Annotated in this window: 47 protein-coding genes and 1 pseudogene (2 of these 48 cut by a window edge); 23 read left to right on the top strand and 25 right to left on the bottom strand. The window is 70.6% G+C overall.

Annotation, left to right across the window (positions count from 1 at the left end; genetic code table 11):
- The 3 genes from QSK32_RS23875 to QSK32_RS23865 all read right to left on the bottom strand — a co-directional run.
- Window positions 1-1,339: the 5' portion of a PepSY-associated TM helix domain-containing protein gene (locus tag QSK32_RS23875; protein ID WP_285473219.1), read on the bottom strand. It extends 5 nt beyond the left edge of the window; only the first 1,339 of its 1,344 coding nucleotides appear in the window; it begins with the start codon at window positions 1,337-1,339; its stop codon lies off the left edge, out of view.
- An 86-nt stretch (window positions 1,340-1,425) separates the two neighbouring features.
- A complete protein-coding gene (gene lexA, locus QSK32_RS23870; RefSeq protein WP_285473218.1) occupies window positions 1,426-2,070 on the bottom strand; it encodes a transcriptional repressor LexA in 645 nt (214 codons plus the stop codon).
- Window positions 2,071-2,133: 63 nt separating this feature from the next.
- Complete coding sequence (locus QSK32_RS23865; protein WP_285473217.1) at window positions 2,134-3,738, bottom strand: methyl-accepting chemotaxis protein; 1,605 nt, start codon at window positions 3,736-3,738, stop codon at window positions 2,134-2,136.
- A 310-nt stretch (window positions 3,739-4,048) separates the two neighbouring features.
- Between QSK32_RS23865 and QSK32_RS23860 the strand changes: the two genes are divergently transcribed.
- Window positions 4,049-4,582, top strand: a complete 534-nt coding sequence (locus QSK32_RS23860; RefSeq protein ID WP_285473216.1) for an RICIN domain-containing protein — start codon at window positions 4,049-4,051, stop codon at window positions 4,580-4,582.
- A gap of 203 nt (window positions 4,583-4,785) precedes the next feature.
- Here QSK32_RS23860 and QSK32_RS23855 read toward each other — a convergent pair whose 3' ends face one another.
- Complete coding sequence (locus tag QSK32_RS23855) at window positions 4,786-5,409, bottom strand: FMN-dependent NADH-azoreductase (RefSeq protein WP_045741599.1); 624 nt, start codon at window positions 5,407-5,409, stop codon at window positions 4,786-4,788.
- A gap of 97 nt (window positions 5,410-5,506) precedes the next feature.
- Here QSK32_RS23855 and QSK32_RS23850 point away from each other — a divergent pair, with 97 nt between their 5' ends.
- Window positions 5,507-6,037: a MarR family winged helix-turn-helix transcriptional regulator gene (locus QSK32_RS23850; RefSeq protein ID WP_245673889.1), complete on the top strand. Its 531-nt coding sequence runs from the start codon at window positions 5,507-5,509 to the stop codon at window positions 6,035-6,037.
- Between the two features lie 1,187 nt (window positions 6,038-7,224).
- Here the strand turns inward: QSK32_RS23850 and QSK32_RS23845 are convergent.
- From QSK32_RS23845 to QSK32_RS23815, 7 genes are all read right to left on the bottom strand, one after another.
- Window positions 7,225-8,049 (bottom strand): SDR family oxidoreductase, encoded by an 825-nt coding sequence (locus tag QSK32_RS23845; RefSeq protein ID WP_245673888.1) that lies wholly within the window; start codon window positions 8,047-8,049, stop codon window positions 7,225-7,227.
- The gene (locus QSK32_RS23840) at window positions 8,046-9,428 is read right to left on the bottom strand and encodes an NAD(P)/FAD-dependent oxidoreductase (RefSeq protein WP_285473286.1); all 1,383 of its coding nucleotides are present in this window, start codon (window positions 9,426-9,428) and stop codon (window positions 8,046-8,048) included. Before QSK32_RS23840 ends, QSK32_RS23845 begins: the two co-directional genes overlap by 4 nt.
- An 11-nt stretch (window positions 9,429-9,439) precedes the next feature.
- Entirely contained in the window at window positions 9,440-9,637 is a 198-nt protein-coding gene (locus QSK32_RS23835) for a ferredoxin (RefSeq protein WP_045741597.1), read from the bottom strand.
- A 24-nt stretch (window positions 9,638-9,661) separates the two neighbouring features.
- On the bottom strand, window positions 9,662-10,861 hold the full coding sequence (locus QSK32_RS23830; protein ID WP_285473215.1) for a cytochrome P450: 1,200 nt from the start codon (window positions 10,859-10,861) through the stop codon (window positions 9,662-9,664).
- Window positions 10,862-10,931: 70 nt separating this feature from the next.
- Window positions 10,932-11,576 carry a response regulator transcription factor gene (locus tag QSK32_RS23825; RefSeq protein ID WP_211275330.1) on the bottom strand — a complete coding sequence of 215 codons (645 nt, stop codon included), beginning with the start codon at window positions 11,574-11,576 and terminating at the stop codon, window positions 10,932-10,934.
- A 161-nt stretch (window positions 11,577-11,737) separates the two neighbouring features.
- A complete protein-coding gene (helR, locus tag QSK32_RS23820) occupies window positions 11,738-13,972 on the bottom strand; it encodes an RNA polymerase recycling motor ATPase HelR (protein WP_285473214.1) in 2,235 nt (744 codons plus the stop codon).
- 186 nt (window positions 13,973-14,158) lie between these two features.
- Window positions 14,159-16,996 (bottom strand): glycoside hydrolase family 2 TIM barrel-domain containing protein, encoded by a 2,838-nt coding sequence (locus QSK32_RS23815; protein WP_285473213.1) that lies wholly within the window; start codon window positions 16,994-16,996, stop codon window positions 14,159-14,161.
- Window positions 16,997-17,105: 109 nt separating this feature from the next.
- Here QSK32_RS23815 and QSK32_RS23810 point away from each other — a divergent pair, with 109 nt between their 5' ends.
- From QSK32_RS23810 to QSK32_RS23795, 4 genes are all read left to right on the top strand, one after another.
- Window positions 17,106-17,747 (top strand): ThuA domain-containing protein, encoded by a 642-nt coding sequence (locus tag QSK32_RS23810; protein WP_045741594.1) that lies wholly within the window; start codon window positions 17,106-17,108, stop codon window positions 17,745-17,747.
- A 474-nt stretch (window positions 17,748-18,221) separates the two neighbouring features.
- Window positions 18,222-18,596, top strand: coding sequence for a hypothetical protein (locus QSK32_RS23805; RefSeq protein WP_045741678.1), 375 nt, complete (start codon window positions 18,222-18,224; stop codon window positions 18,594-18,596).
- Window positions 18,597-18,650: 54 nt separating this feature from the next.
- Window positions 18,651-19,067 (top strand): roadblock/LC7 domain-containing protein, encoded by a 417-nt coding sequence (locus QSK32_RS23800; RefSeq protein ID WP_052720293.1) that lies wholly within the window; start codon window positions 18,651-18,653, stop codon window positions 19,065-19,067.
- 141 nt (window positions 19,068-19,208) lie between these two features.
- Window positions 19,209-20,480, top strand: a complete 1,272-nt coding sequence (locus tag QSK32_RS23795; RefSeq protein ID WP_045741592.1) for an ABC transporter substrate-binding protein — start codon at window positions 19,209-19,211, stop codon at window positions 20,478-20,480.
- On the opposite strand, the gene QSK32_RS23790 is transcribed toward QSK32_RS23795, so the two are convergent.
- Window positions 20,473-21,522 (bottom strand): sugar ABC transporter substrate-binding protein, encoded by a 1,050-nt coding sequence (locus QSK32_RS23790; protein WP_045741591.1) that lies wholly within the window; start codon window positions 21,520-21,522, stop codon window positions 20,473-20,475. The two genes, QSK32_RS23795 and QSK32_RS23790, sit on opposite strands and share 8 nt — an antisense overlap.
- Before the next feature lie 102 nt (window positions 21,523-21,624).
- Here QSK32_RS23790 and QSK32_RS23785 point away from each other — a divergent pair, with 102 nt between their 5' ends.
- From QSK32_RS23785 to QSK32_RS23765, 5 genes are all read left to right on the top strand, one after another.
- The gene (locus QSK32_RS23785) at window positions 21,625-23,583 is read left to right on the top strand and encodes a putative bifunctional diguanylate cyclase/phosphodiesterase (protein ID WP_285473212.1); all 1,959 of its coding nucleotides are present in this window, start codon (window positions 21,625-21,627) and stop codon (window positions 23,581-23,583) included.
- Between the two features lie 69 nt (window positions 23,584-23,652).
- Window positions 23,653-24,657 (top strand): FecCD family ABC transporter permease, encoded by a 1,005-nt coding sequence (locus QSK32_RS23780; protein WP_285473211.1) that lies wholly within the window; start codon window positions 23,653-23,655, stop codon window positions 24,655-24,657.
- Window positions 24,654-25,691 carry a FecCD family ABC transporter permease gene (locus QSK32_RS23775; protein WP_045741589.1) on the top strand — a complete coding sequence of 346 codons (1,038 nt, stop codon included), beginning with the start codon at window positions 24,654-24,656 and terminating at the stop codon, window positions 25,689-25,691. The genes QSK32_RS23780 and QSK32_RS23775 overlap by 4 nt, the downstream gene beginning before the upstream one ends.
- Entirely contained in the window at window positions 25,688-26,497 is an 810-nt protein-coding gene (locus QSK32_RS23770) for an ABC transporter ATP-binding protein (protein ID WP_045741588.1), read from the top strand. The genes QSK32_RS23775 and QSK32_RS23770 overlap by 4 nt, the downstream gene beginning before the upstream one ends.
- Window positions 26,494-27,495 carry an ABC transporter substrate-binding protein gene (locus QSK32_RS23765; RefSeq protein WP_045741587.1) on the top strand — a complete coding sequence of 334 codons (1,002 nt, stop codon included), beginning with the start codon at window positions 26,494-26,496 and terminating at the stop codon, window positions 27,493-27,495. Before QSK32_RS23770 ends, QSK32_RS23765 begins: the two co-directional genes overlap by 4 nt.
- Window positions 27,496-27,603: 108 nt before the next feature.
- On the opposite strand, the gene QSK32_RS23760 is transcribed toward QSK32_RS23765, so the two are convergent.
- The 4 genes from QSK32_RS23760 to QSK32_RS23745 all read right to left on the bottom strand — a co-directional run bounded on the left by QSK32_RS23760 (window position 27,604) and on the right by QSK32_RS23745 (window position 35,206).
- Complete coding sequence (locus tag QSK32_RS23760; protein ID WP_285473210.1) at window positions 27,604-27,804, bottom strand: hypothetical protein; 201 nt, start codon at window positions 27,802-27,804, stop codon at window positions 27,604-27,606.
- A gap of 22 nt (window positions 27,805-27,826) precedes the next feature.
- A complete protein-coding gene (locus tag QSK32_RS23755; RefSeq protein WP_285473209.1) occupies window positions 27,827-30,592 on the bottom strand; it encodes a beta-galactosidase in 2,766 nt (921 codons plus the stop codon).
- 154 nt (window positions 30,593-30,746) lie between these two features.
- Window positions 30,747-31,394, bottom strand: coding sequence for a hypothetical protein (locus tag QSK32_RS23750; RefSeq protein ID WP_285473208.1), 648 nt, complete (start codon window positions 31,392-31,394; stop codon window positions 30,747-30,749).
- A gap of 29 nt (window positions 31,395-31,423) precedes the next feature.
- Window positions 31,424-35,206 (bottom strand): GH92 family glycosyl hydrolase, encoded by a 3,783-nt coding sequence (locus tag QSK32_RS23745; RefSeq protein WP_285473207.1) that lies wholly within the window; start codon window positions 35,204-35,206, stop codon window positions 31,424-31,426.
- Between the two features lie 132 nt (window positions 35,207-35,338).
- Here QSK32_RS23745 and QSK32_RS23740 point away from each other — a divergent pair, with 132 nt between their 5' ends.
- Complete coding sequence (locus QSK32_RS23740) at window positions 35,339-35,914, top strand: TetR/AcrR family transcriptional regulator (RefSeq protein ID WP_245673886.1); 576 nt, start codon at window positions 35,339-35,341, stop codon at window positions 35,912-35,914.
- Window positions 35,915-35,954: 40 nt separating this feature from the next.
- Window positions 35,955-36,782, top strand: a complete 828-nt coding sequence (locus QSK32_RS23735) for a PIG-L family deacetylase (RefSeq protein WP_285473206.1) — start codon at window positions 35,955-35,957, stop codon at window positions 36,780-36,782.
- A 469-nt stretch (window positions 36,783-37,251) separates the two neighbouring features.
- Here the strand turns inward: QSK32_RS23735 and QSK32_RS23730 are convergent, their stop codons facing one another.
- Window positions 37,252-37,884 carry a maleylpyruvate isomerase family mycothiol-dependent enzyme gene (locus QSK32_RS23730; protein ID WP_285473205.1) on the bottom strand — a complete coding sequence of 211 codons (633 nt, stop codon included), beginning with the start codon at window positions 37,882-37,884 and terminating at the stop codon, window positions 37,252-37,254.
- A 96-nt stretch (window positions 37,885-37,980) separates the two neighbouring features.
- Here QSK32_RS23730 and QSK32_RS23725 point away from each other — a divergent pair.
- Window positions 37,981-38,652, top strand: a pseudogene (locus QSK32_RS23725) (nucleoside/nucleotide kinase family protein); the annotation flags it as partial.
- A 108-nt stretch (window positions 38,653-38,760) separates the two neighbouring features.
- On the top strand, window positions 38,761-41,103 hold the full coding sequence (locus QSK32_RS23720; RefSeq protein ID WP_285473203.1) for a putative bifunctional diguanylate cyclase/phosphodiesterase: 2,343 nt from the start codon (window positions 38,761-38,763) through the stop codon (window positions 41,101-41,103).
- 19 nt (window positions 41,104-41,122) lie between these two features.
- Here the strand turns inward: QSK32_RS23720 and QSK32_RS23715 are convergent, their stop codons facing one another.
- On the bottom strand, window positions 41,123-42,046 hold the full coding sequence (locus QSK32_RS23715) for a PDR/VanB family oxidoreductase (protein WP_285473202.1): 924 nt from the start codon (window positions 42,044-42,046) through the stop codon (window positions 41,123-41,125).
- Window positions 42,043-42,399: a cupin domain-containing protein gene (locus tag QSK32_RS23710; protein WP_045741580.1), complete on the bottom strand. Its 357-nt coding sequence runs from the start codon at window positions 42,397-42,399 to the stop codon at window positions 42,043-42,045. The genes QSK32_RS23715 and QSK32_RS23710 overlap by 4 nt, the downstream gene beginning before the upstream one ends.
- A gap of 126 nt (window positions 42,400-42,525) precedes the next feature.
- Here QSK32_RS23710 and QSK32_RS23705 point away from each other — a divergent pair, with 126 nt between their 5' ends.
- Entirely contained in the window at window positions 42,526-43,563 is a 1,038-nt protein-coding gene (locus tag QSK32_RS23705; protein WP_045741579.1) for an SDR family oxidoreductase, read from the top strand.
- On the opposite strand, the gene QSK32_RS23700 is transcribed toward QSK32_RS23705, so the two are convergent.
- Window positions 43,477-44,457, bottom strand: coding sequence for a LysR family transcriptional regulator (locus QSK32_RS23700; protein ID WP_083448916.1), 981 nt, complete (start codon window positions 44,455-44,457; stop codon window positions 43,477-43,479). The genes QSK32_RS23705 and QSK32_RS23700 overlap by 87 nt on opposite strands.
- A 73-nt stretch (window positions 44,458-44,530) precedes the next feature.
- Between QSK32_RS23700 and QSK32_RS23695 the strand changes: the two genes are divergently transcribed.
- Together QSK32_RS23695 and QSK32_RS23690 are read left to right on the top strand one after the other, a co-directional pair.
- On the top strand, window positions 44,531-45,436 hold the full coding sequence (locus tag QSK32_RS23695; RefSeq protein ID WP_285473201.1) for a DMT family transporter: 906 nt from the start codon (window positions 44,531-44,533) through the stop codon (window positions 45,434-45,436).
- Window positions 45,433-46,092 (top strand): TetR/AcrR family transcriptional regulator, encoded by a 660-nt coding sequence (locus QSK32_RS23690; RefSeq protein ID WP_045741578.1) that lies wholly within the window; start codon window positions 45,433-45,435, stop codon window positions 46,090-46,092. The genes QSK32_RS23695 and QSK32_RS23690 overlap by 4 nt, the downstream gene beginning before the upstream one ends.
- A 219-nt stretch (window positions 46,093-46,311) precedes the next feature.
- Here the strand turns inward: QSK32_RS23690 and QSK32_RS23685 are convergent, their stop codons facing one another.
- The 3 genes from QSK32_RS23685 to QSK32_RS23675 all read right to left on the bottom strand — a co-directional run bounded on the left by QSK32_RS23685 (window position 46,312) and on the right by QSK32_RS23675 (window position 49,614).
- Window positions 46,312-47,655, bottom strand: coding sequence for an FAD-dependent oxidoreductase (locus QSK32_RS23685; protein WP_211275328.1), 1,344 nt, complete (start codon window positions 47,653-47,655; stop codon window positions 46,312-46,314).
- 230 nt (window positions 47,656-47,885) lie between these two features.
- Window positions 47,886-48,230 carry a hypothetical protein gene (locus tag QSK32_RS23680; RefSeq protein ID WP_285473200.1) on the bottom strand — a complete coding sequence of 115 codons (345 nt, stop codon included), beginning with the start codon at window positions 48,228-48,230 and terminating at the stop codon, window positions 47,886-47,888.
- Window positions 48,231-48,609: 379 nt separating this feature from the next.
- Window positions 48,610-49,614 (bottom strand): LacI family DNA-binding transcriptional regulator, encoded by a 1,005-nt coding sequence (locus QSK32_RS23675; protein WP_285473199.1) that lies wholly within the window; start codon window positions 49,612-49,614, stop codon window positions 48,610-48,612.
- A 73-nt stretch (window positions 49,615-49,687) separates the two neighbouring features.
- Between QSK32_RS23675 and QSK32_RS23670 the strand changes: the two genes are divergently transcribed.
- Window positions 49,688-51,166, top strand: coding sequence for an MFS transporter (locus QSK32_RS23670; RefSeq protein WP_285473198.1), 1,479 nt, complete (start codon window positions 49,688-49,690; stop codon window positions 51,164-51,166).
- 708 nt (window positions 51,167-51,874) lie between these two features.
- Here the strand turns inward: QSK32_RS23670 and QSK32_RS23665 are convergent.
- Together QSK32_RS23665 and QSK32_RS23660 are read right to left on the bottom strand one after the other, a co-directional pair.
- The gene (locus tag QSK32_RS23665) at window positions 51,875-52,096 is read right to left on the bottom strand and encodes a hypothetical protein (RefSeq protein WP_045741574.1); all 222 of its coding nucleotides are present in this window, start codon (window positions 52,094-52,096) and stop codon (window positions 51,875-51,877) included.
- 1,095 nt (window positions 52,097-53,191) lie between these two features.
- Entirely contained in the window at window positions 53,192-53,611 is a 420-nt protein-coding gene (locus QSK32_RS23660) for a PRC-barrel domain-containing protein (protein WP_285473197.1), read from the bottom strand.
- A 274-nt stretch (window positions 53,612-53,885) separates the two neighbouring features.
- Here QSK32_RS23660 and QSK32_RS23655 point away from each other — a divergent pair, with 274 nt between their 5' ends.
- The 4 genes in view from QSK32_RS23655 to QSK32_RS23640 are tightly spaced (at most 39 nt apart) and all read left to right on the top strand, a layout consistent with a single transcriptional unit that may run on beyond the window.
- Window positions 53,886-55,502 carry an acyltransferase gene (locus tag QSK32_RS23655; protein ID WP_285473196.1) on the top strand — a complete coding sequence of 539 codons (1,617 nt, stop codon included), beginning with the start codon at window positions 53,886-53,888 and terminating at the stop codon, window positions 55,500-55,502.
- Between the two features lie 39 nt (window positions 55,503-55,541).
- Window positions 55,542-56,708 carry an efflux RND transporter periplasmic adaptor subunit gene (locus tag QSK32_RS23650; RefSeq protein ID WP_285473195.1) on the top strand — a complete coding sequence of 389 codons (1,167 nt, stop codon included), beginning with the start codon at window positions 55,542-55,544 and terminating at the stop codon, window positions 56,706-56,708.
- 26 nt (window positions 56,709-56,734) lie between these two features.
- Complete coding sequence (locus tag QSK32_RS23645; RefSeq protein ID WP_045741667.1) at window positions 56,735-57,391, top strand: ABC transporter ATP-binding protein; 657 nt, start codon at window positions 56,735-56,737, stop codon at window positions 57,389-57,391.
- On the top strand, window positions 57,388-57,671 hold the 5' portion of the coding sequence (locus tag QSK32_RS23640) for an ABC transporter permease (RefSeq protein WP_045741571.1). 922 nt of this gene lie beyond the right edge of the window; only the first 284 of its 1,206 coding nucleotides appear in the window; it begins with the start codon at window positions 57,388-57,390; the stop codon falls past the right edge of the window. The genes QSK32_RS23645 and QSK32_RS23640 overlap by 4 nt, the downstream gene beginning before the upstream one ends.

Below are 57,671 nucleotides of genomic sequence, written 5' to 3'. Positions count from 1 at the left end.
CTGGGCGGCGGGCCCGCAACGCGCCGGCCACCACGTCGACGGCCAGGAAGGCGAGCAACGGGATGCCGAACAGGGGCATGAACCAGGCCAGCGCGAACACCGCCGGCACCCCCACCGCGATCAGCCACGCCGGCAGTCGCAGCCAACTCCCGCGCGGCGGCGGGGTACCCAGGATGGACCGGCGTCCGCCGCGCTGCCACCACATCCGGTACCCGAGGACGATCATCCCGGCCAGGACGAGCGCCAGCGCGACCAGTGCCAGTTGGTTGACCAGGCCGAACATCGTACCCATGTGCAGGTCGACGCCCCAGCGGGCCATCTTCGCCATGAACGGGTAATCGCCGAACCGCACGACGTCCGTCACCTCGAACGAAGTCGGGTCGACGGCCGCCACATCCACCGACGTCGGGTATGCCCGGTGGATCTCGGTGACGACCCAGGTCCGGCCCTCCCCGGACGGCGGGCTGATCTCCACCTGGTCGGAGTCCACGTCGGCGGAGCGGGCCGCCGCCAGCACCTGATCGATCGTGGACAGGTCCACCGTGGACGGGGTCGTCACCACGCCGCCGCCGTGCCCGGAGTGTTCGCCGCCGGTGACCGCCGCCGCCTGCGCCACGGTCGTCGAGACGGCCGGCGTCGACCAGTCCAGTTGCGAGCGCAGCTCCGTCACGTTCTCGCCGGCCAGCTGCGACCAGGTCAGTCCGGTGGCCGAGATGCCGAGGAAGCCGACGGCCGCCCAGATGCCCAGTACCCCGTGCCAGGTCCGGCTGCGAGCCCGGCCGGTGGCTCCCCGGTCGATCACCAGCGCCGCCCGGGTGCTCCGGGACCGCATCACCCACATGGCCAGGCCGCCGAGGGTGACCACCCACAGCCACGACGCCGCGAGTTCGCTGTAGTACCGGCCGACGTCGCCGAGGTGCAGCGACCGGTGCAGTTCGTCGATCCACGAGCGCAGCGGCATCGCCCCGGTCGTGCCGTAGACGGTCGCCTGCCCGAGCACCGCACCCGTTCCCGGGTCCACGAACACCGCGTGCCGGTACGACTCCGCGAACGTCCCGTCGTCGAAGATCACCCGGGTGGTGCCGCCGTCGGGCGCGGGACGGACCGCGGCCAGGCCGGACACCGTGGTCACCTGCTCCGCGGCGGCCACCTGCTGGGCCAGTGGCACCGCGGGGGCGTCCGGGTCGGCCGGGGTCAGCAGGCCGGCGTACACGATCTTCTCGATCTGTGGGCTGATCGCGTAGGCCGCGCCGCTGAGCGCGGCGATCATCAGGAACGGCCCGATCAGGACGCCCGCGTAGAAGTGCAGGCGTAACAGCAGGGGCCGTACCGAACTCATCGTGGTCAGGGCACTACTCCAAGGCTCCGGAATGATCTTGTCCCTGACAAGTCGTCGCGGAGTCCCGAGTAGTTCCCGGAGATCTTCTACAGCCGGCGGAGCACCGAGACGACCTTGCCCAGAATCACCGCGTGATCGCCGTCGATCGGTTGATAGGCCGGATTGCACGGTTCGAGCAGAACGTGCCCGCCGCGGCGCCGGAAGACCTTGACGGTCGCCTCGTCGTCGAGCATCGCCGCCACGATGTCCCCGTTGTACGCCTCCTGCTGCTGCCGGACCACCACGATGTCCCCGTCGCAGATCGCCGCGTCGATCATCGAGTCGCCCTGGACCCGCAGGCTGAACAGGGTGCCGCGCCCGACCAGGTCCCGCGGCAGCGACAGCACTTCCGCGTCCTCCTCGGAGGACGCGGCCAGAATCGGAGCGCCCGCGGCGATCGTGCCGACGAGCGGCACACCGACCGTCGAGGAATCCGACGATTCGGAAACATCCAGGAACATCCGCACATCGATCGGCCGCGCCATCGACGACCCCCGCCGCAGGAACCCGAGATCCTCGAGAACCCGCAGGTGACGGCTCACCGACGACACCGACCGCAGGCCGGCCGCGTCCCCGATCTCCCGGGTGGACGGCGCGAACCCGTACTCCACGGCGTGGTCGCGGATCACGGCGAGGATCCGCCGTTGCCGTTCGGTGAGAACGGACGTGTCGAGGTCTTCAGGCAGGTACACCCGACGATCTTGACCTATCGGACGGTCTGGTGCCCAGCGGGCACCCCGGATTCACCCGCCGGATCAGTACACGAACCGGGACACCGCGGCCTGCAACTCGACGGACATCCGGGACAGTTCGGCCGCCGACCGCTGCGCGTCGCCCACCGACTCGGCGGTGGTCCGGGCACTCTCCGCCACGCTGGTGATACCGGTGTTGATCTGCCCGGTGGCGTTGGCCGCCTCGTTCACGTTGCGGTTCATCTCCGCGGTCGTCGCACTCTGCTCCTCCACCGCCGACGCGATCGTCGTCGTGTAGTCGCTGATGTGCCCGATGATCTCGCTGATCTCGCCGATCGCGCCGACCGCCTGGTTGCTGTCGTTCTGGATGGCCTCGACCCGCTTCGCGATGTCCTCGGTCGCCCGCGCCGTCTCCTGGGCGAGGTCCTTGACCTCACCGGCGACCACCGCGAAGCCCTTGCCGGTCTCGCCGGCCCGGGCCGCCTCGATCGTCGCGTTCAGCGCCAGCAGGTTCGTCTGCTCGGCGATCGCGGTGATCACCCGGATCACGTCGCCGATCTGCCGGCTCGAGTCGCCGAGCGTCGCGATCGTCTCGTTGGCGGCGGCCGCCGCGGTGACCGCCTTGCCGACCACCTCGGCACACGAGTTGGCGCTCTGGGCGATCTCGGCGATGGCCGCGCCCATCTCCTCGGACCCGGCGGCCACCGTGGTGACGCTCGTCGACACGTCGCTGGACGCGTCCGAGACCATGCGGGCCTGCTCGGAGGCGGTCGCGGCACCCTCGCTGATCTGGTTCGCGATCACCGACGTCTCCTCGGCGGCCGCGGCCAGGCTGTGCGCGGCGGAACCGACCGACGCCACCACCTCGCGGGTCTGTTCCTGCGCCTGCTTGAGCGCCCCGGCCATCTGCCCGACCTCGTCGCGTCCGTGTACGTCCACCGGGTGGGTGAGGTCGCCCTTGGCCATCGCCATCAGCGCGGCCTTGACCTTGTCGAGGCGCCCGACGATGGCCCGGCCGACGATCAGGCCCAGGACGACGGCGGCCAGCACACCGACGACGAGGGCGACGATCTGCAGTATCCGCGAGGTGGAGGCAGCGGACGCGCTCTCCTGCGCCCGTTGCTTCGCCTGGGCGAGCTGGGCCTCGCTCTCCGCGTCGATGGTGGTCGACGCGGTGTCGAGCAGCGGGAGCACCTCGTCGTGGTAGACGGTCTCGAAGGCGACCAGGTTGCCCTTGTCCGCCAGCGGGATCATCTTGTTGTCGCCGATGTCGATGAAGCTCTTGTAGGCGGCCTCGAACTGGTCCACCGAGTCCTCGTTCACCGCGCCCTCGCGGTAGGTGGCGAGCGCGGCGGTGACGCGGTCCTGCCGGACCTCGATCTCCTCGAGGAGCGTCTTGCGGTTCGCCACGGTGGCGATGCCGTACTCCAGGTACCGGCCGCGCAGCGCCTGGTAGGTGCGTTGCACCAGGGACAGTTCGGTCAGCGGCGCGACGTTGTCCTTGTACAGCAACTGGGTCCGCTCACCGAGACTGCTGATCGCCGTCAGCCCGGCGATCCCGATGATCACAGCAGCGATCGCGGCGACCGCGATGCACCCCTGGATCTTCACGTTGACTTTCAGGTTGGCGAACCAGCCACCATCGTCCCCGCTGGCAACGTCTGTCATCTCGAGCTCCCCGCGACGAGTCTCACACCCTTCTGTCGACAGGTTCCGTCAGGCACTGAGCCGCTTTGGGGGCTCCAGGCGTGTTTCTTACGCTTTTCATGAGGTACGTGCCTCCACTCCCCCACCGCACCACGACCGTCCCGGGCCCTACCCACGGATCGGCCCCGCCCCGGAGGTCCGTCCCCCGTCCCGGGCGCGGTCCGTTTCCGATCAGAACCGTGTCCAACTGCGTGAATGCCCGGCCGTTTCCGGATTGCTACCGTCGCTGAGACCTTCACGGCGCATTTCCAGCGTTTTATCGGAGGTATCAGTGAGACGCCCTACGATTGCCCTCGCCCCGGTCGTCGCCATCGGCGCGGCCCTGCTCACGACGCCGGCCGCAGCCCTGGCCTCGTCCGCTCCTGCGGCCGCCGCGGCGGCCGACTACTGGGTCACCGTGAAGAACTGGCGAAGTGTGAAATGCCTGGAACAGAGTGCCGGGACCCCGGACCTCACGGTGGCCGCCTGCACCGGTGACGACAGCCAGCAGTGGGCGTACACCTTCATCGACGTCAACAGCGCCATCGCGACCGTGAAGAACAAGAAGAGCGGCCAGTGCCTGGACCAGATCTGGGCGGACGGCGTCGAGACGACAGCCGTCGAGGCGGCCGCATGCACCGGCGGCCTGAGTCAGCAATGGCAGGTCTTCGCCGCGGAATATCAGGTGACCGGATATTTCCTCACCAACAGGAGCAGCGGCAAGGATCTGCAGCAGACCTATGTGAACAACGTCCAGACACCCGATGTCAGTGTCGTCCAGTATTCCAGCATCGGCGATTACCGGAACCTGATCTGGCGCCGATAGGGCCGGCGCAGGGTGGAACGGCAGCGGCTCGGCCGTCGCCCAGGGCACGCCACCCGAACCGGGTGGCGACCGTGTGCTCCGGCCGAGCCGAGTTACTGCTTCTACTGCTTCTACTGCTTCTACTGCTTCTACTGACGAGTTGCTGCTTTTTACGGCCGCGCGCTACGCCGGGCTGCGATCAGGCGCGCTACGCCGGGCTGCGATCAGGCGCGCTTCGCCAGGCTGCGGCCGGCGGCGGAGGCGGCCTCGTGCGCCGTCTTGCGCATGTCGGCGGCCATGTCGGTGAAGGCGTCAAGCGCCGGGTTCACGCCGACCAGGGTGAACTCACGCTCGATCAGGGTGAGCTCGCCGCCCCAGATGTCGGAGACGATGCGGCACAGGAAGTCGGTGTTGTGGTCCCAGCCCTCACGCGGGGTGCCCGGGCCGTACGCACCGCCGCGGGTGGTGAGCACCACGACCGGCTTGCCGTCGAGCAGCTTCTCGCCCTGCTCGCCACCGACGATGGCCAGGTCGATCCAGGTCTTGGCGTGCTGCGAGACGCCGTAGTTGTAGAACGGCAGGGCCAGGATCGCCGCGTCGGCGTCGCGCAGTTCGGCGGCCAGTTCGCCGGCCAGGGCGACGGCCGCCTTCTGGGCCTCGGAGCGCTGGTCCGCGGGGGTGTAGCCGGCACCGACGGCGGTGGCCCACGCGTCGGCGGGCAGCGGCGCGACACCCAGGTGGCGGCGCACGACCGGGGCACCGCCCAGCTCGGCCTCGACCAGGTCGGCGAGCTCGCTGCTCGCGGACTGCGGGCCCAGGATGCTGGCGTCGATACGCAGTACGGCCATGAAAACTCCTCAGGAGCTGGGGACTTGAATGTTCAACACGAGAGTGCCACCACTCGGGTTGAATGTTCAAGTCGCTGATCGGGTATCGTCCTCACTCGTGAGCGATCCCACAGATGACGTCCCCTGGCTCGAGGCCTGTGAACGCCATGCCTGGGTGGCCCTGCACTCCCTGCTGACGACCCTGCCCGCCGCCGTCGACGCCCAGCTCAAACGGGACTCCGGGCTGAACTCGTTCGAGTACACGATCCTGGCCTCGCTGTCCCAGTCCGAGACCCGCAGCGTCCGGATGAGCGACCTGGCACACTTCGCCTCCGGTTCGCTGTCCCGTCTGTCGCACGCGGTGACCCGCCTGGAACGCCAGGGCTGGGTCCGCCGCCGCAACAGCGACGGCCACGAGGCCCGCTGCGTCGAGGCCGTCCTCACCGACGAGGGGATGGAGGCGGTCGTCGCGGCGGCACCCGGTCACGTCCGCGAGGTCCGCCGACTGGTCTTCGACGTGCTCACCCAGGAGCAGGTCCAGCAGTTGGAGGAGATCGGCCGCACGCTGGTGAGCCGGGCCGCCCCGCACCTGAGCCGCTACATCGAGCAGGCGATGCACGCCGACTCGCCGCGCACCCCGTCCTGCTGACCCGGCCCGCTCGACCCGTTTCGTGGTCAGGCTGCGAAGCCCATCCGCGTGGTGATTTCGGGCGCGCTGGACGCCCCAATTCACCACACCCCTGGTGGTGTGGTGAATACGGGCGCGCTGGACGCCCCAAATCACCACGCTGTTGTGGGCGTGGTGAATACGGGCGTGCTGAGCGCCCCAAATCACCACGCTGTTGTGGGCGTGGTGAATACGGGCGTGCTGAGCGCCCGAAATCACCACAGAGGCAGACCCTGACTGCGATTAGGTGCCTAGACAACCGCGGCAAAGCCCCTGATCCGACTCTTGATCAACACAGGGCTGAGTGGCATCGGGCCGGCCCGGCCGTCGTTGCGGGTTGTCCTGCGAAGATCGGCAGGCGGGTAGGTACGTCGTAGTTGATCGATCGCCTGCCGCCAATCCGCGGTTTCCTGGCGCTCAACCCGCAGAAGGCCGGCGGGCGTTCGATCAACACCGTGCCGCGGGTGACAAGGCGCCCCGGAGAGCCGTGGGTGACGGCTGGCCTGGTGGGAGCCGAGCTACTCCGCGAGCAGGTCCGCCGTCGTGTCATGGCTGCAGCGCAGAAGTCGAGCCGTTACCCGGCCGTTGCCCACGGCTCTGCCCGCAACACCCACCGGCCGACCATCGACAACGGCTTGGCGCCACTGACGGGGCCTGGAACCGCTGACGACGGCTTGGAACCACTGGCGACGGCCAGGGAACCACTGACGACGGCTCGGAACCAGTGACGACGGCTTGGAGCCGCCGGCCGTCGCCCGCGGTCGCTTTCGGCTCGCGGGCGGGCCATAAGCGACGGCTGTGACGACCGAGCCGTCGACCACGGCTGCCCAGAGAGCGAAAACCAGCCGCCAACGACGGCCCGGCATCACCCAGCCGTCGACCAGGGTCGCCTTCGACTCGCTGACGAACCGTGAGCGACGGCCGGATGGCCGTCCTCCCACTCAACTCACTTCGATCACGGCGGCAGCCCCGCGGAGGCCACGGCTGCCTGCACTACGCCGACGCACGAAGCGGGCAGCGGACAAAACGAGCAGCGGGCAGCGATCAGCGATCCAACGCTACGAGAGCCCGGATCGCCCAGACTCGCCGCACGCGGGCAGACGGTGTGGTGGGCCAAAATCATCCGGCCCGCCACGTGGCCAGGATCGTCCGGCCCACCACGTGTGGGGTCAGGCGGTCCGGTGGTGCCGGATCCAGGCCGCCTGCCCGCCGTCGATCAGCAGATCGGTGCCGGTGACGTACAGCGAGGAAGGCCCGGTCAGGAAAGCCGCCGCCTCGGCGATCTCGGACGGCGTCCCGGACCGGCCCGCGCCGCACGCGTCGAGCATCGCCAGCATGTGATGGCCGGACGAGGATTCGGCCTCGGCCCGCGACATGGCGGTGGCGATCACCCCGGGGCTGATCGTGTTGATCCGCGCACCCCGGCGGTTCCAGGCGAGGGCGGCGGCCTGCACCCGCACCTGGTTGGCCCGTTTAGCAATGATGTAGGCCCCGGTCGCATCATCCGGAGCCGACGTCACCACCGGCAACGACAGCAGGTCGGCACTCGGCGTAGAAGCCAGCCCCCGCTCGTCCTCCGCCGACAGCTGTGCATAGTGCCCCGCCATGCTGGCGACGCAGACCATGGACGTACCCGGCCCGGCAACCGCCTCCATCGCGTCGATGACGTAGGCGGTCCCCGCCAGGTCCACCTTCATGATGGTCTCGACGCTGGACGTGGCCGCCGAGACACCCGCCGTATGCACGATCGCGGCAACCCGTCCCCCGCCTGCGGCTTGCGCAGCTGCAGCCGCGAGCCGGCCAACCGACTCGGGGTCGGAGACGTCGGTCAACTGCCCGGTGACGGTATGCCCGTCCGCCCGCAGTTCCGCCACCACCTGGTCAAGCCGTGCCACGGAGGCGTCAGCAAGCAGCAGCTGCCGCCCACTGCCGAGCCGCCGCGCCACGGCGACGCCCATCCCGCCGGCCCCGGTGATCACGACAACGTCGCTCACGCCACACCCCCACGTTGTACGCCGGCCGCCTCGGACTCAGCAGCCGTCCCAGTCACGCCATCGGGTCCGGCCTGCCCGGCATCCGCTTCGGACTGGACAACAGCCGCGGACTCGCTTTCGAAGCCGCGCGGCCCGACAGCCGCCCCAGGCGGAGTGCCGATCCTCGCCACGTCACCGGGTCCGGCTGGAGTGCCGGGTCCAGCCGGAGCACCGGGCCCAGCCGAAGCACCGGGCCCAGCCGAACTGCCGGGCCCAGCCGGAGTGCCGGCTTCGATGATGGCCTTGCGCCACGGGCGGATCGCCTTCGGTGGCATGCCGACGGCGAGGGCACCGACGAGCCGACCGTCCTTGTAGTAGGCGGCCAGAAAACGGCGCTGCTGCAAGTCCCCCTCGACGACCTCGACGGTGTCGTGGCCACGGAGGTAACCGTATGCGTGGATCTTCAGGTCGTATTGGTCGGACCAGAAGTACGGCACCGGGGCGAACGGTTTCGCCGCCTCGGGGTGCAGCAGGTTGCGGGCGGCGGCCATCGCCTGTTCCGCGGCGTTCGTCCGGTGCTCGATGCGCATCGACACCCCGAACAGCGGGTTGTGCCAGCGGGCCACGTCGCCGGCCGCATACACCCCCGGGGCTGCGGCGCAGAACTCGTCGCACACCACGCCGTCGTCCACGGTCAGGCCACTGCCGGCCAGCCACTCGGTGTTCGGGTGCGAGCCGATCGCCACCACCACCTCGTCGCCGGCGACCAGGGTGCCGTCGGCGAGCAGCACACCGCCGTCGACCACCTCGGACACCGCCACCCCGGTGCGCAGATCCACCCCGTTGTCGCGGTGCACGTCGGACAGCATCCGCCCGATGGGCTCGCCCACCGCGTGAGCGAGCGGCACCGGGGCCGGCTCGAGCAGCGTCACCCGGCAGCCCAGGGCACGCGCGACCGCCGCGCACTCCGCCCCGAGGAACCCGGCACCGACCACCACCAGTTCGCGAGCGGGCGTCAGCCTCTTTCGCAGGTCGAGAGCCTCGTCGAGCGTACGCAAAGAAGAACCCCCGGAGAGCGACCTGGGCCGCACGCCGGTTGCCACCACCAAGCCGTCGTAAGGCACCTCAGTGCCGTCGGCGAGGGTGACCACCCGCCTAGCCTGATCCAAACCGGTCGCCGCCACCCCCAATCGCAGATCCAGCCCGAGCGCGCCGATGTCGGCCGACGACCGCAGCGCCACCCGCTCCGGCTCCCAGTCGCCCGACAGTATCTGTTTGGACAACGGCGGCCGGTCATACGGAAGTAGGGGTTCGTCCCCTACCAAAGTCAGTGTTCCGGTGAAGCCTTCCCGGCGTAGCGTTTCGACCGCGGCCAGTCCGGCCGCGGACGCTCCGACCACGACGATCCGATTCACGCCTGCACCAGCCGGATCGCCGCCGCCGGGCACACCGCCGCGGCCTCCCGGGCCTCGTCCTCTTGATCAGGAGCCGGAGATGAGTTCAGCACCACCGCCACCCCGTCGTCGTCTCGCTGGTCGAAGAGGTCGGGCGCGACCATCACACACTGACCGGCCGCGACGCATTTCGGCTCGTCGAGTTCCACGCGCATGTCTTCTCCTTCAAGAGAGCGGGTTCACCAGGTGACCGGGAGGGATTTGAGGCCGTAAGCGACGCCTTCCATCGCGAACTCGACCTGGTCGGCCGGCACCGCGAGGGCCAGGGTCGGGATCCGGCGATACAACGTGCCGTAAACGACCTGGAGCTCGACGCGGGCCAGCGACTGACCGAGGCACTGGTGCACGCCGTAACCGAAGGCGTGGTGCGAGCGGGCAGCCCGGGTCAGGTCGAGACGGTCGGGCTCGGGGAACTCCGCGGGGTCCCAGTTGGCGCCGGACAGGTCGAAGATGACGCCGTCGCCGGCACGGATCGTCTCGCCGTGCAGTTCGATGTCCTCGACGGCGATGCGGCGCACGCCGGTGTGCACGATGGTCAGGTACCGCAGGATCTCCTCGACCGCGGCGGAGACGAACTTCGGGTCGTCACTGTTCTCGCGCAGCAGGGCGAGCTGGTCCGGGTTCGTCAGCAGGGCCAGCGTGCCGAGCGAGATCATGCTGGCGCTGGTCTCGTGCCCGGCGATCAAGATGGCACTGCCCATCGTGACGGCCTCGGCGTGGCTCATCTCGCCGGCCTTGACCCGCTGGCCCATTTCGGACAGCACGTCGTCGGCGGGGTCGGCCATCTTCGCCACGAGCAGATCGCTGAGGTACGCGCCCAGAGCCTGTCCCGCCGCGGCCGCCTCCTCCGGGGCGGTCTCGTGGCTGATCGCCTTGCTGCTCGACTCCTGGAAGAACTTGTGGTCGGCATACGGCACACCGAGGATCTGCGTGATCACCAGCGTGGGCACGGGCAGGCCGATCGCCTGGACGAGGTCGGCCGGGTTCGGTCCGGCAAGCATCTCGTCGACGAGGGAGCCGATGACCTCGAGGATGCGCGGGCGCAACGCCTCCACCCGTTTGACCATGAACGGGCCGTTGACGGTGCGCCGCAGCCGGGTGTGCTCGGGCGGGTCGGTGTTGGTGATCAGCGACGGGATGTGCGGTGCGGCGGCGGCCCGGCCCGCGGTCATGTGCGGGTACCCGTCGAGCTTCTCGTCGATGCTCAGCCGCGGGTCGTTGAGCAGGGCCCGCTGGTCGGCGTGCCGGGTGATGAACCACGGTGTGCTGTCGTCCCAGATCCGCACCCGGGCGACCGGCGGCATGGCGCGCACCTCGGGGGCGGGGGCGAACGGACACCGCGATTCGCGCTGCATCGGGTAATAAGGGGCTTCTGTCATGAACCCATGCCAACAAACCGATCTGACGCGACCCGGACACGAACCTGACAGAACCCTGACGTGACCCAGGTCACCCCAATCGGTATCCGAAGCCGCGGAGCGTGTGGATCAGCGGCGGGCCGGAGACGTCGACCTTGCCGCGCAGCCGCGACACCAGCCGTTCGATCGCGTTGACCTCGCGCGGCTCGTTCCACACCTCCAGGGCCAGCTGGTCCTTCGACAGCACCCGCCCGGCGTTCAACAGCAGATGGCGCAACAGACGGTATTCCGCCGGGGTCACACCGAGCAGCCGCTCACCACGCCACGCCTGACAGACCACCTCGTTGAGCAGCAGGTCGTCGTGACGCAACACGGTGTTCCGGCGCCCCCGCAGCAGCACCCGCACCCGGGCCAGCAGCTCCGTCACCCGGCACGGCTTGGTCACGTAGTCGCCGACCGTCGTGCCCAGCTCCGGCAGCACCGTCTCGAGGATCGCGCACTCGGCCACGGCCAGCACCGATGGCCGGTCGGTGAGCACCGGCCGGTTGCGGGCCAGCTGGTGGAGATCGGGTATGTCCAGGTCCACCACGATCAGGTCGACCGGCCGGTCGTCCAACATCCGCACCGCCTCCGCCCCGGTCGCGGCCGCGGACACCGCGTAACCGGCCAGGCTCAGACGGGACGCGAGCAGGCCCCGGACATCGTCGTCGGCGGCCACCACCATCAGCCCATGCATACCCCTCAGCATCCCGCTCGGATCGAGCCCCGTCATCAACCCGCCGCAGTATTCCGGCACGGCGTCCTCATCATTGCGGCACGGCGTCCTCATCGACCCCGCACAGTCCCGCCCGGACCGAACGCCGCCGTCGACCGTCGCGGTGTTCCCGTACGGCATCGTCACCGGTCCCGCAGGATCACCAGCTGCTTCGTGGCGCGGGTCATCGCGACGTAACGGTCCACCGCGTCGTCGATCGTGTCCTCGAGGAGCACGACCAGGTCGAACTCCAGCCCTTTCGCCAGCTCCGGGGTCAACGACCGGACCCGGTCCCGGCCGGGACCACCGCCGCCGGGAAGCTCGCCGCCGAACAGGCCGCCGGGAAGCTCGCCGGCACCGATCACGCACGCCACGCCCTGATCGTTCTCGGCCAGCCAGGTGTCCAGGATCGACTCCAGTTCACCGGCGGGGCCGTGCCGGACCGGGATGCCGCTGCTCCGGATGGAGGTGGGCACGTTCGCGTCCGGCAGCACGGCCCGGATCACCGGTTCGGCCTCGGCCATCACCTCGGCCGGCGTCCGGTAGTTGACGGTCAGCGGCGCGATCGTGACCCGGTCCACGCCGACCCGGTCCAGGCGCTCCGTCCACGACTCGGCGAAGCCGTGCCGCGCCTGGGCCCGGTCGCCGACGATGGTGAAACTCCGCGACGGGCACCGCGCCACCAGCATCCGCCATGCGGCGTCGGAGAGTTCCTGTGCCTCGTCCACCACGATGTGCGCGAACGGCCCGGCCAGGCTGTCGGTCACCGCCGGCCGCAACGCCGCCTCGTCGACCAGGGCATCGTGGAAGTCCTCGCCGCGGAGCATGGTGACCAGCCCGGTGCTGTAGGCGTCGTCGGCGACCGCGATCAGGTCGTCGACCACGCGGGTCATGCGCTCCCGTTCGGCCGTTGCGGCGGCGGCCCGGCGACGTTCCCGGCCGGCCGCGTCCGGGTCGCCGAGGCGGTGCCGGGCCGCGTCGAGAAGCGGCAGGTCCTCGACGGTCCAGGCGTACGGGTCGGCCCGCTGCAGCAGGCGGATCTCGTCGGTGCTGAGCCAGGGCGCGCAGCGCCGCAGGTAGGCGGGAACGGACCACAGGTCGGCGACGACGTCCGCCGCTTCCAGCAGGGGCCAGGCGCGGTGCAGCGCGGCGCGGAGTTCCCGGCCCGCGGCGTGGCCCGAACGGTGCAGCGCGGTGGGGAGTTCCCGGCCCGGCCGTTCCGCCAGGATCGCGGACAACTCCTCCTCGATCTGCTCGCGGGCCTCGTTGTGCGGCAGGCCGGCCGCTGCCTCGAACGCCTCCGCCCAGTCCCGGGAGGTCACGTGCACCTCGGCGTCCTCGGCGGCCACCGTCGTTCCGGCGGGCGGCTGCTCGTGGAACCGGATCGCCGCCTCGATCGCCGCGACCATCCGCACCGACGACTTCAGCCGGGCGACCTCCGGATCCGGCTCGGGTGCCGCTCCGGCGCCCTCGGCCACCAGGTCACGTACCGTGCAGGTCCGCACGTCGTCCTCGCCCAGGCCGGGCAGGACGTCCGCGACGTACGCCAGATAGGGCTGGTGCGGGCCGACGACCAGGACCCCGCCCCGCCGGTGTCCCAGCCGCGGGTCGGAGTACAGCAGGTACGCCGTCCGGTGCAATGCCACGACGGTCTTGCCGGTACCCGGGCCGCCGTCCACGACCAGCGCGCCCCGCGACCCGGCCCGGATGATCGCGTCCTGGTCGGCCTGAATGGTGCCGAGCACGTCGCGCATGCGCTCCGATCGTGCGCCACCGAGACTCGCGAGGAACGCCGACTGGTCGTCGAGCGCGGCCCGTCCGTCCAGGCCTTCCGGGGTGAACACCTCGTCCCAGTAGTCGGTGATCCTTCCCCGGGTCCACCGGTACCGCCGCCGGCTGGCCAGCCCCATCGGGTCGGCGTGCGTCGCCCCGAAGAACGGCGCCGCCGCCGGTGACCGCCAGTCGATCAGCAGCCGCTCCCCCGCGTCGTCGGTCAGCCCGATCCGCCCGACGTACACCGTCGCCCCGCCGTCTGCCGCGACCATGTGGCCGAGGCAGAGGTCGAGGCTGAATCGTCGCAGGGTACGCAGCCGCGCGCTGATCCGGTGGACGGCCTGGTCCCGGTCGAGCGCCTGCTGCCCGATCCCGCCCTCGGCGCGCCGTTCGGCGTCGAGCCGTGACTCCAGTTCCGCGATGGACCGGGCCGTGCTCGCCGCGACGGCCGCGAAGTGCCGTTCGTCGGCCGCGATCAGCGCCGGCCCGGCCTTGTCCGACGACGCCGCGGACAACGCGAAAACGCCGTCCGGAGCGGCGGGCGAGGCGGACGCGCCGTCCGGAGCGGCGGGCGAGGCGGACGCGCCGTCATGGGTGGAAAGCATGGTTCTGGTAGCCCCCGAAGCTTCGACATCGCTCACGAGCAGCGATTTTGCGCCCTCACCCGGGTCTTGCCACAAGCCCCCGACCCTGCTATAGCTTGGAGTTGGAGAGAGGCACACCATCGCCCGGAACGCCGAAGAGGCCGGGCGGTGTGCACCGCCCGGCCTCCCCGGAGATCCCGCCTCAGCTCACCGCAGTGCGCGGAGCGTGAAGTTCAGGACGTGGTCGCCCGCCGTGAGGATGTACGGCGGCAGCGGCCCCGTCCCGCAGGATGCGGTGCCCAGACCCCGCTGAGCCAGGTCCAGGTTGACGAACACCTGGTCCCGGGCCGGGATGCGGGTACGCCGGCCCGCCTCCTCGAGGTCCTCGTCGGTGTGGTTGCGGGCGGTGAACCCGAACGACGGCCCGCCCAGCACTTCGAGTCCGGCTCCTGACGCGTCTCGCAGGGTGAGGTTCCGGACGTCGGCCCGGTGGCCGTTCTCCTGCGGATAGACGTAGGGGGTCTGCAGGTCGTCGACCGTCGACGTCCACGCCCCGACCAGCGCGGCCTGGATCGAGTCCGAGTACGCCTCCCCGGGTCCCCGGCCGAACCAGGACACCGAGGTCAGCGATCCGGGCAGGGCCAGCCGCACGCCGATGCGGGGCAGCGTCAGCGTCCACCGTTCGTCGGCGACGAGACGCCATGTGGCGTGCAGGGCGTCGTCCGCGTACGTCCACCGCACCGTGCTGGTGAAGCCGACGTTCGTGCCGGCCGGGGCGAACCGGGACTCCACCTGCAGGCCGTCGGCCGACGGGGTGATCGCGACGAGGCGTTCCCGCATCCGGTGCAGGCCGGCTTCCTTCCAGGAGCGCAGGAGGCTGCCGGTGCCGCGGTCGTCCATCCGGTCGTTGTCGGTCGGTGCCCGCCAGATGTGCGGCCGCGGACCGTCGAGTTCCAGGTCGCCGAGTTTGACCAGTCGGCCGTGTACCGGCTCGAAGACGGCGGAGCCCAGGCGGAGGCCGTCGGCCGGGACCGGGGTGGAGCGCACGACCGGGGCAGGTTCGTGAACGACGGCCTGGCCGGCGCCGAGTACCAGTCCGGCCGGCACCCCGGGCAGTGCCTTGGCCGCGGTGGCCGTGACGGTCAGCCAGGTCTCGGAGGCGGGCCCGGAGGGCAGGGGCAGATCCTTCAGCGGGATCTCGGCGGACGTACCGGCGGGCACCGGCGGCAGGCTGAGCGTGCCCGACGCGACCACACCCGACCTGTCCCCCAGTGACCACGCGAGCGCGACATGCCCGAGGTCACGGTAGGTGTAGGTATTCTTGACGTCCACTTTGTCGGGATGGACGCCGATCAGTACCGGCGCGAACACCGCGGCGAACTCCGTCAGGCCGGGAGAGGGTGTCCGGTCCGGGAACACCAGGCCGTCGATGACGAAGTTGCCGTCGTGCAGCGGCTCCCCGAAGTCGCCACCGTAGGCGTAGAAACCGTCCTGCCGGATCCCGTGGTCCAGCCACTCCCAGATGAAGCCGCCCTGCGCCCGCGGGTACCTGTCGAAGATCTCCCGGTACTCCAGCATGCCGCCGGGCCCGTTGCCCATGGCGTGCGCGAACTCGCAGAGGATGTACGGCAGCGACCGCCGGTGCCCGGACGGGTCCTCTCCGCGGCCGATGAGGGTGCTCTCGGCGTGGTCCGCGTACATCCGGCTGTAGACGTCCACGTACTCGCAGGCGTGGTCACCCTCGTAGTGCACCGGTCGCGACGGGTCCCGGTCGCGTGACCAGTTCGCCATCGCCGCCAGGTTGCGGCCGGTACCCGCCTCGTTGCCCAGCGACCACAGGATGACGCTCGGGTGGTTCTTGTCCCGCTCGATCATGCGGGAGATCCGGTCCAGGTACGCGTCACGCCACCGCGGATCGTCCGACGGGTTGTCGCGCCAGCCGACGAACTCGAACCCGTGGGTCTCCAGGTCGCACTCGTCGATCACCCAGAAGCCGAGTTCGTCGAAGAGGTCCAGCACCCGCGGGTCCGGCGGGTAGTGGCTGGTGCGGACCGCGTTGACGTGGTGCCGCTTCATCAGTTCGAGTTCGGCGCGGACGACGTCCAGTGGCACGACGCGGCCGGTGTCCGGGTGGTGTTCGTGGCGGTTCACGCCGTGGATCTGGATGCGCCTGCCGTTGACGGTCAGGATGCCGTCGACGATCTTCACGGTCCGGAACCCGGCGCGCAGCGACACGGTCTCGGCGTCGGTGGCGACCAGCACGTCGTACAGTGCCGGGTCCTCGGGTGACCACGGGCGGACCTCGCCGACCTGGTGGGTGACGCCGGTGGCGAGTCCGGTCAGGCCCAGTGCGGGCACGCTGACCACGGCGTCCTCGGGGCCGTCGACGAGCAGGGTGCCGGTGCCCGTGGTGTGGTCGTAGTCGGCGTGCAGGAACAGGTCGTCGATGCCGCCGGCCGGCCGCAGGCGCACGGTGACGCTGCGGAAGATGCCGGGCAGCCACCACATGTCCTGGTCCTCGAGGTAGCTGCCGGAGGACCACTGGTGCACCCGGACCGCGAGGACGTTCTCGGCGCCCGGGCGCAGTGCGGCGGTGATGTCGAACTCGGCGGGCAGCCGGCTGCCGTACGTGACGCCCAGCTGGACGCCGTTGAGCCAGACCACGCCGCACGAGTCCACCCCGTCGAAACGGATCACGGCGCGCTGGCCGGACCAGTCCGCGGGGACGGTGAAGGTGACGCGGTGATCGCCGGTCGGGTTCTCGGTCGGCACGTTGGGCGGGTCGATCGGGAAGGGGTAGACCACGTTCGTGTAGGCGGGTTTGCCGTGACCGTGCATCGGCCAGTTCGACGGCACCGGCAGGTCGGTCCAGCCGGAGTCGTCGTAGTCGGTCGCGTGGAAGCCGTCCGGTGCTTCGGCGATGCTCGGCGCGAGATGGAAGCGCCACGTCCCGTCGAGCGTCAGGACCGGCGCGTCGGACGACATGTCAGCCCTCGGGGGCAGCGTGCCGGACGGGCGGGCGAAGTCAGTCAAGTAGCGGGACACAGGCTCTCCCCACGATCGGTGCCGGTCTTACCAAGATCAACGACCATTGTCTCAGCGGAATTCATACGATCAAGTAAAAGTGAGCGATTTTGTTCTAGGGTGTTCGGACATGAAAGCTCTGATCGTCCGTGGCGGCTGGGAAGGGCACCAACCGGTCGCCTGCACCGATCTGTTCCGTTCCTCCCTCACCGATCACGGCCTCGAGGTCGTGATCTCGGATTCCCTGGACGTCTACACCGACCCCGCCGCCCTCGACGGCGTCGGCCTGATCGTGCAGTGCTGGACCCGCGGATCGCTCACGCCCGCCCAGGAGGAGGGCCTGGTCGCGCACGTCGGCGCGGGTGCGGGCTTCGCCGGCTGGCACGGCGGCGTCCTGGCGATGGGTTACGAGGCCGCGAGATATCAGTACATGGTCGGCGGCCGGTTCGTCTGCCATCCCGGCGGAATGGTCGACCACACCGTCGACGTGACCGGCGACGACCCGGTCACCGCGGGCGTCACGTCCTTCGCGGTCCACACGGAGCAGTACTTCTGCCACGTGGACCCCACCCTCGACGTGCTCGCCACCACCACCTTCACCGGCGATCACGGCGCTCCGGAGACCGCCGGAGCGGTGATGCCGGTGGTCTGGAAACGCCGCTTCGGCCAAGGCCGCGTCTTCGTGAACACTCTCGGACACGCCCCCGAGGACCTCCTGCGACCGGAGACCTGGGCGATGACCGAGCGCGGGTTGCTCTGGGCGGCTCGCTGACGCCTTTCCCGGCGTACGCGAAAAGCACGGGGAACGAACGGCACCGCAGTGACGCGTACCCCTGAGGAAACGCCCGGATCCTCGCCGAGTGGGCGAATCGCGGGGTTGCGGAAAGCGCGATGTGCTGATCTCAGAACTGGCACCGACGGTTCCGGCGTTTGTCCAGGTAGCGGGATTGTGGTTGCGCGAAGATGAACACACCTAGCAGGATCTTCACATTGAGTTGCCGAATCACTACTCGAAATCGCGTCTGCGATCAACATCCAAGAGGGTGAAAAAGTCGGCGATCGGATGACAAAGCGTGGGCAAATCGTCCGTAGAAGACGATCTTCGGATGGATCATGCCCGATTTCGGCTCACTTGAGTGTTCAAGCAAACCCGGGCGTGCGAGCCTTGCCGCAGGCCCCTTTCACGGGGCCGCTCGTCTGTCATGCGTAGGTGACGGGCGGGATGCTCGAGAACAACGGAGGAATCATGGCTGGCATCGACATCTCCCTCAAGGAGGCGATGAGCATCTCCGGCGCCATCGGCGTCGCTCTGGTGGACTACACCAGCGGCCTCACCCTGGGCGTCATGGGTGGCGGCGCGATCATGGACATGAACATCGCGGCGGCCGGCAACACCGACGTGATCCGCGCCAAGGTGCGCACCCTCGAGATGCTGGGCCTGCAGGACGGCATCGAGGACATCCTGATCACGCTCGACTCGCAGTACCACCTGATCCGCCTGCTCCAGGGCCGGCGCAGCGGCGAGGCGCTCTTCCTCTACCTCGCCCTCAACAAGAGCCAGGCCAACCTGGGTCTCGCCCGGCACCAGCTCCGCAAGATCGAGGCCGAGCTCGACTTCTGAGCGACGTAGTCACCGGCTGATCGCACCATGAACACTGACGTTACGGAGCCAGCAGTGCAGAACGCCTCCACCGACCCGTTCCAGGCCGTCCGTTTCGAGATGGCCTCGCTGCGGCAGCAGGTGCCCGGCGTCCTGGGGACCGTCCTCGGCGGGGTCGACGGACTCCTCGTCCTCGACGACGTCCTGGAGGGTGTCCGCCCGCACGACATCGCGGCGCTGGCCGCCGGCGCCCACGGCATCAGCCGTACCTGCGGTAACGCGCTCGGACAGGGCCAGTTCTCCGAAGTGACCATCCGCAACCTGGGTGGATCCCTGGCCGTGTACGCGGTCGGCGAGCTCGCCCTGCTGGCGGTGATCGGCGACGGCACCCTGAACGTCGCCCGGCTGCACATCGAGGCGCGGCCCGTCATCGGGCGCATCGCCGCTCTCCTGCAGATCCGTTCGGTGCAGGACGCCAACCCGCGTTTCTGAGCACGGACACCGGCCCGGTGGGACCCGAATCCCACCGGGCCGTCGTGTGCCCGGAGCCTTTCCCGGCACGTGGCGTTCACCCCGGCCGGAACGGCCTCCGGTGTTACCGTGGCCACGGCGAGGGAGGACGTTTTGCCGCATATGTCGCGCCGGAACGTGCTCCGGCTGAGTCTGGCCGGCGCCGCCGCGACCCTCACCGGGTGTGCGAGCGAGGAGACCACCGCCGCCGGCACTCCGGACACCGTGCTGTGGACCTGGCCGGGCGGCCTCAGCACCGCCGTGGTGACCGCCGCCGCCGAACAGTTCGCCAGCCGCACCCGGCTGGAGACCAGGGTGATCGAGGGCGACTACCGCCCGCAGCTCGCCGACCTGCTCGCCCAGGGCGGTGACCTGCCCGGCATCGTCGGCATCAAGGGCGAGGACATCGCCTCGCTGCTCCCCCGCGCCGACCTCTTCGCCGACCTGCACGACCTCGGCGCCGACGAGGTGACCAGCCAGTACGCCTCCTGGAAGTGGGACCAGGCCAGCGCGCCGGACAGCCGGCTGATCGGCTTCCCGATCGACATCGGCCCGACCGCCACCTACTACCGTTCCGACCTGTTCGCCGCGGCCGGCCTGCCCACCGGCGTGGCGGAACTGAGCGCGAAGATGGCCGACTGGGACGGGTTCTTCGCGGCCGGCGCTCAACTGCACGACAAGCTGCCGAAGGTCGGGTTCACCCGCAACGGCGCCGAGCTGTTCACCATCCTGATCTGCCAGGGCACCCAGCGCTTCGTCGACGAGGGCAACCACTACATCGGGGCCGGCGCACACATCCAGGAGTCCTGGGACCTGTCGGTACGGCTGATCGACGAGGGCCTGACCGCCCGCATCCACACCGAAGACCAGGACGCCTGGCAGAAGGCGCTGGCCGACGGGACGGTGGCCACCGCTCTGGGCGCGGCCTGGCTGGGGTACGACATCAAGACCGCAGCCCCGGACACCGCCGGGAAGTGGGGCGTGGCCGGCGGCGCGACGACCGGCGCGAACTACGGCGGCTCGTTCCTGGCGATCCCGCAGGCCGGCACCGGTCACGAGCTGTCCTTCGAGATCATCCGATGGATCCTGTCACCGGAGAACCAGGCCGCGGCGTTCACCGACGCGGCGCTGTTCCCGGCGGCCACGGCGGCGTACGACACCACCGCCCTGACCACGGCGGACGCCTTCTTCGGCGATCAGAAGACGGTCGAGGTCTTCGCCGCGTCGGCCCGCAAGGCCCACCGGGTGTACGAGGCGCCCGCCGACACCGAGATCCACCAGGCGTTCGTCGAGCAGCTCGGCGAGTACGAGTCGGGCCGCAAGGACCGGGCCACGGCCTGGACGGACGCCGTGGCGAACGGCCGCAGGGTCGCCGAGTCGATGGGCGTCAACTAGCCTCGTCCAGCGGGCGCAGATGCTCGTCGGTGTGGTCCGCCATCTCCCGGCCCTGTCGCCGGAACCAGTCCAGCCGCGACTGCTCGGTCTGCTGCCGGGCGATGATCTCCGAGGCGTTGGCCTCGTCCACGATCACGGTCGGCGTCTCCAGCCAGCCCTCCGGCAGCGGGGTGCCGTACCGGGAGCTGCGCGCCTGCACCACCCCGGCCAGCCAGCCGATCAGGAACGGCTCGGTGGAGGCCAGCACCAGACCACCCTGCCGGGCCTCCTCCAAGGCCAGGTCACCGATGCCCATCGCCCCGTCGGTCCGGGCGATGCCGGGCCGGCGCAGCTTGGCGAGGCTGAGACTGTCCTGGCCGGCGACGCCGATGTAGGCCACCGCACCGGGGTTCGCCTTCTGCAGGACGGTCCAGGCACGCAGGTTGCCCTCCACGTCCTGCTTGGTGTCGAACGGCCCGATCACGGTCAGGTCGGGCCGCAGACGTTCCATCTCGGCGCGGACCCCGGCCACCCGGTCGTCGAGCACCTCCACCCCGGGCGACGGCGAGCCGATCACCACCACGCCGGTGGCGGCGTCCGGGATCCGCCGGGCGACCGCGGCGGCCAGTCTCGTACCGAGCGCCGTGTTGTCCGGGCCGACGTACAGGCCGACACCGGAGCCGACCGACGGCAGCGAGTGCAGCGCCATCAGCGGGGTGCCCGCCTCGGCGGCCTGGTGCAGGGAGTCGGCGAACAGTTCCGGGGCCAGGGTGAAGAACGCGACCGAGCCGTGCTCGCCGTCGCGGTACCGCTGGAAGTTGCGCAGCTGCTGCATGCTGTCGTCGGACTCGGGACCGATCTGCGCGATCTCCACGCCACCGATCTCGGTCACCCCGTACCCGAATCCCCGGGCCATGTCCCGGACGAACGGGATCTGACGGCCGGCCATCAGCAGCACGGCGGTGGGTGGCTTCCGGTCCGGTTCCGGCACCCGCTGGCAGCCACCGAGCAGTCCCAGCGACGCCAGGGCGAACGCCGCGGCGAGCCTGCTGACCCCGATCACTCCTCCCCCATCGGCGACGGCGGGCCCGCACCTGAGCGCGCCGCTCAATCCGCCGGATTCGCGGTCGATAGGTAGGGGCGCGGGGAGCGAGGGGCTTGGGTCATGCGGCAATGGTTACGACGGCGGGTGGTCGCGCGTATCGCCGTCGGCGCGCTCACCGTCGGCCTGTCCCTGCTCGCCGGCCTGGCGGTGTTCAGCAGCCGCAGCACCGACCGGGCGGCGACGACCGCGGCCGCCACCCAGCAGGTCAGCCAGCAGTGGAACGAGATCTACCTGAAGATCAATCTCGAGTACGAGCTGCTCGAGGACTTCCTGGACACACCGAACGAGAACGGCAGCCAGCTGCTCCTGTCCTCGATCGGGTCGGCGGAGGGGAACCTGCGCTGGCTGACCGCCAACGGGGTGGACGACGACCGGCGGCAGGCGCAGACACTGCAGAACGCGTACGGGGGTTACACGTACACCCTGCGGAATCTGATCGACGCGGTCGGCGACCACGACGACGCGCGGATGCTCGACTTCGCCGAACAGGCCGCCCTGAGCGCGTCCGCGTTGCGCCGGCAGGCGTCGGCCAACGTGGCCCGCAACAACCTGGCGATCGGGGTGACCCTGCGGGTGGCCCGGGACGCCAACGCCAAGATCCTGCTGGCCGTCGAGGTGATCTCGCTGGCCGACCTGGCGCTGGTGCTGTTCTGCGGTCTGGTGCTGCTCACCTACCAGCGGCGCACCGAACGGCAGGCCGCCGACAACGATTACCGCGCCTCGCACGACGGCCTGACCGGGCTGGCGAACCGGCGGCTGCTCGGCGAGGGCATCGACCAGGCCATCACCGGCGCCGACCTGGAGGGGCACGGGGTGGGCCTGCTGCTGCTCGACCTCAACCGGTTCAAGGAGGTCAACGACACCCTGGGCCACAACTCCGGCGACCTGCTGCTGATCGAGGTGGCACGGCGGCTGCGGGCGTCGTCACGGCCGACCGACCTGGTGGCCCGGCTCGGCGGTGACGAGTTCGCCATCCTGCTGCCGCTGATCGGGGCCGCCGAGGACCTGCCGGACATCGCCCACCGGGTGCTGACCGACCTGTGCGGGCCGGCCGAGATCGGCGGGCTGGCGGTGGACATCACCGGCAGCATCGGGTTCGCGTTCTACCCCGGGCAGAGCAGCAACGCCGAGGAGCTGCTCCAGCACGCCGACATCGCGATGTACCACGCCAAACGCAACCATCTGGGTGCGGCGCCGTACGACGCGGAGAACGACCGGAACAGCTTCGAGCAGCTGACCCTGCTCGCCGACCTGCGCGGGGCGATCGACCGCGACGAGCTGGAGCTGCACTACCAGCCGAAGATCCGGGTGGGCGGCGGCGGGGTGGCCGGGGTGGAGGCCCTGGTCCGGTGGCGGCACCCGTCCCGGGGCCTGCTCGGGCCGGGCGCGTTCGTCCCGGACGCCGAGCAGAGCGACCTGATGGTGCCGCTCACCGAGGCGGTGCTCCACCTGGCCCTGCGCCAGCAGCGCACGTGGCGCGAGGGCGGGCTGGACCTGCCGGTCGCGGTCAACATCGGCGCGGCGTGCCTGCGCGAACCCGGGTTTCCCGGCCGGATCGCCGACCTGCTCGCGCTCTACGGCGCCGTCGACGGCCAGCTCACCCTGGAGATCACCGAGACCGTGCTGATCAACGATCCGAAGGCGGTGGCCCTCGCCCTCGGCTCGATCCGCCGGCAGGGCGTCCGGGTGTCCATCGACGACTTCGGCGTCGGCTATTCGTCGATGAGTTACCTGCAGAGCATGCCGCTGGACGAGCTGAAGATCGACCGGAAGTTCACCATGGAGATCCGGACCACCGACCGGGGCCGGGCCATCGTCGGTGCGATCGTCGAGCTGGCGCACGCGCTCGGGCTGTCCGTCGTGGTCGAGGGTGTGGAGGATCAGGAGACCCTGACCGAGATCGGTGAGCTGGGCTGCGAGCTGGCCCAGGGCTATCTGATGTGCCGCCCGCTGCCGGCCGCCGAGATTCCGGGATGGATCAGCGCGTGGCGGCCCAGCTCCCCGCAACTCGCCGGGTGATCACCGGCACAGCCCATTGTGATCATCTCGGGGTGGACGGCCGCTTGAAGTAAGCCTTACCTTACCTGCGTGCAACCCAGGACCATCGGAAGACTCGGCGTCTTCGTCGTGGCGATGGTCGTGCTCGGCGGCGTCATGGTGCTCAGCCTGATGATCGGCCGGCAGTCGATCTCCCCCGGCGACGTCGTCGGCGCACTGCTGCCCGGCGCCCGCGGCGAGATCGCCGACATCGTGCGCGGGCTCCGTCTGGAACGGACGGTCGTCGCCGTCGTCACCGGCGCCGCCCTCGGTGGTGCCGGCGCGCTGATGCAGGCGCTGACCCGCAACCCCCTCGCCGACCCCGGCCTGCTCGGGGTGAACGCCGGGGCGGCGGCCGCGGTGGTCACCGGCTTCACCTTCTTCGGCGTCGCCAACGGTTTCGCCCAGTCCGGGCTCGCGCTGGCCGGGGCGGCCGCCGGGTCCGTCGTGGTCTACCTGCTCGGCAGCGGCTCCCGGTCGTCGGCCACCCCGGCGCGACTGGCGCTGGCCGGGGCGGCCCTGACCGCGGTGCTGTACTCGTACCTCAACGCGCTGGCCATGCGCGACCAGGACACCTTCAACGAGATGCGGTTCTGGGTGGTCGGCTCGGTCGTCAACCGCGGGTACGACCGCCTGCTCATCGCGCTGCCGCTGATCCTGCTCGGCGTCCTGATCGCGCTGCTGACGACCCCGGCGCTCAACGCGCTCGCGTTCGGCGACGAGACGTCGCGCTCGCTGGGCCTGAGCGTCGGCAAGGCCCGGATCGCCACCGCCGTCGCGGTCACCCTGCTCTGCGGGGCGGCCACCGCGCTGGCCGGGCCGATCGCCTTCGTCGGCCTCACCGTGCCGCACGTCGCCCGCGCCCTGGTCGGCGCCGACCAACGGAGGGTGGTGCCGATGGCGATACTGATCGCCGGGGCGTTCCTCGTCCTCTCCGACACGCTGGGACGTGTCGTGTCCAGCGGCGCCGAGATCGAGGCCGGCATCGTGACCGCCGTCATCGGCGCCCCGGTGTTCATCGCGCTCGTGCGCCGGCGGACACTGACCGCGGCATGACCGGCGTCCCCGTCCTGGCGGCCGGTTCCCTGTCGATCCGCTTCGGACGGCGCTCGGTCGCCGTCTGTGTCCTGCTCGGCGTCGCGGTGGCCGCGATGGTCGTCGTCTCGCTCGCCGCCGGCGTCAACGCGTTCCCCCCGGACCGGGTGTTCGCCGCGATGACCGGCGCCGGGACGCCCGCGGAGAACCTGATCGTCGGCGAGCTGCGCCTGCCCCGGGCCGTCACCGCCGCCCTGGTCGGTGTCGCCCTCGGGCTCTCCGGTGCGATCTTCCAGACGCTGACCCGCAACCCGCTCGGCAGCCCCGACGTGGTCGGCTTCGGCACCGGCGCGTCGACCGGCGCGCTGGTGATGATGCTGCTGGCCGGTGGTGGCCTGCTCGCCACCTCGATCGGCGCGGTGGCCGGCGGCGCGATCACCGCCACCGGCGTCTACCTGCTCTCCGCCCGGCACGGGGTGTCCGCCCCGCTGCGGCTGGTGCTGGTCGGCATCGGCGCGAGCACCATGCTCGCCTCGCTGAACTCGCTGCTCATCGTGCGCGCCCAGGTCTACGACGCGCAGAGCGCCTCGATCTGGATGGTCGGCAACCTGGTCGGCCGGGGCTGGGCGGACGCCCGCCTGATCGGTGGCGCGCTGCTGCTCGGCGTGGTGGCGTGCACGCTGCTCGCCCGGCCGCTGGCGCTGAGCGAGTTCTCCGACGAACGCTCGATGAGCCTGGGCCTGCCCGCCGGGCGGATGCGGATGTCCGCGGTGGCGGTCGGCGTGCTGCTCGCCTCGGCGGCGGTCGCGGTCGCCGGGCCGATCCAGTTCATCGCGCTCACCGCGCCGCAGGTGGCCCGCCGGATCACCGGCGCGTCCGGGCCGAACCTGGCCGCGTCCGGACTGACCGGCGCCCTGCTGCTGGTGATCACCGACTTCGCGGCCCGGGAGGCCTTCGCGCCGCGCCTGCTGCCGGTCGGCGTGCTCACCGGCATCGTCGGCGGCGCCTATCTCGCATGGCTGCTCGGCCGTGAGTGGCGAAAGGGACGCATATGAACACGCCGCAACGGCTACGGGCGGAGAACGTCGCCCTCGGGTACGGCGGACGCCGCATCGTGCACGACCTGGACCTGACCGTGCCGGACGGCTCGTTCACCGTGATCGTCGGCGCCAACGGCAGTGGCAAGTCGACACTGCTGCGCGGGCTCGCCCGGCTGCTCGAACCGCGGACCGGCACGGTCGTGCTGGACGGCAAGGACATCCACTCGCGGCCGCCCAAGGAGGTGGCCCGCCGGCTCGGCCTGCTGCCGCAGTCGCAGACCGCCCCGGACGCGATCAGCGTCGCCGACCTGGTGGCCCGCGGACGCTACCCGCACCAGTCGCTGTTGCGGCAGTGGTCGCCGGCCGACCAGGCCGCGGTGACCTCGGCGCTGGAGCTCACCGGCACCACCGACCTGGCGCAGCGACCGTTCGACGAACTCTCCGGCGGCCAGCGGCAACGGGTCTGGCTGGCGATGGCCCTGGCCCAGGAGACCGGCATCCTGCTGCTGGACGAGCCGACCACGTACCTCGACATCGCGCACCAGATCGAGATGCTCGACCTGTGCGCCCGGCTGCGCACCGAACGTGGCTCCACCCTGGTCGCGGTCCTGCACGACCTCAACCTGGCGGCCCGGTACGCCACCCACATGGTGGCCATGAAGGACGGCACGATCGTGGCCGAGGGAGCCCCCGCCACGATCATCACCGCCGAGCTGATGGCCGAGGTGTTCGGTCTCGCCTGCCGGATCATCGCCGACCCCGAGTCGGACACCCCCCTCGTGATCCCCCTGCACCAGAAGAACGGGAAGGAAACCTCATGATGAGCAGCCGTTTGAGTACCGTCGCCGTGGCCGTCGCCGCGTCGCTGGCCCTGGCCGCCTGCGGTGGCGGCACCGAGACCGCCACCCCGGGCGGCAGCTCCGCACAGGCCGGTCCCTTCGAATACGCCGACGCCCTCGGCAAGAAGATCTCCCTGGACAAGACCCCGGGTGTCGTGGTGGCGCAGAGCAGCGTCGCCGCCGCCCTCTCCGACGCCGGATACCAGGTCGCCGGGGTGTACGGCGAGCTCCAGCCGGGCGCCGACGGCAAGCTCAGCTACCAGGTCGGCTCGCTGGACGTCAGCAAGGTCCAGGTCATCGGCAAGACGTACGGCGAGTTCGACACCGAGAAGTACGCCCTGATGAACCCGGAGCTGCTGGTCGACTACACCTTCGACCAGAAGGCCCTGTGGTATGTCCCGGCCGCCCAGTCCGAGAAGATCCTCGGCCTGGCCCCGGCGATCGCCGTCCCCGGTGACTACGAGAACACCGACGTGGCCATCGCGACCTTCGTCGAGCTGGCCGGCAAGCTCGGTGCGGACACCAAGAGCGCGGCGCTCACCAGCGCGAAGGCCGACTACGACGCGGCACTCAAGGCAGTCGCCGAGGCCGCGTCGGCGTCCGGCCTCACGGTGGCCGTGATGTCCCCCGGCACCGACAGCCTGTACGTGGCGAACCCGTCCTACCTGCCTGAGCTGACCACGCTGAAGAACCAGGGCCTGGACGTGATGGACCCGGTCGAGCCGGACGCCCAGGTGTTCACCCAGTACAGCTGGGAGAGCGCGACGGACTACAAGGACGCCGACGTGATCCTGGTGGACGCCCGCACGTACGACGCCTCGAAGGCCGACCTCGCCAAGATCGCGACCTGGGCGAACCTGCCCGCGGTCAAGGCCGGCCAGATCTACCCGTGGTACGCCGCGGCACCGTACTCGTACACCTCCTACGCGAAGATCTACCAGGAACTGGCGGGTCAGCTGACCGCCGCGAAGAAGCTGTGACGCCCACCCACCCGCTCCCCCGCGGACGGCACGTGACAGCGGAAGGGGCCGGTCACAGCGTGATGCTGGACCGGCCCACTCCGGTGATCGAGGAGATCGTCCGGGCGGTCACAGGCTGAGACCGGCCACGAATCCGGCCACCGCCGCGAGCAGCGCCAGACCAGCGACCTGAACCACGAAGAGGAGACGCTGCCGGCGTGCCCGCGCACGGCTGGCACGCAGCAGCGCCCTCATCTCCCAGGGGCCCCACTCGGCCTCCACGATCGATGCGAAGTGTTGCCGCAACTCGTCCACACCTCCAGAACGCATCCCGGACCGGGATATGTTGCATTCACAGCAGGACGACCACTCCCCGGGCGGGCAGTTCCCCGGTCGCGCCGTCGACGTCGGCCAGGTCGACCGGCTCGTCGGTCCGGTTGATCAGGAACCACACCGGGCCGCGCACGGCCGGCTCGACCCGGCCGCGCAGCGCCACCGGCAGCTCGCTCGACACCCCGGCCCGGCGCAGGAGATCGTCGAGGACCGGTTTCCGGCCGTCCGCGGGCAGAACACATGAGGTGTACGCCGCGGAGCCTGCGCGCAGTGCCCGGCGGGTCACGGCCGGCCCGCCGTCCGGATACGTCAGCAGGACCTCCACCGCCGGATCGGTGACCGTGACCCGCTCGGTCCACACCGTGGCGGCCGTCCCGTCCGACAGGGTGACCGTCTCGCCGTCGAGCAGCGGGGCGAACTCCTCGACCCGGACACCGAGCAGGTCACGCAGCGCCCCCGGATAGCCGCCCGGCCAGAGGTGGTCGTTCTCGTCCACGGTCCCGGAGAAGTAGGTCGCCAGCAGGTGCCCGCCGCCGTGCACATAGTTCTCCAGCCGGTCCCGGAGCCGCTGCGGGACGACGTGCAGAATCGGGGCGACCACCAGGCGATAACCGGACCAGTCGCCGCCGGCCGGCACCACGTCGGCCCGCACCCCCAGGTCGAGGAAGGTGGAGTACCAGTTCAGGGCCTCACCCCGGTAGTCGAGCCGGCTGGTCGGGTGCGAGTCCTGCTCGGCGGCCCACCACGAGTCCGCGTCCACCAGGATCGCCGCGCTTGCCCGCGTACGCGAAAGCCCGGAAACGGCCGAGAGGGCGGCAAGCCGCGCACCCAGGTCCGCGACGTCGCGGAAGACGGCGCTGGAGACACCTCCGTGCGGCAGCATCGCCGAGTGGTACTTCTCGGCGCCCGCCCGGGACTGCCGCCACTGGAAGAAGCAGACGCCGTCGGCGCCGTGCGCGACGTGGGTGAGCGAGTCCCGGGCCAGCTCCCCGCGGCGTTTCGGCACGTTGACCGGCTGCCAGTTGACCGCGCCGGTGGAGTGTTCCATCAGGAACCAGGGCCGCCCGCCGGCGATGTTCCCGGTCAGGTTGGCCGAGAAGGACAGCTCGTCGCGGGCCTGCGGGCCGGGCCGCACATAGTGGTCGTTGGCGACGAAGTCCACCCCACTCGCCCAGTCCGCGTAGTCCATCTCGTTGATCGGCCCGGCCACCATGAAGTTGGTGGTGACCGGCACGTCCGGGGTGAGCTCACGCAACACGGCCCGTTCGGCGCGCAGGTGGTCCCTCAGCGCGTCCGAGGAGAACCGTTTGAAGTCGAGGGCCTGCGTCGGGTTGCCCGCGCCGCCGAGCAGCCGGGGCGGCAGGATCTCCGCCCAGTCGCCGTACCGTTGCGACCAGAAGGCGGTCCCCCACGCGTGGTTCAGCGCGTCCAGTGTCCGATAGCGATCCCGCAGCCACGACCGGAAAGCGACCGCCGCGTCGTCGGAGAAGTCGTACACGTTGTGGCAGCCCAGCTCGTTGCTGATGTGCCAGGCGGTCAGCGCCGGATGGCCGCCGTACCGGGTGGCCACCGCCCGGACCAGGCGCAGCGCGTGCTCGCGGAAGACCGGCGAGGTGGGCCGCCAGTGCTGCCGGGCGCCCGGCCCGACGGTGTGCCCGTGCCGGTCGACCGGCAGGATCTCCGGGTGCCTACGGGTCAGCCACGGCGGCGGCGAGGCGGTCGGGGTGGCCAGGTCGACGAGGATGCCGTGGCTGTGCAGCAGGTCCATCACCTCGTCCAGCCAGCCGAAGTCCCACTGTCCCTCGGCCGGTTCCAGCCGCGCCCACGAGAAGATCCCCAGCGACACGACGGTGACGCCGGCCTCCCGCATCAACCGCACGTCCTCCGGCCAGGTCTCCGGCGGCCACTGCTCCGGGTTGTAGTCCGCCCCGAACTCGATCCGCGGCGGACCGTCCCGTCTGATCCACCGGCGCCGTCCCCGGGCGAGACCGGCGGCCAGGAACTCCAGCGACTCGGCGACGCCGGTGTCCTCCAGCGGACGGTTCAGGTGACCGTGCGCGGTGCCCGCCGCCACGAAGACGGTGGCCGCCACCCCGGCCTCGTGCAACTGGCGGACGATCAGCTCCCCGGACGGCCGCAGATGGTCGTTCTCGGACAGCAGCACGTGCACCGGCGGCAGGCCCTCAAGCCGGGCGTGCCCGGGGAAGGCATCGGCCGGGACGTCGCTGATCCGCCCGACGTAGTTGCGGACCATCTCCTCGACCCCGTGCTCGTAGGGGCCGGGGTTCGGGAAATGCAGGAAGGGATAGGCGAGCAGGATCGTGTCGGGCGCCCGCCCGCCGCCGTCCCGCGCACCGCCGTCCCGCACAACGTCGCCCCGCTCGTTTTCGTCCCACCCGCCGCCGTCCCGCTCGTTTTCGTCCCGGCTCCGCAGCGCACTGGCCAGCGCGAGCGCCGCGCCCGCACTCGCACCACCGATACCGGCCGTCACCGGCTGGTACTTCCCGGTCATCCACTGCCAGGCGGCGTGCACGTCGTCGACCGGAACCGGATGCCGGACCCCGCCGACGGCCAGGCGATAGCCGACGGCGACCACCAGCGCACCCGCCCGCCGCGAGATCTCCGCGGCGACCATGTCGGACTCGCGCATGTCCAGGTCACCGTGCCGAAAACCGCCGCCGTGCGCCCAGAGCAGCGCGGCACCCGACGGCTCGCCCGGATCGTAGACCCGGATCGGGATCGGTCCGTGCGGTCCGTGGATCGTGACGTCCTCGATCGAACTCATGATCTGGTATTACCGAGTCCCGACGGCAGCGGCAAGCCCTCGGATTCACCAGTAGGGGAACAGTCGTGGCGGGGCCCCACCGAGCCCCTGGACGGTGACGCTCGATGCCGCATGGTCGCCCTGCCCGAGTTTCTCCGGCGACGGCCTCCCCGAGCTACGCCGTCGCCGCTCCGTCCCCTGGCCCGGTCGCCGACCGATCCGTCGGCGCCGGAACCCGGGTACTGTCGGCCCGCGCCGCAACGAGGACGCGGAGGGCGCCTGCCACCCCGGCCACGAACAGCACCGATCCGCAGGCGATGTCGGCGAATCGGCTCGGCCAGGGCAGGATCGCGAGCGGGGTGAACCACCCCAGGTAGAAGGGCTGGATCACGGCCCCGGCGGGGACGACGAGGCGGGCCGCCACGCCCCACCCGTCCGTCCGGCGGGCGACCGCGCCGATCAGGCCGAGCGGACCACCCAGGATCAGCGCGGCCAGGAACCACTCCCGGTTGTCCGCGAAGACACTCGCGTCGAACATGCCGACGGCCCGGCCCACGCCGTAGTGCACGAGGCAGGCGATCAGCAGGGAGACGATCCCGGCCGCGGCGGCCGGGACCGGGCGGCGGACGAGCCACCCGGACAGCACGCCCAGCCCGGCCCACAACGCCCCCGCGTTGATCAGCCGGCTGACCGTCATCCGGGCGGCGAGCAGTGTGTTCGCGTCGCCTTCCATCTGGCTGGTGGTCGTCACGTTGGAGGCGAGCGCCACCAGCGCCAGCGCTCCGGCGGCACCGGCGACCGCGCCCCATCCCCGCAGATTCACCGCCGGAGTCTACGGGGACGGGGGTCTGGTCAGGCCAGCAGTTCCAGCTCGGCCACGGTGGCCGGACCGGTGAACTCCAGGCGGTAGTGGGTGTAGGCGCCCGGCGTCGTCACCGTGAACGGCCGGGTCTGCCGCCGCCACGGGAACGCCTGCTCGGACCGTACGTCAAGATCGGTCCATGTGTTTCCGTCGGTGGAACCGAGCAGCTTCCACCCGGCCGGGTCAGCGCCCTCAGCGGCCCCCGACGTGATCGTGTACTGCTTGACGGTGGCCGGCGCGTCCAGCGTCCACTCCTGCGAACTCACCGTCGCCGGTGTCGCCGAGGAATCGTCGGCCAGGGCGGCCGTGGTGACCGTGCCGGTCACGTCCTTCTGCGGGGTGGCGACCGCGTCGCCCGTGGTCAGCGACGGCGGCAGCGCGTTCGCCCCGGTCGCCCACCTCGACGGCTGGGACCCCATCGTGAAGTCCAGGGTCGCGCCGCCGGACAGCACCGCGTGCGGGAGCGACGCCGACTTCCACGCCTTGCCGTTGATCTTCAACGACTGGACGTAGACGTTCTTGGCCGAGTTGCCGGGCGCCCGGATGACGACCTTCCTGCCGTTCTCCAGGTTGATGGTGGCCTTGGTGAACAGCGGTGACCCGATCACGTAGTCGGCGCTGCCCATCTGCAGCGGGTAGAACCCGAGGGCGGCGAACACGTACCAGGCGGACATCTCACCGTTGTCCTCGTCGCCCGGGTACCCCTGGCCGATCTCGCTGCCCAGGTAGAGCCGGTCGACGATCTCCCGGGTCAGCGCCTGTGTCTTGGCCGGCTGCCCGGCGTACGTGTACATCCACGGGATGTGGTGCGACGGCTGGTTGCTGTGGCCGTACTGGCCCATCCGCACGTCCCGGGCCTCGGTCATCTCGTGGATCACGCCGCCGTAGGAGCCGAACTTGAGGCCGGTCTCCGGTTCGGAGAAGAACGTGTCCAGCTTGCCGGCGAGGGCGTCCCGCCCGCCGTACAGGTTGGCCAGGCCCTGGCCGTCCTGCGGCACGTGGAAGGCCATGTTCCAGCCGTTGGTCTCGGTGTAGTCGTAGCCCCACACCTCCGGGTCGTACTGTTCCGGGGTCCACCGCCACTGCCCGGCGCTGTTCTTGCCTTGGAAGAAGCCGACCGACTCGTCGAAGTGGTTGACGTAATTCAGCGCCCGCTGCCGGTAGTACGCAGCCTCCTCGGTGTAGCGTGCCGCGTCCGGACCGCCCTTCTTCGCGAGGGCGGCGGCCATGTTGGCGATGCCGAAGTCGTTGATGTAACCGTCCACCGCCCAGGACATCGCCTCGCCGGTGGCGTCCAGCGGCGTGTACCCCTTGAAGATCGACGTGGTCAGGCCCTTGCGGCCGACGTTGTCGTTCGGTGGCGCGACCGTGGCGTTCTTGGTCGCCGCCGCATAGGCATCCTCAAGATCGAAACCTTTCACGCCTTTGAGGTACGCGTCCGCGAACGCGACGTCCGAACTGGTGCCGACCATCAGGTTCGCGTATCCGGGTGACGACCACCGGGAGATCCAGCCGCCGTCGCGGTACTGCTGGACGAACCCGTCGATCATCTCGCCGGCCAGTGACGGGGTGAGCAGCGAATACGCCGGCCAGGTGGTGCGGTAGGTGTCCCAGAAGCCGTTGTTGACGTACACCTTGCCGTCCCGGATCGGGGCTCCGGTCTCGGTCGGGGTGCTCGGCGGGGTGGTCGTCGACGACTGGACCGCGTGCCGCCACGCCGGGGACGCTGCGGTGCCGGTGTTCTCGTGCGCCGAGTTCGGGTAGAGGAACAGCCGGTACAGGCTGGAGTAGAGCGTGACCAGCTGGTCGCGGCTGGCGCCCTCGACCTCGACGGTGCGCAGTTTGGCGTTCCAGGCCGCTTCGGCGCGGGACCGGACCGACTCCAGGGTGTCCGCGGCGCTCAGTTCCAGCTCCAGGTTGTGCCTGGCCTGGGCGACGCTGAGCAGCGAGGTCGCGACCCGCAGGTTCACCGTCTCGGCGCCCACCGTCACGTACCCGGTGGAGGGCCGGTTGCCGGCCGGCAGCATCCCGCCGCCGAGGATCGGGGCGTCGACCGTCGCGTACAGGAACATCCGGGACGCGCCGTTGGACAGGCCGCTGCGCACGTCCGTCCAGCCGGTGATCGTGCCGGTGGCGGCGTCGACGGTCAGCCCCGCGCTGTCGTTCACGTTGTCGAAGATGATGTTTCCGCCGTCGCCGGTGAAACCGAACCGCAGCAGCGCCGCGTGATCGGTCGGCGCGACCTCGGCCGTGAGTCCGCTGTCGAACGTGACGCCGTAGTAGTGCGGCTTCGCGGTCTCGTTCTCGTGGTGGAACGGCAGGGCGCGGGCGGTCCGGTCGGCGTTCGGCACCCCGGTGCCGTCCTGCGGCATGAACTGGAACGTCTGCCGGTCCGCCATCCACGGGCTCGGTTCGTGGCTGACCGACAGCGCCTGCAGCTCCGGCAGGTTCGCCGCGTTGTTGCCCTTGTGGTACTCGTACAGCCAGCTCAGCGTGGACGCGTTGGTCACCGGCGTCCAGAAGTTGAACCCGTGCGGCACGGCGGCGGCCGGAATGTTGTTACCCCGCGAGAAGCCTCCGCTCGACTGTGTTCCGCGGCGCGTCTCCACGTACCCCGCAAGGCTCTTGGAGGGTTTCTGATCCTTGACGTCGGTCAGGGTGATGTCGTCGAACCAGGCCCGCCATGCGCTCGGCGGACCGGACGGCTTGTCGTAGGCGACCAGGATCCGGTCGACGGTCTTGCCGCGGGCCACGTCGCCGATCCGGGTGATGATCTCGTTCCACTGATTGGCGGACAGCTTCTTGGCCGCGCCCTGCGCCTGCGGGCTGACCACCGTGCCGTGCTGGTCCTTCGCCTTCAGCCCGCTCAGGAACGTGCCGTCGGTGAACGCCAGGTCGACCGCGGTGTAGGTCGCCGGATAGGTCAGGTCTCCGCGGGTGAACTCGGGGAACACGAGATAGGACAGCTCGGTGTCCGGCCCGATCTTCAGATCGACGTCATAGATCCTGTTGTACGTGTAAGCACGCCCGTCCACGGCGTGCCGCCCGGCGAACTCCAGCGAGGCCAGGCCGGAGTATCCGACCCGGGCCTTGGCGGCCGGGGCGTTCGACGGCCCGGTCCCGATCGCGCTGCGGGCCGGCTCGGCCGGGGGCGGTGTCTCGTCGCCGTTCGACAGTTGCAGGTCGGCGAGCTGCACGATGGTCGCGCCACCGTTCGCGGTCACGGACAGCCGGTAGAAGCCGTAGTCGCCGGGTGTGCTGACGTCGTAGGTGGTGGTGTCGCCCCGTTCGCCGAGGGTCTGACCGGTGCGGGTGTCCACGGTCGTCCAGGTGCTGCCGTCGGCCGAGCCCTCGAGCCGCCAGTCGCGCGGGTCCCGGGTGGGCGCGTCGTTCGCGGCGGTCAGGGCGTAGCGGGCCACCCGGACCGGCGCGTCCAGCTGGTAGGTCACCCACCCGGTGGTGGCGAAGACCAGCCACTTGGTGTCCGGGTCGGCGTCGAGCAGGTTCTCCTTGACCTCGCCGCCGCCGGTGTTCTCGCCGGAGGCGGTGACCGCGGTGACCCGGCCGTTGACCGAACCGGGGATCCCCACCACCAGCCGGCCGTCCACGCCGGAGGCCCGCTCGGCGGTGTTCTGCCAGGTGGGAGGCGGGTCGCCGGTCTCGAACGAGGTACTGAACCGCGGCGCCGGAGCGGCCTCGGCCGGCCTGCTCACCATCACCGATCCTCCGGCCAGGGTCAACGACAACAGGGCGGCGAGCGGCGTACGACGCATGAGGCCTCCATCGATGAGGATGATCACCTGCCATCTTCGATCGCCCGATATCGATCTGTAAAGGTCTCTTAACAGAAAGGGTGGGACCTCCCGCCCCTTGCTGCCGGAGGGGAGGTCAATAGGGTGAACATCGTGACGACTCCTCGGCGCCGGGACGCCGCCTCCACGCGGCAACTGCTGCTCGACGCCGCGCGGCGCCGGTTCGCCGCCGACGGCTACAGCGCCACCTCGGTCCGCGACATCGCCGGCGACGCCGGGGTGAACGTGGCCCTGATCAGCCGCTACTTCACCTCGAAAGAGGGCCTGTTCCGCGAGTGCCTGCGCGACACCGGCGACGACCTGCGCCGCAGCGTCACCGAGGGCCTGACGGTCGCCGACGCGCCGCGGATCATCGCGGAGAAACTCGCCGGCCCGCCGTCGACCCAGTTCCCCAACCGGCTGCTGCTCCTGCTGCGCACCTCGGGCGACGAGGCCGCCGAACGCATCCGCCTCGACATCCTGACATCGTTCGCCGAGCGGCTGGCCGCCGTCAGTGGCGACGTCTCGGACCGGTCGCTCCTGAACGCCCAGCTGGTCATCGCCACCGCCCTGGGCATCGTGATCCTCCGCGCCGCGGGCGTCCAGCCACTGGCCGGCGCCGACGAGGAGAAGCTCACCGAGCCCCTCCATCACCTGATCACCGCCCTGCTCGGCCGGAACGGCGCCTGACCGCCGTCATCGCCGGTGGAACGAGGCATAGGGTGGGCGCATGCGCGATCGCCCGCTGACCCTGATGGCCGTGCACGCCCACCCCGACGACGAGGTGACCAGCACCGGCGGCACGCTCGCCCGGTATGCCGCTGAGGGCGTCACCACAGTGGTGGTCACCTGCACCGACGGCCGCTGCGGTGACGGTCCGAACGGTGTCAAGCCCGGCGAGGCGGGGCACGACCCGGAGGCGGTGGCGGCCCACCGGCGCCGGGAGCTGGAGGCGAGCTGCGCCGAGCTGAAGGTGACCCACCTGGAGATGCTCGGCTACCACGACTCCGGGATGCTGGGCTGGGACACCAACGCGGCGCCGCAGTCGTTCTGGGCCACCCCGGTGACCGCCGCCGCGGAGCGGCTCGCCGGGCTGATCCGCCGCTACCGGCCGGACGTGCTGCTCACCTACGACGAGAACGGTGGTTACGGCCATCCGGACCACATCCAGGTGCACCGGGTCACGATGGCCGCCGTCGAGCTGGTCACCGACAGCTCGGCGAAGGTGTACATGAGCGCGCTGCCGCGGTCGGCGTTCCAGCGGATCGGTGAGCGGATGCGGGAGATGGGCATCGGCACGGACGGTCCGGACCCCGCCGCCGAGCAGCCGATGGGCTGGCCGGACGAGGAGATCACCGCCCGGATCGACGTGACCGGGACGCTGGAGCAGAAGTTCGCCGCACTGTCGGCGCACGCCAGCCAGGGCGACGGCGCGTTCTTCCTCAGCCTCGGCCGCGAGGTGTTCGGCGAGATCATGGGCGTCGAGTGTTACGTGCGGGTCCGCGACAGCACCGGCGCCCCAGCGGTGGAGCACGACCTGTTCTCCGGTCTCCGGTGAGGCGGCCGGAGAACCGGTCCTACCTGATGACAGGGCAGGCCGTCGCCTAGGCGCATCGTCAGTATTCCTGCCCGTGACCCGAGGCTGGACGGCTTCGCCGGCGCATCCCGTATCCGCCCCGGTGCGGTCACCCAACCGAACCGGACAGCCAGCGCCCCCAAACCGCTGATCGGGTGCGGTCACCTGCTCGGAATGGGCGGCAAGCCCGCCCGACAACGCGATCGGGTACAGCCACCACCGTCAAGGACGGCCAGCGCCCCCAAACCGTTGATCGGGTGCAGTCGCCTGTTCGGAATGGGTGGCAGGCGTGCCCGACAACGTGATCGGGTGCTGTCACCACCCGCCAGGACGGCCAACGCACCCAAGCCGTTGATCGGGTGCGGTCGGTCGTCCACAAGGGATGGTCGGTGCATCCGAAAACGATGCGATCAGGCGCACCGTGCTACGGGCGAGGCGTGCGGAACCCCCGTCAGGCAACTCCCAGACGACGGCGCAGCTCGGGCAGGCCGTCGCCGGACAGCTCCGGCAGCACGATCGTTCGGCCGGTCAGGCCCAGCATCAGCGGCTCGGCATCACCGCGGACCACCGGGCCGGAACCCCACGACCAGCCCAGGTCGATCGCCTCGAAGCGCAGGCCCGCCACCCGCTTGCGGGGCGTGAACCCGACCGCTCGCCCGCCGACCAGGAAGTCCAGCCCGACCCGCATCCGTTCCGGGAGCAGCGCGTGCGGCAGCCCGAGCGGCCGCCGGATGTCCTGCCCGTGGATCAGCAGGTCGGTGAACGGTCCGCCGTAGCCCACGATCGGCGGCTGGAACGGATTCTCCGCGTTGGCGCGCAACTCCCGCGCCATCACGTCCTGCCCGCGCGTTGCCATCCGCTGGGCGATCGCCGCGTTGGTCCGGTGTATCGAGAACCCGTTACGCACCGCCGCCGGCAGCAGCCACGACCGGGGCGCCGCGACCGCCGCCACCAGGTGCCCGATCACCTCGCCGACCGTCCACTCCCCGCACAGGCTGGGATGCGCCCACTGCTCCGGCGTCAACGTGTCCACGAGGTCGGCCAGCCGGAGTCGTTCGTCCGCGATCATCGCTCTGATCTCCACACGAGAAGCCTAGGGCTCGGGGGCCGGAACCCTCAGGACCAGAATGCGCATGGCAGGACCCGGCGGGGAGACTGGGCGGATGAGCGACAGGGAGAGCGCATGACCACGTTCGAGGCGCTGGTGGAGCGGGCCCGCGCGCTCGCCGCCGGTGGGGAGCGGGCCGTCCTCGGGATCACCGGCGCCCCCGGATCGGGCAAGACCACTCTCGCCGAGGAGCTGGTGCGGGCGCTCGGCTCCGACGCGGTGGCGCACGTGCCGATGGACGGGTTCCACCTCGCCGACGTGGAGCTGGACCGGCTCGGGCTGCGGGACCGCAAGGGCGCGCCGGAGACGTTCGACGCTCTCGGGTACGCCTCGCTGCTGCGCCGCATCCAGGAGGACGAGGACGACGTCGTCTATGCGCCCGGTTTCGAGCGGACGCTGGAGCAGCCGATCGCCGGGGCGATCCCGGTGCCCCGCACGGCGCGGCTGGTCGTGACCGAGGGCAACTACCTGCTGCTGGTCGAGCCGCGTTGGGCGAAGGTCCGGCCGCTGCTGACCGAGGTCTGGTACGCGGACCTGGACCGTGACGAACGGCTGCGCCGGCTGATCGAGCGGCACATCCGGTTCGGTAAGGACGAGACGGCGGCGATCGACTGGGCGACCGGCACGGACGAGCGCAACGCGACGCTGATCCGGGCCACCCGGGACCGGGCCGACGTGATCGTCCCGGCGGAGCTGTTGTGCGGCATCGGCACGCCGCCGCGGCGCCGATCGTCCGGCTCCTGACGCAAGGGCACGCGACGGCCTGCATCCGATCGACGAGCCACGGGGAGGTGCAGCTCGTACCCTATGAATGGTCTCAGGATCCCGGGCCGTGGGCCGATATCAGGCGGTGTGGAGACGCAGGCGGGAGCGCACGGCCGGGTGACCGGCCGGCCGCGGTCCGCGCCCCCGCCGAGGCCGCGGAGCACCGCGGACCGGCTGACCGGCTGGGCGGTGACCACCGCCGGGGCGATCGTCGCCGCCTACCTGGTGTTCTACGTCAGCGGCCGTGGTGGCGAGGAACTGCGGACGGTGATCGCCGACGGCGTCTACCTGCCGATCTCGCTGATCTTCACGGTGCTCGTGGTGCGGGTGGTCCGGCTGCGGCGGCAGTCCCGCCGGTCCCGGATCGCATGGGGGTTCATCGCCGGGGCCTACGTCTGTCAGCTGGTGGCGCACACCTCGTGGTTCGTCGAGGACGCCGTCCTGCACGACGCCGCCTACCCGTCGTTCGCGGACTACTGGTTCCTGGCGTTCGTGCCGTTCATGCTGGTCGGGCTCCTGCTGCTGCCCGGTTCGCAGCGGACCCGCTCGGACCGGGTGCGGCTGGTGCTGGACGCTCTGACCGTGGGCGCCAGCGCGTTCATGGTGTTGTGGTACCTCGTGCTCAGCCCGATCTTCGGCACCGACGGTGCCTCGCTCTCCGGGGTGCTGTACGCGGCCGCCCTGCCCGTCGGTGACCTGCTGCTCGTGCTGGCCCTGGCGACGCTGCTGCTGCGCCCGTCGACCGCGGTCGACCCGGCGGTGCGGCTGCTGGCGGGGGCCGTGTCGATGTTCGTCGTCGCGGACATCTGGTACGGCTGGATCCAGCTGCACGACGGTTTCGTCGGTGGCACCTGGCCGGACCTGTTCTGGGTGTTCGGCTGCTATCTGCTGGTGTTGGCCGCGGACCGGCGGCTGGTCGACGCGGGCCGGGAGGCGAGCAGCCGTCTCGCGCACCGGCTGGCGACCGACTGGCTGCCCTACGGGGCGATCGCCATCGCGTACGGCGCGCTCGGCGTCATCGCCCAGCGGGAGGGCCTCTACCCGCTCGGCGGCATGATCATCGGGGCGGTGGTCCTGACCGCCCTGGTCGCCGGCCGGCAGATGTACGCCCTGCACGAGAACCACCGGCTCGCGGTGACCGACCCGCTGACCGGGCTGTCCAACCGCGCCCACCTGAACGAGCTGATCACCCGGATGGCCGTGCAGACGCCGCGGGACGACCGGCAGGGTGCGGTGATGCTGATCGACCTGGACCGGTTCAAGCCGATCAACGACGTGTACGGCCACGACGCCGGTGACGCGGTCCTGCAGGCGGTGGCGGTGACCCTGCGGTCGGTGATCCGGTCCACCGACGTGGCCGGGCGTCTGGGCGGCGACGAGTTCGCGGTGGTCCTGCCGTACCTGCCGGACCGGTCGGTCGCCGAGCGCATCGCGCAGCGGCTCGTCGACGCCCTGCGCACGCCGGTGATCTTCGGGGAGCACCTGCTCAGCGTGGAGGCGAGTGTCGGTGTCGCGTACCACGACTTCGACACCTTCGACGCGCAGACGCTGCTGCAGCACGCGGACATCGCGATGTACGCGGCGAAACGTTCCGGCCGTGGCCGCTACCAGGTCTACACGCCCGAGCTGGACACCCGGGCCCGGGACGCGGAGCTGCGCCAGGCCGTGGAGAACGGCGAGATGGTGGTTCATTTCCAGCCGGCGATCGATCTGGTCACCGGCGGCGTCTCGGCGGTGGAGGCGCTGGTCCGCTGGCAGCATCCGCACCGCGGCATGCTGCCCCCGCACGACTTCGTCGACCTCGCCGAGGAGACCGGGGCGATCGTGCCGCTCGGCACGTGGGTGCTGCGGGAGGCGTGCACGCAGGCGGCCTCGTGGCGGGCGGCCGTTCCGGAGCTGCACGACCTGCGGTTGAGCGTCAACCTGTCGCCGCGGCAGGTGGTGCAGCCGGGGATGCTGGAGACGATCCAGACCGTCCTGGACGAGACGGGTTTTCCGGCGGACCGGCTGATCCTCGAGCTGACCGAGGGGGTGGTGCTGGAACCGGACGCCCGGACGGTGACCTCCCTGGAGCAGTTGCGGGCCGTCGGCATCCGGATCGCGGTCGACGACTTCGGGACGGGCTACTCGGCCCTCAGCTACCTGCGCCTCCTGCCGGTCGACATCCTGAAGATCGACCGCTCGTTCGTGACCGGCATCGACGTCGATCCGGAGGCGCGGCGGGTGGCCGAGGCGGTGGTGCACCTCGGTGTGGCGTTCGGGATGAACGTAGTCGCCGAGGGCATCGAGACGGCCGAGCACGCGCGGCTGCTGACCGAGATGGGCTGCGGGTTCGCGCAGGGCTACTTCTTCTGCCGGCCGGTGCCGGGCGGCGAGTTGCTGGAGAAGTTGCGGGACGGCGTCGGAAAGGCTTCCTTCACCCCCCTTTAGGTTTTCTTCGGTACGGGGGTCAGAGGTCGATGGTTATCCGCTGTCCGAGCGCCCGCGAGACGCAGAGCATCATGCACCGGTTGGCGGCCTTCTCGGCGGCGGTCAGGACGTAGTCGCGGTGGTCGACCTCGCCGGCGAGGACGCGGGTCTCGCAGCTGCCGCAGATGCCCTCTTCGCAGTCGCTGAGCACGTCGAGTCCGGCGTCGTTGACGACTTCGAGGGCGGACTTGTCGGCGGGAACCACGAGCTCCACACCCGACTTTTCCAGTTTTATCGTGAAACTTCCGTCGTCGGTGGTCAGCGTCTCGGGGGCCTGGAAGTACTCGGCCCGCAGACGGTCGGCTTCGCCGCGAGCTTCGAGCGCCGCACTGACGGCGTCGATCAGGGTGGCGGGGCCGCAGACGTACACCAAGCCCGGTTCTTCCAGATGTCTCGCGAGATCCGGCCTTCCGCCGGTGGCGGTCTCGTGGACGGTCACGGCGCCGCCGAGCGCGCGGACCCGGTCCAGGAACGGCATCCCGGCGGCCGCCCGCCCCACATAGACCAGCCGCCACGGCCGGTCCCCCGCCGCCAGCCGCTCGGCCATCGGCAGCAGCGGGGTGATGCCGACACCACCGGCGATCAGCACGATCTCGGCGGCATCCTCCAGCGCGAAGTGGTTCTTGACGCCGCGCAGCGTCACCGGATCGCCGGGGCGCAGCGTCCGGTGCACCCAGGACGAGCCGCCGCGGCCCGCCGGGTCGTGCCGGACCGCGACGGTCAGCGTCCCCGGCCTTCCGCAGATCGAGTACTGCCGGACCGTCCCGTCACCGACCACGAGGTCCACGTGCGCGCCCGGCTCCCACTCCGGCAGGGGCGCGCCGGACGGGTCGGCCAGGTCGACGGTCAGCACGCCGTCGGCCTCGAGGACGAGGCCGCGGACCATCAGCTCCCGCGCCGTCACGGCTTGAACACCACGAAGACCTTGCGGAGCCGCTCGGTGACGACCCATTCGCCCTGCCAGCCGATCGGGAAGTAGGCCGTCGAGCCCGCGGTCACCTCGACCGGCTCACCGCCGTCCTCGGTGACGACCATCCGGCCGGCGATCACGTGGATGATCTCGCCGCGGGTCAGGAACTCCCAGCGGGACGTACCCGGCTCGGACTCCCAGATGCCGGAGACGACCCGGCGGTCCTCGGTGGCGAAGTCGACCCGGCTGCGCACCGGGATCTCGCCGCTCAGCGGTTCAGCGCTGGGCTGCCCCAGCAGCGACTCGTTGAGGCCGGTCACGTCCAGCGGGCGATTGACCACGGTCATGATGGCTCCACTTCCTTCAAGATTGGATCCCAGAACTCTATCCCTGGATCCCCACTGCGGTAAACCCCGAGATCGAAAGCATTGATGACCTTGGTACGTTGACCGATCAGCGAAGGGAACGACGTCATGAGTGGCGAACTGGTCCTGGTGACCGGCGGCTCCGGCTTCATCGGCGCGCACTGCGTGCTGCACCTGCTCGAGCAGGGCTACCGGGTCCGCACGACAGTACGATCCGCCGACCGCGAACCGCAGGTGCGCGCCATGGTCGAGGCGGGCGGGGTGACACCCGGCGACCGGCTGACGTTCGCCCACGCCGACCTGACCGCCGACGACGGCTGGGCCGCGGCGGTCGACGGCTGCGCCTTCGTGCAGCACGTGGCCTCCCCGTTCCCGGCGAAACTGCCGAAGCACGAGGACGACCTGATCGTCCCGGCCCGCGAGGGCACCCTGCGCGTCCTGCGGGCGGCCACCGACGCGGGCGTGCGGCGGGTCGTCCTGACGTCCTCGTTCGCCGCGATCGGATACGGACACGCGGACCCCACCCGGGTGTTCACCGAGCACGACTGGACGGCGCTCGACGGGACGCCGCTCGTGCCGTACGTGAAATCCAAGGTCCTCGCCGAACGCGCCGCCTGGGAGTACGCCGAACGGGAGAACCTGGAGATCGCCACGGTCAACCCGGTGGCGGTGTTCGGCCCGGCGCTCGGCCCCGGCTACTCCGCCTGGGTCGAGGTGATCGAGCAGCTGCTGAACGGCAGGTTCCCGGCCCTGCCCGACCTGGACTTCAACGTGGTCGACGTCCGTGACGTGGCCGACCTGCACCGCCGCGCGATGATCGACCCGGCCGCCGCCGGCGAACGTTTCCTGGCGATCACCGGCCGCCTGCCGCTCACCGAGGTGGCCGGCATCCTCCGCGCCCGCCTCGGCACCGCGGCTCACCGGGTGCCGGTCCGCACCCTGCCCGACTGGGTGGTACGCCTGGCCGGCCGTTTCGACGACCGCCTGGCCCAGATCACCCCCGACCTGGGCATCATCCGCACCGGCTCGGGCGACAAGGCCCGCAGTCTGCTCGGCTGGTCACCGCGGCCGGTGGCCGACACCTTCACCGACACCGCCGTGAGCCTCTCCGCCGTCGGCCGGCTGCGCACCCCGATCACCGCATAGGGCGGTCAGCGCCGCCAGGAAGGCCGCCACGGCGGGCGTCGTCGTGCCGGCCCGGGTCACCACCATCAGGCGGCGGCCCAGGTCCGGACCGGCCACGTCCCGGACCGCCAGCGCCGGATCGTCGTGCCGGGGCAGCGTCAGCACCGGCAGCAGCGCCACCGCGCCGAGCCGGCGGACCAGCTCCAGCTGGACGTCCGCGTCGTTCGAGCGGTGCCGCAGGTCCGGCTCGAAGCCGCCCCGGGAACGGCACACACCCGCCACCATCGCGTGGTGGCCGGTGCCCGGGTCGGACGTCGCCCACGCCGCGTCCCGCAACTCCTCGAGGGGGACCGGGCCCCCGCCTGCCGCCAGCGGATGCGCCGCCGGCAGGACCACCTTGACCGTCTCGGCGAGCAGCTGAGCGAACCGCAGACCGGACGGCCGCGGGCGGGGATGACCGTCGTACTCGTCGCCGATCACCACGTCGACGGCGCCCAGCCGCAGGTCGGGCAAGGCCTGCTCCAGTTCGAGCTCGGCGATCTCCGGGCGGACGCCGGGATGCGACGCGACCACCGCGGCGGCGGCCGGGACCAGCAGCCGCCGGGCGGCCGACTGCAGTCCACCGGCGCGGACGGTTCCGCGTACCCCCGCGAAGGTCTTCAGATCGGCCTCGGCGACCTCCGCGGCGGCCAGGATCGTCCGGGCGTGCCCCGCCAGCAGGCGCCCGGCGTCGGTGAGGCGCACGCCCCGCCCGGCCTTGGCGAACAGGCGGACGCCGACGTCCTTCTCGAGCAGCGCCAGCTGCTGTGACACCGCCGACGGGCTGTAGCCGAGGGCGGCCGCGACCGCCCCGAGCGTGCCCCGCTCCTCGAGCTCGCGCAGGAACCTCAGACGCCGCAGATCGAGCACGACCATCCATGAATCCTAACCATTCACCTCCAGGAATCATCACTGGACGTGACGGGTCGGCGACCTGATGCTCGAACACATGGGTGCGATCCTGTGTCTCGTCTCCGCCGCATGCTTCGGCGCGATGGCCGTCTTCGGCAAACTCGCGTACGCCGCCGGCGTCACCCCGCAGACCCTGCTGCTGATCAGGTTCGGTCTGGCCGCCGTCACGCTCGGCCTGGTGCTCGCCGTTGCGCGCCGGCCGGTCACCGCGCCCCGGCGCACGCTGGCGGCCGCGTTCGGCATGGGCGCCATCGGGTACGCCGCCCAGGCGTCACTGTTCTTCGCCGCGCTGGAACGGATGGACGCGTCCCTGCTGTCGCTGATCCTCTACACCTATCCCCTGTTCGTCACGGTCGGCGCGGTCCTGCTCGGACGGGACCGGCTGACCCGGGCCCGGGCTGCGGCGCTGCTGGCCGCGTCCGCCGGCACCCTGCTGGTCCTGCTCGGCGCGGGCACCGGCCACCTCGACCGGGGCGGCGTGGTGCTCGGATTCGGGGCGGCTCTCACGTACACGGTCTACATCCTGGTCGCCGACCACGTCCTGCGGGACCTGCCGCCACTACTGCTCACCGGGCTGGTGATGGCCGGCGCGGCCACCACCTTCACCGTGCAGGCCCTGGTCACCGGCGGTGTCCGCACGGATTTCGCCGCGGCCGGCTGGCGGTGGCTGATCGCCATCGCCCTGATCTCCACCGTGCTGGCGATCCTCACGTTCTTCGCCGGGCTGCGCCGCACCGGACCGTCGACGGCCGCGATCCTGTCCACCTTCGAACCCGTCGTCACCACGATCCTGGCCGCCGCCACCCTCGGCGAGAACCCGACCGCGCCGCAGATCGCCGGCGGCCTCCTGATCATCCTGGCCGCCGCCCTGCTTCACCTGCGCACGAAGCCCAGTAAGGTGGCCCTCGGAAACCGCACCCGGAATGCCGAGACGAGATCATGAGCCGCAACACCCAGGACGTCCAGTCCGGACGAAGCGTGCGCGGGGAGCAGGTCGAGCTCACCCGGACCCGGATCCTGGACACCGCCGAACGCCTGTTCGCCGAACACGGCGTCTTCTCGGTGTCGAACCGGCAGATCAGCGAGGCCGCGGGGCAGGGCAACAACACCGCGGTCGGCTACCATTTCGGCACGAAGGAGGACCTGGTCCGGGCCGTCGTGCGCCGCCATGCGACGCCGATGGAGGAGATCCGGCGCAGGCTCTTTCTGGGGTACGCGGAAAGCACCGCCCTGCGAGACTGGGTGACCTGCATCGTCCAGCCGTTCACGGACCACCTGGCGTCGCTGGGCACCCCCAGTTGGTACGCCCGTTTCGGCGCCCAGATCATGACCGAGCCGAAACTGCGCGACCTGGCAGCCATCGAGATGCACGGCGCTCCCCTCCTGCGGGAGGTCACCGAACGCCTGCACGCCTGCCTGCCGGGGCTGTCCCCGGAACTGCTGCGCGAGCGCGACTACATGGTCCACGCGCTGGTCGTGCACTACTGCGCCCGCCGCGAGCAGACGCTGCCACCCGGCACCGAGGGTGACTGGCCGGCCACCACCATCGCCATCATCGACGCTGTCGAGGGCCTCTACCGCGCACCCAGCAGTCGCTGAACGCGCCGTTCCCCTTCCGGAACGCGGCTCCTTCGCCGACGCGGCTCCATCGTGAACGAACGCGGCTCCTTCGCGAAGCCGGCCGCTTCGTGAACGCGGCTCCTTCATGTAGCTGGCTCCTTCGCGAACGCGGCTCCTTCGTGAAGCCGGCTCCTTCGTGAACGCGGCGACGGCCGCCCCCGGGTCGGGAGCGGCCGTCGTCGTCGTGTCAGCGGCGGGTCAGCCGTTGCAGATGGTGGTCATCTCGTCGCGGGGGACGACCTTGACGCGCTTGCGGCCGTGCGGCTCGCCCAGCGCGATCTCGTGCGCGTCCAGCTGCTGCCAGCCTTCCCAGGTGGTGTACGGCAGTCCCCGCTGCGCCAGGTAGGTGAGGACGTCGTTCGCGTCCCGCTCCGCGGCGGCGGGCAGGTTCTCCCGGTCCTCGAGCAGGCACTTCACGGTCTCGCCGGCGTCGCCCTTGGTGTGACCGATCAGGCCCACCGGGCCCCGCTTGATCCAGCCGGTCACGTACATGCCGGGGATGTGTTCCCCGTCCAGGTCCAGGATCCGGCCGGCGGCGTGCGGGATGGTGCCGGTGGTGGTGTCGAACGGCAGGTCCGGCAGGGCGGTGCTGAGGTAGCCGACCGCGCGGTACACGGCCTGCACGTCCCAGTCGGTGAACTCGCCGGTGCCGCGGACCCAGCCGTCGCCGGTGAGTTCCTGCGTCTCGGTGCGCAGACCGGTGACGTGCTCGTCGCCGAGCACCTCGACCGGCGCCTGCAGGAAGTGCAGGTGCAGGCGGCGCGGGCGGTCCCGCTCGTCGCGGACGGCCCAGTTCTGCAGGATGTCCACGCACATCTTGATGTGCCGGGTCTTGCGCATCGCCTCGAGGCTGCCCTCGTCGAACTCGATGCCCTCCGGGTGGACGATCACCTCGACGTTCGGCGAGTGGTCCAGTTCGCGCAGCTCCTGCGGGGTGAACTTGACCTGCGCCGGGCCGCGCCGGGAGAAGACGTGCACGTCGGTGACCGGGCTGGCCAGCAGACCCTGGTAGACGTTCTCCGGGATCTCGGTGACGAGCAGTTCGTCGGCGGTCTTGGCGAGGACGCGGGCCACGTCGACGGCGACGTTACCGGCGCCGATCACGGCGACCTTCTGCGCGGTCAGCGGCCACTCGCGGGGCACGTCGGGGTGCCCGTTGTACCAGGACGCGAAGTCGGCGGCGCCGAAGCTGCCGATCTTGTCGATGCCCGGGATGTCCAGGGCGCGGTCCTTCTCGGCGCCGGTCGCGATGATCGTGGCGTCGTAGAAGCGGGAGAAGTCCTCCGGCTTGACGTCCACGCCGTACGCGACGTTGCCGATGAAACGGATCCGCGGGTTGTCCAGGATCCGGAACAGCGCGGTGATGATCTCCTTGATCCGCGGGTGGTCCGGCGCCACGCCGTAACGGATCAGGCCGTACGGGGTGGGAAGCTTGTCGAGGATGTCGACGGTGACGTCCGGGTCGGCCTTGATCAGGTGGTCGGCGGCGTAGATTCCGGCCGGGCCGGCGCCGATGACGGCTACCCGCAGGGGGCGATCCATGCATGCATCCTTTGACTCGTCGCTTCGCTCTGACACTCCAGCCCAGCCATGATCGACAACAGGCTGTGACGACTCTAAAACTTCAACCTAGGTTCAGATCAAGTTGCGACCAACCGGCGAGAACCCGGCCGATCCCTCCCGACCTGCGCCGGAGCGGGTGTTTCGGCAGGTGAGGTTAGGGTTACCTACCAGTCACCGGCAAGGGGTGCACAGCGCGGACGTGAGGCGCCTCACCCTCCGACCGTGATCCATTCACCCTTCGGGGTACGCACCTCGAGCCCGACCACCGCATCACCGTGCCGCCGGAACCGGACATCCGGGCAGCCCTCCACGACCGGCCCCCACCCCCGCTCGGGGTCCAGGACGGCATGCCGCCGACAGTGCTCCTCGTCGACGAATCCCCAGGCCCGCAGCACTTCCCGGCCCCCGTACGAGTAGCAGCCCACCGACGCGATCCGGTCCCCGTCGGGCCGCCGGTAGAAGTCGGCACGCAGACCGGGCACCGGGGTTCCCTCGAAGTCGGCATCGGGCGTGGAGCGGTGCGGAACGTACTCCGCCAGGTCAGGAAGGGACACCGTTGTTCCTCTGGTCGCGGGCACCGGTTGTCGGCGCCACCGCAGACAAGTCGTGATCCACCCCCGTTTGGTTCCCGCCATGCCCGAAAGCGTTCAGCCTTCCGCCCGCCCGCGCTCCGAGCCGCCGGTGCGGACGCGGCTGACGGCGCTCAGGCGGCCGGCCCTCTCCACGCCTCTCGCACGCATCACCCTGCCCAGCGCATCCCCGCAACCCGCATCCCGCAGCTCGGCACACCCCTGCAACCCGGCGCGCCCTGCAACCCGGCGCGCCCCGCAACCCGGCACACCCCCCGCAGCCCGACGCGCCCCGCAATCCGGCACACCCCTCACGCGACACCTGCTCCGCGGCCCGATCGGCATCTCCCGCACGCACGCGTGGTCAGGCGGTGGGGGCCGGGCCCGCTGTTCCGCGGACCACCAGGCGGGGTGGGACGACCACCTCGCGGTGGGGCACCGGGGCGCCCTCGACGCGTTCGACCGCGCGGGCCACGGCACGCGCGGCCATCGTGTCGACGTCCTGGGCGATCGTGGTCAGGTCGATGTGCGCGAGGCGGCTGAAACTGCTGTCGTCGAAGCCGACGACGCTGATCGCGCCGGGGACGTCCAGGCCGTGCCGGCGCAGCACGTCGAGCAGGCCGGCGGCGCTCAGGTCGTTGAAGGCGAACACCGCACTCGGCGGATCGTCGAGCAGCGCCCCGGCGGCCCGCGCGCCGTCCTCCTCGCCGGAACCACCGGAGATCACCCGGATGTGTTCGCCGAGACCGTGCCGGCGCATGGTGTCCTCGTACCCCTGCCGACGTTCGGCGCTGCCGTGCAGGGTGCCGCCGTCGACGTGAGCGATCCGCCGATGACCGAGTCCGATCAGGTATTCGACGGCCTGCCGAGCCCCGTCGAGGTCATCGGTGTGCACCACGTCGACATCGCGTTTGCGTACGCTGCGCATCATCGCCACCACCGGGAGGCGGGCGGCGAGTCCCGCCAGTTCGGCCGGCCGCATCTTCGGGCTGAACAGCACGAGCGCCTCGCACCGGTCCTGCAGCAGGTCGGCGACGGCCGCGTGCTCGTCGCGTCGCGGGGTCACCGCACTCAGGGTCAGCTGGTAGGCCGCGGCGTCGGCAGCCGCGTAGAGCCCGGTGAGCAGGTCGGAGTGGAACGGGTGCCGCACGTCGAAGACGACCCCGAGCAACTGGCTGCGGCCGCTGCGCAACAGGCGGGCCCGGCTGTCCGGACGGTAGTCGAGCCGCCGCGCGACCTCGAGAACCCGCTCCCGGGTGGCGGCGCCCGCCCCGGGCGCGCCCCGCATCACGATCGACACCAGGGCGACCGAGACACCGGCCTCGGCCGCGACGTCCGCCAGGGTGGTCCGCCGCTCCGCTGACTGCATGATCCGATCGTACGCTGTGACGACTAGAACGTTCTATGTCGCCGAGCTACTAGAACGTTCTAGAGTGTGCGCCGTGGATACCCTCACCACCGGCCGTCGCTGGGCGGCCCTGACAGCCCTCGCCATGGGAGGCTTCGGCCTCGGGCTCACCGAGTTCGTCGCCATGGGCCTGCTGCCCGAGGTCGCCCAGGACCTGTTCCCCGCCGCCTACCTCCAGTCCCCGTCCGAAGCGGTGGCCCGGGCCGGATGGCTCATCACCGTGTACGCGCTCGGCGTCGTCGCGGGCGCACCCACCATCGCGGCGCTCACCGCCCGGGCACCCCGCCGCCGGCTCGTCCTCGGACTGCTCACCCTGATGGCCGTCGGCACCGTCGCATCCGCGGCCGCGCCCACCTTCGAACTCGTCCTCGCCGGGCGGTTCGTCGCCGCCCTCGCCCACGGCGCCTACTTCGGCGCGGCGGGACTCATCGCCGCCCACATCCTCGGACCGGGCAACCACGGCAAGGGCATCGCGATCGTCCTCGGCGGGCTCACCGCCGCCAACCTGATCGGCGTACCGGTCATCACCGGCATCGGACAGAATCACGGCTGGCGCGTCGCGTACACCTGCGTGGCCCTCGTCTTCGCCCTCACGCTGATCGCCGCGGCAGTGACCGTGCCCCCGATGGCGGCCGCGCCCGGCGGCTCACCCCGCGCCGAACTGCGCGCCTTCCGCTCACCGCAGGTGTGGCTGGTCGCGGCCGTGGTGGCGATCGGCCCGGCCGGCTTCTTCACGGTCAACAGCTACATCGCACCGGTCACCACGAGCGTGACCGGGCTGTCCGAGAACACCGTGCCGTGGGTGCTGGCCGCGATGGGCCTCGGCATGACGGCCGGAATCGCAGCCGGCGGCATCGCCGCGGACCGGGACCTGCGCCTCAGCGTCCTCGCCGGCCTGCTCGGCAACGTGCTGGCGGTGGCACTGTTCGCGGTGACCGCCGGCAACCCGGTCGGCCTGTTCGTGAGCGCGTTCCTGGTCGGCGCGGTGAGCCTGTTCATCGTCCCGGCACTCCAAGCACGCTTGATCATGGTCGCGCCCGGCACACAGCTGATGGGCGCCGCGGTCAACCAGTCCGCGATCAACATCTCGAACAGCCTGGGGGCGGCACTGGGCGGCGCGGTGATCGCCGCCGGATGGGGATACCTGTCGTCGGCGTGGCTGGGCGTGGGCCTCGCCGTGATCGGCCTGCTCCTGGCCCTGCTGAGCTTCCGCGCCGCGGCTCCAGCCACGATCTCCTCGCCGGCCGACTCTCCCGCCCCGGCGGACGCCGATTCTCCCGGCCCGGCGGACGCCGATTCTCCCGGCCCGGCGGACGCCGATTCTCCCGGCCCGGCGGACGCCGATTCTCCCGCTCCGGCGGTAACCGATCCCCCCGGCCCGGCGGAAGCCGATCCTCACGCCCCTGCGGGAGCCGATTTTCCCGTCCCGGCGGAAACAGCATCGGCACCGCCGGAATCTTCGCCGGTGCGGTCCGGCGCGTCGCCGCCATCCTCAGAGGGCGCACTGCTCTGATAGGCCGGACGTCATGGGCTGCGGTCGCACCACCGCCGCCCATGACGTCCTCATCTTCGGCCGGTTCCCGTTCACCCTGATCAACACGGTGGCCGCCGTTGTCGGCCCCGTCGATACCGGCCGTCTTCGCACGGCTGGTATCGCTCTCGCCGGCGCCCACTTCTCACCCATCGCGCCGACCTCAGTGGCCGCCGCCGTGCCCGTCGCCCGGATCGCCCTGGCGATTGTCGGAGTAGGCGCCACCACCGGCGGAACCCACCCTTTGGAGACGCTGCTTCGGATCCTCACGCGGATCCGCCGCATCGTGAAGCGGGTCGTCGCCGTCAGCGACGGACTGCCCTCCGGCCTGGTCCGCGGACGACTGACCTCGGTCGTCGATATCTGTTTTCCGCATGACTCGGAGTACCCCGGAATCCCCGGACCACTCCCCACCAAGCCACATTCTCCCAGTTCAGGGCGGTGCAGCCGGTCCGCCGCGGTAGATCCGGCCGCCCAGGTCCAGGCAGCCCAGGTCCAGGCAGCCCGGCCCGGCCGACCCGGTTGAGGCAGTTGGACCCGAACGGCAAGATCAATGCGATTTGAGCTGAATGACCATATTAGGATTGGTCCAGCCAACCGGGGTCGGCGATTCGATTAGGCCAGCCGTGATCAGACCCGGTCCAGGGATGTCGTGATCGGGCCGGCCAGACAGGTTCGGTGAGCCTTCGGTCAGGCGGGTTCGGGAACGGCGTCGGGCGGGGTCGGCTCCGGCTGGGCCGGCACGCCCGGGTCACCGGGGTCACCCGGCTCGCCGGGCATCGGCTCCACGGGCGGCGGCGGCAGCGGATCCGGGCTGTCCGGCGAAAGTTCACCCGGGTCGTCGGGGATCGGCGCACCGGGGTCGAGCGGCGGATATTTGTCCGGGTCGGACGGAATACGCGAAGTCGCCATCGGAATCTCCTCTCGCCGCACTCCCCGCCTTCGCGGGAATCGGCAGAAAAGCCACCTACCCCACTCCCCGGTGATCAAAACAGCTCACCCGGGATCACCCCGCCCAGCAGCGCTCGCAAACGCGCCCCACACACTCACCGCTCGACGCCAAAGCGATCTCCAGGCCACAGAGCAGTCGCACCCGATCAAGCGTTCGGGCGCGCCCACAATCCCGAAACGACCGGCATCCGCGCCCAAACACTTGATCGGGTGCGGACACCCGCCAAGCCGGTGCAGAGACAACCGCCCGAGAGGCAACCGCACCCGATCAAGCAACTGGGAGCGGCCGCAGCCCCAAAACGACCGGCAAGCGCACCCAATCGCTTGATCGGGTGCGGACACCCACCAGGCTTGAACCCGAGACAACCACCCGGCAGGCAGGCGCACCCGATCAAGGAACCGAGCGAAGCCAGGGAGACAGCCGTACTCGATCGAGCAGACGGGCGGCGCCCGAGACACGGCCGCACTCGATCGAGCAGACGGGCGGCGGCCAGGACACGGCCGTACCCGATCGAGCAAACGGGCGGCGCCCGGGACACAGCGGTACCCGATCAAGCAACCGGGAACGCTCACCGCCACAAAACAACCGGTCACCGCACCCAAACACATGATCAGGTGCGGACACCTACCAGGCTTGAACCCGGAGTATCCGCTCAGGGGCCACCGCACCCGATCAAGGAACTGGGTGCGGCCGCAGCCCCGAAACGACCGGCGAACGCACCCAATCGCTTGATCGGGTGCGGACACCGGCTGGCATATCCCCCAGCGAAACCGCCGAAATCGGCCCGGCGAAACCGGTGAAACCGGCTAAATAGATAAAAACAATAAGTCGAATTAATGCTGCTAAGTCATTAAAACAATCAAAAAGTTTGGCCAACTCGAATTGGATCAGCAAACCCGACAGACAGCCGTGATCGGCGAAGACTGCCGACGGACCCGCCCCACCCCCGGCCCGGCTGGCCGCCCCGGCCCGGCCCGGCCCGGCCCGACCAGCGAAGACTGCCGGCGAATTCGACGTGCGAACCTGGGGCCGAGGACCGAAGCGTGGGCCGCGGGTCAGAAGAGGTAAGGACGCATGGGGTACGTGTAACCGGGCGCCCAGTACGGCGACAGCCCGTAGTGCCCGTACACGTTGGCGTAGTAGTCGTCGTCGTGGTCGACCAGGTCCGGGTCGTAGCCGGGTGTGCCCGCCACGTGCCCGCCGGTCCGGTCGATGCGGACCTCGTCGGCGGTCACTTCGACGACAGCGTCGACCGGGATGTAGGACGGGGTCGCGCCGAACCCCAGGATGCCGCCGTGTTCGACCAGCAGGAATCGGATCCGCTGTTCGTCGGCGTCGATCAGCAGGTCGTCGATTCGGCCTACGTCACTGCCGTCGATGTCCTTGACGATTCGGCCGCGGATGTCGAGCGACGGGTCCGCCACCGCCTTGTCGGAGTCGCTCAGCCTGATCATCGTTGCGTTCCGGACAGTCATGGCACTCTCCTCTCGTCCGTGAACCGGTGTCCCACCGAGATCGCGAGCCACAAAAAGCCGCAAAAAGCCGCAAAAAGCCACAAAAAGCAACTAGACCGCGACCAAAGCCGTGAGCCGGACCGCAAAAGCGCCCCGATCACGTAGCGACCGGCCCGTGAACTCGGTGAACTCTGGAACTGACGAGTACCCGCTTGTGGAGACGATCAAACGATGCTCGTATTGATCTTATTCGAACACCGGGACGGGGACCGACCACGGAAGCCGAGGGACGATCGTGACCATCGACCGGCAGCGCCTGCTCGACCACTCGCCCTGGACGTTCTGGCGGGACGCCGACGAGACGAACCGGCGACGACAACTCGACGCCCAGCGGGACATGGCGGACGAGCGCGGATACCGGTTCGGAACCGACTGTTTCGTCTCGGCGCTGGCCTCGGTCGACAACGACGATCTCACTCTCGGCGACCGGACCTATGTGGCGGCGGGCGCCTACCTGACCGGTTCGCTGGTCGCCGGGCGGGACTGCAGCATCAACCCGTACACCGTGGTGCGGGGCGATGTCACGCTCGGTGACGCGGTCCGGATCGGCGCGCACACCTCCATCATCGGATTCAACCACACGATGACCGACCCGGATGTGGAGGTGTTCCGGCAGCCCTTGCAGTCGCGAGGCATCACCGTCGGCGACGACGTGTGGATCGGTTCGCACGTCGTCGTCCTGGATGGTGTCACGGTCGGTGACCGGTCGGTTGTCGCGGCCGGCGCGGTGGTGACCAAGGACGTCCCGGCTGGGGCGGTGGTCGGCGGCAACCCGGCCCGTGTGCTCCGCCGCCGCGTCCCCGAGCCCCGCATCGGCGGCGAACCCGGCGGACTCGAAGCCTTCGCCGAGAAGGTTCGCGCTCAGGCATCCGTCGTCCTGGACCGGGTCTGGAATCCGGCCACCCGCCTCTTCACCGACCGCCCGGGAACCGGCGCGACGGTCAGGGCACAGTGCGACGCCGTCGAGATCGCCGACCTGCTGCTCGGCCGGGCGCCCGGCCAGTTGCCGCCCGGCGAGCAGGTGGCGCGGCTGCGGGGCTGGCAGGATCCGGCCTCGGGACTGGTGCCCGAACTGGACGGCACCACCACTCTGGCGCTGAGTGACGGGACGGCTGTTTACCACGTACTCTGCGTAGGTTATGCCCTGGATCTTCTGGGCGGTGAGTTTCCGGAACCGGTGCACGCTCTGTCACGATTCGAGCCGTCGGACCTGGTCACGTCGCTGAAAGCGCTGCCGTGGCGGGATCGCGCCTGGAACGCCGGGCACCACGTGGACGGCATCGGCACCGCCCTGCACTGGAATCTCCGCAAGGGCGCGAACCCCCGCCCGGGCATCCCCGAAGCGCTCTTCGGATGGCTGAATCTGAACACCGACCCCCGAACCGGCATGTGGGGAACGGGCGAAATGCTCGAGATCGTCAACGGCTTCTACCGCGCCTCCCGCGGAACGTTCGCCCAGTTCGGCGTCCCGGTCCCCCGGCCGGAACGCGTGATCGACACCGTCCTGGAGCATGCCGCGGACGCCCGGTTCTTTCGTCCGGACCGTTGGAACGCCTGCAACGTGCTGGACGTGGCGCATCCCCTGTGGCTGACTCTGCACACCGGGCACCGGTACGCCGAGGTGACTGCCCTGGCCGGCACGCTGCTGCGGGGTGTACTCGGACGGTGGCACGACAACGCCGGGTTCGCCTTCCGCCTCGACGACGGCGATCCCGGGTTGCAGGGGACGGAGATGTGGCTGGCCACGATCTGGTACCTGGCCGACATCACCGGCCGTAGCGATCGGCTCGGCTACCGTCCACGCGGTGTGCACCGGCCGGAACCCGCCGCCGGGCCGGCGCCGTTCGCCTGATCTGACAGCTTCCTAACGAAGGTTCGCCAGGCTCGGCGCATGCATGGAAAGTCTGACGCCCCGACCGAAGTGATGACTCTGACGGCGCCGCCGCCACGCCCGCGGCGGGTCGCCCGATGGCTGGTCGCGGGCGTCGTGGCCGCCGCCCTGGGCGGGGGGACCGCGGTCGTGGTGACCCGTGGCCGGGCGGGTGCCGAGGCCGTCCCGCAGCCGACCGTGCCGGCCGCCACCGCGGCCCTCGAGCGCCGGGATCTGTCCACCACGCGGTCCATGCCGGGTTCTCTGGGGTACGGCGTGAGCCGCCCGTTGTCCGGTCATCGGGAGGCGACCGTCACCTGGCTGCCCGAGGCCGGCCGGACGGTGCGGCGCGGCAAACCCGTGTACCGGGCCGACGACCAGCCGGTGGTGCTGTTCTACGGCAGGATGCCGCTGTTCCGCGAGATCAGCGGGGAGAACCTGGTCGGCCGGGACGTCCGGATCGTCGCCGACAATCTCCGGGCACTGGGGTACGCGACCGGAGTCCAGCCGCTACCGGGCTCCACAGTGGCCGCCGGCACCCCCGGTGCCGCCCCGGTGCAGGTGCGCAAGGGCGACGGTGTGCTGACCCGCGAGCTGATCGCCGCGATCAAGCGCTGGCAACTCGACGTGGGCCTGCCGGTCACCGGCACGATCCGGGTCGGCGACGTCGAGGTGCAGTTCGGCGCGATCCGGGTCGACGCGGTGGCCGCGCAGCCCGGCTCCCCGTCGAACACCACACTGATGACGGTCACCTCGACCGGCAAACTGATCACCGTGCCGGCCGAACTCGGCGAGGCGACCGGGATCACCGCCGGTGCCGCCGTGACCGTGGTACTGCCGGACGAGAGCACCGTCCCCGCGAAGGTCCTGTCGGTGGGCCGCGCCCTGGTCGCCGACGAGAGCACCGTGACCGGTCCGGCCAAGCTGACCGTCACCGTCACCGCGAACGATCCGGACGACGTGGCCGCCCTGGACTCCGCCGACGTGCAGGTGCGGTTCGCCGGGCGTACCGCGAAGAACGTCCTGGCCGCGCCGGTCGAGGCGCTGGTCGCCCTGACCGAGGGCGGGTACGCCGTGCAGGCCCCGACCGGGCTGGTGGCCGTGACGACCGGCATGTTCGCCGGCGGCTGGGTCGAGATCGAGGGTCCCGGACTGGCCGAGGGCACGACCGTGGTGGTCTCGTCGTGACCGTGTTGTCCGTCCGCGACGTCGGGATGAGCTATCCGGGCGGGGTGACCGCCCTGGCCGGCGTCACCCTCGACATCGACGAGGGCGAACTGGTCGCCATCGTCGGACCGTCCGGTTCCGGCAAATCCACCCTTCTCAACATCATCGGTACGCTGGACCGGCCCACCTCCGGCACCGTGCACGTGTCCGGCCGGGATGTGGCGACGCTGAGCGACCGGCAGTTGTCCGCGCTGCGGGCCCGCGAGATCGGCTTCGTGTTCCAGCAGTTCCACCTCGCCGATGGACTGTCCGCGCAGGCCAACGTGGCCACCGGTCTGCTGTACGCCGGGGTTCCGCGCCGCGACCGCCGCGACCTGGCCCTCCGCGCGCTGGCCCGGGTCGGTCTCGGGCACCGCGCCGAGCACCGGCCGCAACAGTTGTCCGGCGGTGAACGTCAGCGGGTCGCCATCGCCCGTGCGCTGGTCAACCGGCCGTCGCTGATACTCGCCGACGAGCCGACCGGCGCCCTGGACACCGCCACCGGCCAGGCCGTGCTGGCGTTGCTGCGCCGGCTCAACGCGGAGGGCGCCACCATCGCGTTGATCACCCACGACCGGGACATCGCCGCGTCGCTGCCCCGGCGGGTGGAGATCCGCGACGGTCGCCTGGTCCACGATTCCCTTCCTGCCGGGGTACGCCGATGAGCCGTCCACCACGACCCGTCCGTCTCGCCCCGGCCGACATGCTCGCGCTCGGCCTGCTCGGGCTGCGGACCCGGCCGGCCCGGGCGCTGCTGTCCGCCCTCGGCATCGCCATCGGCATCGCCACGATGATCGTGGTGACCGGCATCCCGGCGTCCAGCCAGGCCGCGCTCCTCGCCGAACTGACCGCGCTGGGCACCAACACCCTGCAGGCGATGGAGACACCGGACGCCGAGAAGGAGGAGAAGATTCCCGAATCGGCGGTCGGCATGATCCGGCGGAT

It is taken from the genome of Actinoplanes sp. NBRC 101535 (genome assembly GCF_030269225.1).
In the GTDB taxonomy this organism is placed as follows: Bacteria; Actinomycetota; Actinomycetes; order Mycobacteriales; family Micromonosporaceae; genus Actinoplanes; species Actinoplanes rectilineatus.
The sequence above is the reverse complement of the archived record's forward strand: the minus strand, read 5'-3'. Positions and strand labels throughout refer to the sequence as shown.

What these genes read in the sequence shown, in the direction of transcription:
- QSK32_RS23835 (WP_045741597.1), bottom strand. Translation starts at nt 9,637, where the DNA reads ATGCGCGTGGAACTCGACGAGCCGAAATGCGTCGCGGCCGGTCAGTGT.
- QSK32_RS23690 (WP_045741578.1), top strand. Translation starts at nt 45,433, where the DNA reads ATGAGCCGCAACACCCAGGACGTCCAGTCCGGACGAAGCGTGCGCGGG.
- QSK32_RS23675 (WP_285473199.1), bottom strand. Translation starts at nt 49,614, where the DNA reads ATGCAGTCAGCGGAGCGGCGGACCACCCTGGCGGACGTCGCGGCCGAG.
- QSK32_RS23865 (WP_285473217.1), bottom strand. Translation starts at nt 3,738, where the DNA reads ATGACAGACGTTGCCAGCGGGGACGATGGTGGCTGGTTCGCCAACCTG.
- QSK32_RS23770 (WP_045741588.1), top strand. Translation starts at nt 25,688, where the DNA reads ATGAACACGCCGCAACGGCTACGGGCGGAGAACGTCGCCCTCGGGTAC.
- QSK32_RS23805 (WP_045741678.1), top strand. Translation starts at nt 18,222, where the DNA reads ATGGCTGGCATCGACATCTCCCTCAAGGAGGCGATGAGCATCTCCGGC.
- helR (WP_285473214.1), bottom strand. Translation starts at nt 13,972, where the DNA reads ATGCTTTCCACCCATGACGGCGCGTCCGCCTCGCCCGCCGCTCCGGAC.
- QSK32_RS23755 (WP_285473209.1), bottom strand. Translation starts at nt 30,592, where the DNA reads ATGAGTTCGATCGAGGACGTCACGATCCACGGACCGCACGGACCGATC.
- QSK32_RS23695 (WP_285473201.1), top strand. Translation starts at nt 44,531, where the DNA reads ATGGGTGCGATCCTGTGTCTCGTCTCCGCCGCATGCTTCGGCGCGATG.
- QSK32_RS23825 (WP_211275330.1), bottom strand. Translation starts at nt 11,576, where the DNA reads ATGCATGGGCTGATGGTGGTGGCCGCCGACGACGATGTCCGGGGCCTG.
- QSK32_RS23785 (WP_285473212.1), top strand. Translation starts at nt 21,625, where the DNA reads ATGCGGCAATGGTTACGACGGCGGGTGGTCGCGCGTATCGCCGTCGGC.
- QSK32_RS23685 (WP_211275328.1), bottom strand. Translation starts at nt 47,655, where the DNA reads ATGGATCGCCCCCTGCGGGTAGCCGTCATCGGCGCCGGCCCGGCCGGA.
- QSK32_RS23810 (WP_045741594.1), top strand. Translation starts at nt 17,106, where the DNA reads ATGAAAGCTCTGATCGTCCGTGGCGGCTGGGAAGGGCACCAACCGGTC.
- QSK32_RS23710 (WP_045741580.1), bottom strand. Translation starts at nt 42,399, where the DNA reads ATGACCGTGGTCAATCGCCCGCTGGACGTGACCGGCCTCAACGAGTCG.
- QSK32_RS23855 (WP_045741599.1), bottom strand. Translation starts at nt 5,409, where the DNA reads ATGGCCGTACTGCGTATCGACGCCAGCATCCTGGGCCCGCAGTCCGCG.
- QSK32_RS23705 (WP_045741579.1), top strand. Translation starts at nt 42,526, where the DNA reads ATGAGTGGCGAACTGGTCCTGGTGACCGGCGGCTCCGGCTTCATCGGC.
- QSK32_RS23795 (WP_045741592.1), top strand. Translation starts at nt 19,209, where the DNA reads ATGTCGCGCCGGAACGTGCTCCGGCTGAGTCTGGCCGGCGCCGCCGCG.
- QSK32_RS23645 (WP_045741667.1), top strand. Translation starts at nt 56,735, where the DNA reads ATGAGCTATCCGGGCGGGGTGACCGCCCTGGCCGGCGTCACCCTCGAC.
- QSK32_RS23775 (WP_045741589.1), top strand. Translation starts at nt 24,654, where the DNA reads ATGACCGGCGTCCCCGTCCTGGCGGCCGGTTCCCTGTCGATCCGCTTC.
- QSK32_RS23765 (WP_045741587.1), top strand. Translation starts at nt 26,494, where the DNA reads ATGATGAGCAGCCGTTTGAGTACCGTCGCCGTGGCCGTCGCCGCGTCG.
- QSK32_RS23665 (WP_045741574.1), bottom strand. Translation starts at nt 52,096, where the DNA reads ATGGCGACTTCGCGTATTCCGTCCGACCCGGACAAATATCCGCCGCTC.
- QSK32_RS23700 (WP_083448916.1), bottom strand. Translation starts at nt 44,457, where the DNA reads ATGGTCGTGCTCGATCTGCGGCGTCTGAGGTTCCTGCGCGAGCTCGAG.
- QSK32_RS23760 (WP_285473210.1), bottom strand. Translation starts at nt 27,804, where the DNA reads ATGCGTTCTGGAGGTGTGGACGAGTTGCGGCAACACTTCGCATCGATC.
- QSK32_RS23745 (WP_285473207.1), bottom strand. Translation starts at nt 35,206, where the DNA reads ATGCGTCGTACGCCGCTCGCCGCCCTGTTGTCGTTGACCCTGGCCGGA.
- QSK32_RS23735 (WP_285473206.1), top strand. Translation starts at nt 35,955, where the DNA reads ATGCGCGATCGCCCGCTGACCCTGATGGCCGTGCACGCCCACCCCGAC.
- QSK32_RS23660 (WP_285473197.1), bottom strand. Translation starts at nt 53,611, where the DNA reads ATGACTGTCCGGAACGCAACGATGATCAGGCTGAGCGACTCCGACAAG.
- QSK32_RS23830 (WP_285473215.1), bottom strand. Translation starts at nt 10,861, where the DNA reads ATGACAGAAGCCCCTTATTACCCGATGCAGCGCGAATCGCGGTGTCCG.
- QSK32_RS23650 (WP_285473195.1), top strand. Translation starts at nt 55,542, where the DNA reads ATGCATGGAAAGTCTGACGCCCCGACCGAAGTGATGACTCTGACGGCG.